The organism is Shewanella sp. c952, from assembly GCF_019654975.1.
Lineage (GTDB): Bacteria > Pseudomonadota > Gammaproteobacteria > Enterobacterales > Shewanellaceae > Shewanella.
In genome coordinates this window covers 1-40864 of record NZ_BPEW01000038.1, presented here as the reverse complement: position 1 = coordinate 40864, position 40864 = coordinate 1, and the positions used below count along the sequence as shown (strand labels likewise).

Sequence of the window (40864 nt, the reverse complement as noted above, 5' to 3'; positions counted from 1 at the left end):
TAGCAAAATGCACTGGCAGAGCGAGTGAATGGTATTTTGAAGCATGAGTTTCTGCTTTGTCGTTGCCGAACGATAAAAGAGCTTGGTGTGTTAGTTAAAGAATCGATAGAGATTTATAACCAATTACAGCCGCATCTTAGTTTAGGAATGAAAACGCCGAACGAAGTGCATGAAAAAGCCAGTAGGGGGTACCAACTGGCTTAATAAAAACCGTCAACCTATTTTAGGACTAGACAATATTTAAAAGCGAGACGGTTAACAGCCAGCAAGTCGCTACAGATATAGTGCTGTTAGTCGGAAGTTAAAGGTAACTGTTGTAATGAATAACAAGCAAAATAGGGTCGTACTGGTTACTGGTTACTGGTTACTGGTTACTGGTTACTGGTTACTGGGGGCACTGGCTTTATAGGTTCTGCGCTAGTACGTTTTCTTATTGAACATACACAAGATAGTGTTCTCAATATCGACAAGCTGACCTATGCAAGCTCTCCTTGTGCGTTAGCAAGCATTGAACATAGCCTGCGCTATCAGTTTGTTGAAGGTGATATTTGTGACCGGCAGTTACTTAAGGGCGTATTGGAAAAATTTCAGCCTGATGTGATTATGCACTTAGCTGCTGAAAGTCATGTTGATCGCTCTATTAACGGAGCGGATGAGTTTATACAGACTAACATTGTTGGCACGTTTACGTTGTTGGAAGCTTGCCGTGATTATTACTCAGCTTTGCAAGGTGAGAAACGGCAAGCATTTCGCTTCCATCAGGTATCTACAGACGAAGTGTATGGTGACTTATCAGATAAAGGTAGATTCACCGAACAATCAAGCTACGCGCCTAGTTCGCCATATTCTGCAAGCAAAGCCGCTGTAGACCATTTAGTACGTGCTTGGTATCGGACTTATGGTTTACCCGTTGTGCTTTCAAACTGCTCAAATAATTATGGCTTGTATCAACACCAGGATAAGCTTATTCCTCACACAATCATGAATGCTTTAGCAGGTAAGCCGATTCCAATTTATGGAAATGGATTACAAGTCAGAGATTGGTTATACGTTGAAGATCATGTGCAGGCACTTTATTCGGTGATGAGTGAAGGGCAATTAGGTGAGACTTATAATATAGGTGGTAATGCTGAAAGAGAGAATATAGATGTAGTTCGAAGCATTTGTAATATTCTTGAAGAGCTCGCGCCAGATAACTCTTATTCTAAAATGAGTAAGTGTAGCACCGGGGTAGGTTTTGGAAGCTTAATTGAGTTTGTCACCGATCGTCCAGGCCACGATAAACGTTACGCTATTGATGCTAGCAAAATTGAAAAGACGTTGGGTTGGAAGCCGCAAGAGTCATTCGAAACAGGGTTACGTAAAACAGTTGAGTGGTATGTGGCAGAGCATAGGCAGTTAAAAGCTAAGACTTTACAAGCAAGAAAAGACAAGACGGTAAACGTATGATGGAACGTTAGAAGGCTAACTGACGGAACACTGCGTTTACGGAAAAAGCTAGGCATTTAACGGAAAGAATTTTTATAGCCGTAAAAGTCAAAAAATTGATATTGCGAATAATAGTAATTAGTTTTGTCTTTGCTTAGCCACCTTTGTTACCCTTTCCCTATCTCAACTATTGCTGCTGGCAGTAGCTTTTTATATTCCTCCGCCAATGCTGCTTTTGCTTGGTTATCCCCATGAACTATACGTATAAGCGTTGGCTTAACTCGCATACCTTTAACGAAGTTAACTAGGTTACGTTGGTCTGCGTGGGCGGAGTAACCGCTTACTGTATGCACGCCTGCTTTAATGTTTACTCTTTTCCCCTCTATGATGCAGTAACCGCCTTGGGGGCCATAGAGCTGGATATCTCGTCCGGTAGAGCCTTGTGCTTGATAACCGACGAATATGATGTCGGTGGTGGGATTATTCAATAACTTAGCTAAGTAGTTTTGAATTCGCCCACCTGTGCACATGCCGCTGGCTGCTATGACGATTGCAGGTTTATTGCTCTTACTTAGGTATTCTATAGTGGCTAAATGCTCTTGATGACTGCCTACAGTGTATAGTTGCTCAAAGTCTAAAGGGTGGCGGTGCAGGTTTAATCTCTGTTTAGCTTCTTTGTCCCACAATGTCTTAAATTCTAAATAGCGCTCGGTAAATTTTGCCGCCATGGGCGAGTCGACGATGACTTCTATTTTTCGCCACATCTCACTCCTGTTCTGATACCGATGGATTAATTGTTCGAGCTCATAAAGTAGCTCTTGAGTGCGGCCAATACTAAAGGCCGGGATCAATACTACGCCATTATCTGCTACAGACTTTTCTATTACCTTTCTTAAGCTCTCGCTGCGATGCTTTCGTCCTTGATGGTTTTTATCGCCGTATGTTGACTCTATCACCAGTGTGTCTGCTCTATACGGGCTCTTAGGACTTGCGAGTAGTGGGGTGTGAGTTGCACCTAAATCCCCAGAAAAAACCACTCTATGGTTAGCTCTGTGCTTTGCTTTTTTTAGCGTCTTAGCGTCATCAAATAGTTCTATCTCGACATAGGCAGAGCCTAGAATATGTCCAGCGGCTCTAAACTTGGCTTTTGCTTGGGTATAGTGCTTGTCTACTAAGGTACTGGCAGTTTGGTGAATTGCACTTGCAGTGCTATTTGCATCAACTGAGCTGTCGTTAGTAGAAACGGAGCCGAGTTCTAAGGCAAACCAGTGGTTGTATTCAATCGGTTTAATGAGCAGGTTAAGCTTTTTAAGATAGAGCTTTATCATGCGGTGGTTTTGAGTGACACCGACTTTTAATGCATCTTCAATCACCATAGGTAGCAGCGCGGCAGTCGCTACGGTGGCATAGATGGGTTTATTGAAACCGGCTGCCAGCAGATAGGGTATTCTACCGACGTGATCGATATGGCAATGAGTGACTATCAATGCTTGAATATTGCTGATATCAAACTCTATCGGCAGCTGCTCAATCGCCGTCTTGCCTGCCGTTTCTGCGCCCTGAAATAACCCACAATCAATGAGAATGCTTGAATGAGCATTAATGTCGAGTTGATGGCATGAGCCTGTGACACCATTAACTGCGCCGTGATGGATTATTTTCAGGGGGAGTTCCTTTTATGTGTTCAACGTGTTCACTATAGCGTAAATAAAATTAGCTTGATGTTGGTGATTGGATGTATATTCTTGCCACTATCTATTCAATGCGTTGCCTAACGTATTACTCACTTTCTGACTCATTATAGGACGTTGATTGATGAAGCTCATCTCCACTGCCATCGCCGATATATTGTTAATTGAACCAAAGGTATTTGGCGATGAACGCGGCTTTTTTATGGAAACCTACCGTGAGTCCGAGTTTAAGACATTGTTTGCTGAAGCAGGGCTTATAGCCCCTCATTTTGTGCAAGAGAACATGAGCCGCTCTGCTAAACATGTGCTGCGCGGGCTACACTTTCAACAAACCAAACCGCAAGGTAAATTGGTACAGGTTGTTAGTGGTGAAATTTTTGATGTGGCAGTTGATATTCGCCAAGGCTCCCCAACTTTTGGTCAGTGGGCAGGGCAGATTTTATCAGCCGAGAATCGTTTGCAGATGTATATTCCCCCTGGGTTTGCGCACGGCTTTTTAACCTTAAGTGAGTATGCTGACATTATCTATAAATGCACCGATTACTATGCACCAGAAGATGAAGGACATTTGGCTTGGGATGACGCTAACATAGGGATTGATTGGCCGTTAGCAAAGAATGTTATGCCAATACTGTCGGATAGAGATAGCCGAGATTCTAAGCTCAGTTACTAGAGTAGGCAGCGAGTGTTGTCAGCTAGAGTTGGCTGTTAGAGTAGCGAGTTAAGTTCGTGATGATTTTTGATCCAATCCTCAAGCACATTAAACGAGCTTTTGGCTGATTCTCCCCAATACATCTTGCTTACTGTTAAATAGTTGCTTTGAAACTGACTTGCTAGCTCATTAATTGATGCTGGCTGGAGTTGCGTTAGTAACGCTGCAAACGTAAGGCTTTCAGGGCCAATATCGGCCATTGAGCTGGCGTAGTCATACATGTTGCGGCAGTTTTGTTGATAATGGGTTTTGTCGAAACGATAAAAGTTAATCGGGATATTGAGTGGTAACACATCGATAAATAGCGATGAATAGTCAGTGATTAGTAGATCGACACAATCAAGTAATCCGTAGACATCTTCCATGGCTGAAATATTGATGATGTTAGCAAAGTCGCTAAACTGCTGCGCAAGGGCGGCTTCATTGGGATGCAGCCGCAGTAGAAACAGTTGATTATGTTGTTGTAAGTGCTCAGATAACGCAGCCCAGTCAAATGCATTGCAGTAAGGGTTATCACCTTGGTAACTGTCTCTCCATGAGGGAGCGTACAAGATGACTTGCTGATACTGTCTTTTTTGTATTTGTTGACGAAGCGCTGCTAACTCCGTTGAGTGAGCTTGTGTTTGCGGCGGTGACAGTTGTTGATTTGTTTCGGTGCGATAATAGTCAGTTCTTGGATTGCCGCAGTGCAGTAGCTGTGACGCTTGAAGCCTGAATGCACTGCTAAAAAGAGTGTCGATAAGCGGACTTGGACTTAGCATTAAGTCGGGCTTTACGTGTTGCTGGTGGGCAAGCATTGATTGCTTAAATTGAGCCAATGCGCTTTGGGGATTGAACACTTCAGCCATGGGGCCATTGTCGATATCAAACTCAATTTTTTTCATTGGCGACCCGTGCCAAAGGTTTATTTTTGTGGCGCCGCCAGCGAGCCATTGATTAATGTCGCCGATATAACTGTTATAGAAATAGTACTTGGCAGTAAGTGCATGGTAGATCCCAAGTAGAGACCAGCGATAATACGCTTCTTGTTTATTTTTATTTAACTGTTTGATGACGTCTTGATTAGCAGAGATCCAGATACAACGGATAAATTGCTGCTGTTGCCAATACTTATAAAGGTACTTACTGTTATCTGAAAATAACTCTTTGTAGCTACCAAATACCGCTTTATTTGGGTTACGCGGCAGCAGCCTCGAAAGCTGATATACCAGCTTTCGAGCACAGGCTTTCAATATATCGCGTAAAGAGAGTTGCATTACTTAGTGGCCTTGTTGTCGATATTATCCAAGCTATCGTCATCTGTACCCTGACTTAGCGGTTTTTTTGGAGCTCCACTATCCGCAAGACTATTTTTAATCTCAGTGGATGATATTTCGCCTGTTCTGCTTAAGTAGACAACATCGCACAGTATTGATAATTCATCAAATTCTCCTTTCCAGTCATCTCCCATACCAAAAACACTCACATCGTACTTGCAGATATCTTTGGCCTTTTGCTGCCAATGGATTTCCGGTACCACTATGTCTACGTATTTGCATGCCTCTACAATTTCGGCGCGTTGTAAGTAGCTAAAAAAGGCGGCTTTGCCCTTGAGTGCATTAAACTCATCGGTTGATACAGCCACAATCAGTTTGTCGCCAAGTGCTTTAAGGCGCTTAAATAAGCGAACGTGGCCATAGTGAAATAGATCGAACGTACCGTAAGTAATGATTGTTTTCATAATGTTCTCTCTTATTTGCAAAAGTTTGAATCGATAACAGTGTTAATCTGCGGCTATGGGTGAGCTTTAGTATTCAAGTTATTGGTTAATTGCATTTTTAGGCGCTTTGCCAGTAATTACATTCTCTTTGTATGAGTCTGGTTGTGGGGCCTTGCTTCGTAATGATTTTGCCGCTAATAACCAGTACTTACTTCGTTGGTTCATACAAATAAACTCCGCTTCGATGAGTTGTCGCTCTTCTGTTGGTGCTTGTACATCAATAACTAATTGCAGTGGGCCATAAAGACCGAGCAGTGATGGTATTTCTACATGTTCAAGTAGATTGGGTGTTGTTATCTTTTGCTCGAATGGGCTGGCGCCAAACAGCGCTAGTTTTCCGCTAATAACCCAGTAAAGCTGAGGCAGACGGGCGATGAACAATGAGCTTATATTCCAGCGGTGGCTGGTTCTCTTTGCGCCTTTGATGAAAATGGTCTCTTTAATTACCGGCTGTTTAGGATGAGACAGCAAAGAGATGAGCAACAGCAGAGGTGCTAGTAGTAAACCAATACTAAACAAGGCTAAAGCTTGTAGCCTGTCGATAGTAGTCACTCTTTTTGCCTTTTGCTTAGCATTAACCACTTGACGATTTTCAGAGATAATACTTGGGTCGATCAGTGCTAAATGGCCACAGTTTTCAGGCTTTATCAGCAGATCTTTACTGATTATGGCGTTAGTTACGTTTAGGCCTTGGCCGACGTAGCTATTATCCAAAATCAGGCAGTTTTTTAGGCTACAGGCTTTTTCAATTAGGCAGTTCTTGCCAACGACAATGCTGTGTTGCATATCAACACTCTCGTCTATCCATGTGTTTTGGCCGATTACGCCCCAGGCGTTATGCATGGTGAGTGACGCTGACTTTGTTTTTGCGCCGATATAGAATCCTTGCTCTTTGGCAGCACTACTGAAATAGCGCCCTTTGGGAGTCACTCCTGTGATGTTTTCTGAGGTTAATGCTTGGTTGGCATCCATGTAGTTCTGTAGAGAATCGAGCATGTAGCAGTCACCGTGCAACACTAGGTTGATACTTTGCTGCTCATCGCTTGATGTAAGGTTGGTCGTTACTGGCCAGTTTAGATCTGCTGTAGATAACTTAGCGCCTGGCAGCATCATTAAGCCCGCGTTCTGGTTAGCTAGTTTGGCGATAACATGGCTATGACTCATCTGTTTGCTGAACTCCACAAATGACTTAATGCAGGGGCTTCTTAGTATGTCAGCGCGGGCGAGCAGTATTGCCTCATCAGCATTTAATGAAAGGCGAGGTAAGATGTTCGATACGTCCTCTTGCTCACGAGATAGAAAATACTCAACCTCTAAACCCCATTTTTCACCGTTACCGATAAGCTTCTCTATCTGCGCAGATTGCGAAGAGATAACAATTCTAACCTTGTCAATCTGCGCGTCGGCGAGATCTTCAAGAGTAAACTCAATCACTGGCTTATTACCCACCTGCAGCAGTGCAGGGCAGTAATGTGAATCTAAAGGAGCCAGTTCATTGCCGTTACGGTTGGCGAATATAATTGCTTGCATAGTGAGCTCCTAATACGCGCCGCGGGCGAATAGTACCGCTGGGATGGTTTTTATCAGTAGCCAAAGATCTGCTGTGACTGATTGTTGATAGATGTAATCGATATCAAGCTCGACTTGCTGCTCAAACGGAATATTTGAGCGACCAGTGACTTGCCAAATACAGGTGATCCCCGGTTTGACCAGGAGTCTATTTCTGTCATGTTGGCTGTATTGTTTTACCTCACTGACTAACGCGGGACGAGGGCCGACAAGCGACATATCGCCCTTGAGTACATTCCAAAGCTGTGGCAGTTCATCTATTGAGGCTTTACGGATGAACTTACCAATGAGAGTGATCCTTGGGTCGCGTTTCATCTTAAATAGCACTCCGCCCTGCATCTCATTATTGGTTTGCATCGCTGCGAGTCTTTGCTCGGCGTCTTGGTACATTGAGCGAAACTTCCACATCGTAAAGGGTTGGTTATTTCGCCCCGCTCGTGTCTGACAGAACAGCACTGCTCCTTTTGATTCAATGCGAATGAAAAGTGAGATGATGATAAAAAGTGGCAGTAAAGCAGTGAGCAATATTGCAGATACCGTCACATCGAGAAGGCGTTTACAAGCGCGATTTAGCTGCCTACGTAGGTTGTGTATTGCGCGGCGAGTGTTGGCCTGCTTGGCGTTAAACCTAGGTGTATAGTCAATATTGGTTTTCGCTTTCGCAGCCTGCGGTAGCGTGGTTTTCACTTTTTTAAGCTGACGGTTTTCACGCCACACTCTATAAATAAATATTGGATTACCGACAATGTAACGCTGCCACATGCGGCTAGGTTCTTGCAGTAGACGATAAGTCCACTCCATGCCTATCTGTCTCAACCACGAAGGAGCGCGTTTAATCCGATTGGAATAAAAATCAAACAAGCCACCCACGCCAATACCAACACTGCAATTCAATTGCGGTTTGTTATCTTCAAGCCAGCTCTCTTGCCGTGGTGCGCCCATCGCAACCAGCAGGATGTCGGCATTTGATTGATTAATCTGGGCTACTACCTGGTTGTTTTCTTCGCTATCACTGCTCATATCAAAGTAGCCATTGTGGACGCCGGCTATCTTTAGATTTGAATACTGTTGCAGCATATTTTCCGCTGTAGCCGCGGCAACACCTTCTTCACCACCCAATAGGAATAGTGATAGCTGCTGCTCTGCCGCTAATTCACACAATCTAGGGAAGATATCAGTGCCGTTTAGGTTGTCTCTAAGTGGATGGCCTTTTGAAAGGCAAGCAAGCCTGACTCCAATCCCATCGGCAAAGATCCGTTTGCTCTGCTTTAAACTGCTGCGGTAAGCCTCATTGTTACAGCTGATATTTAGGCAGTCCGCATTAACAAAGCTGTATTGCTGTAATTTGCTGCTACTTGTTTGGCAGACTTGTTTGATATCGTTCAATAGATCGCTCATGGTCCAGTTATCTAAGGTGATCCCAAATACCGATACTGGCGCATTGCTATGCTTAATTTTTGGCATGAAACTACGGGTAAGTATGGTGACAAATAGGCCTCTAACTAAGGCCGAAAGGTAGTTGAACAGGCTGCTATGCGCCTTTAATAGTGACCGTTGTGATGCTTCAAAACTCAGCCCCGTGGCGCTATTTATCTGCTCAATCGAGCTAAGACCTGGTTTAATCGATACGACTTCTGGATCTTGACCAACTTGTGTTTTTTGGCTTTGGCCAAATAGCTGGCTGTTTGACTCAGTTACATCAAAGGCAAACTCCATCTTTTTACCTAAAAGGCTAATATCACCTTTAAGCAAATTAACCAGTACGGGTAAGGTCTTAAATGTCCCTGAGTAGCTGAACTGATAAAGGCTAATAATTCTGTGGTTGGCGCCATAAACGAACACTGACTCAAAAGCGTTAATGTTTACTATTGCACTTCTAAGCAAACCACAAATGAACAGCGGACTGGTGATTGCAATCATTACGCTAGCAGCCAATAGATCAACAATACGAATTGCCAAAGCCGTTGTGCTGGTGGGGCGCATTTGTGGTTTTGTCATCGTCGGCCTCATTATGTATTGGGTGATGTAATGATTTCTGTCAATTGCTTAAGGAGGTTAGCAACGGCTCCGCTTGTGGATAGTGCTAACGTTAGCCTTGACACTGCAGGTTATAGGCCAAAGGTGATATTTTATTTTAATACAGGCAGTTAAGTGTTATTCCTAATGGTGAGTGAAAGCTGGCACAAATGGTTTTTGCATCTTGCATTGCGCGTTGCAAATGGCTTTGGGGAGTTTGACTCGAGGGGAAGTTGTTTAAGGTAAAGTCTAGCCAAAGCTCTAGGTGCGATGGCTAATTTGGATTTGTTTAAAGGCTTTTCATCAACTCTGGCGTGACACCATCTTTTGATATCTTGGCTCGCTGTATGCGACCGAGTGCAGATTGAGCAATCAATTCAATGCCTTTGTAAGCATTCTTCGGTAATAGCTTTAGTAAGTATGCGGCAGCTAGAGTGGCGATGGTGCGTCCGGTCTCATGTATCATTATCGACGGCGAGGTTTTCAGTGCCTGCTTTATCCGTTTAACTGCTTCTTTGCCATCGTTATTACGTATGGCTTGCCTTGCGAGGTACCTTAACTGATAGGCTCTGGCGCGATTCTCGTATTTAGCTAACAGCTCGGGGGCATAACGGCGGGCTTTGTTGATCATGTTTTCCCATGATGCATATTGCTTATTAAAGTCAGCGGATAAGCCTTGGTTATTAAGACGGTAATAGGTGAGCGGTGCAGGTAAACCCTCCATTTTCCAATGGGTGGTGGCGACAATTCTGAGCCAGCACTCGATATCTTCAGATTGACGGAAGTTCTCATCAAAGTAACAGCTATGGGGATGGCTTTTATTAAGCGCCTGATAGCGTATATCACACAGCGTTTCGCGGCGGATCACCGGCGCTGAACCATTGCCAACCGGGTTGCGGCAAAGCAGAACACTGGCGCTAATATCTGTTAATTGTGGCATTTGAAAGACGTTAATCGCATTGCCTTGATAATCGATAAATAGTGAGCGAGAAAAGCTAATGCCAACCTCTGGTGCATTATCTAAGTGCACTACATGCTGAGCGAGTTTTTCAGGATGCCACATGTCATCGGAATCAATAAAAGCAACGTAACGGCCAATGGCATGACGGATCCCAGTATTACGCGCCGCAGCAAGCCCTTGATTGACGTCATGACTGATGATACGAATACGTGAGTCTTTAAACCTTTGGCATAGCGCTAGACTATTATCAGGCGAGCAATCGTTTACCAGAATCAGTTCAAAATTACCGAAGGTTTGTGCCAGTACTGATTTGATCGCATCCTCTACAAAAGCTTCTACATTGTAGATCGGCATGACAACAGACACTTTTGCTGTTGTTGCTTTGGTGTATTGGTCGTTAACTGTCATAGTGATTCTCCCGTGAACTTTTTGGTCATCGGTTGTAATTGTTGGATATTTTTGTCGCAGTTTTTTGTAATGGGCTTTAGCTGCGTTAGCTTTAGATAAATAGTAAAGCTAGGCATCGCGAATAGATGTACCAGCAGAATGCCCAGTGCCACAGTCGTTAATCCTGAGTAGCTACACAGGGTAATCGTTACTGCCAGCATTATGGTAAATGTGCCGTTACAGATAAGATTAAATTTACTTTGACCTGTACTTATTAAGTATTGGCTCGCAGCCTCGCCAAGCGGTCTCACTAAGCCGCTTAAACAAAGCAGAATAAAGATGGGAAGTGCGCCAGCATCGAGCCATTTTTGACCATAAATTAATGGCAGATAAAAAGGGGCTAATGTTGCTTGCAGCGTAATAATCGGTACGGTAAGTAGCGTGATAAATTTAAGCGACTGCCAGTATTTATCTTGCTGACTTAGTACAGTGCTATTTGATGGCTCTTTTTGGCACAAATGGGAATAGAGCGCAGTGCCATAGCTTTGGATTAAGCCAAGGCTAATACCTAGACTGGCATTAAAGGCGAAAAAATAGATCCCTAAGGCTTCAACTCCGAGAAAGTAACCCACCAGTATATAATCGATGTTTTGTCGCATAGCGATAGCCAAGTCGCCCAAGCCTACCTGCACACCAAACTTGAGCATTTCAATCGTTTGAGACGCTAGACCAATTCTTGGTGTTTTGCTGAGGCTATTAGGTTTTTCGGTATTAACAAGCTGTTTAAGCTCTGCAGAGCTTGAAGAGGTCTCGGGCAGGGGATTGTGATATCGATGAACCCCAATCCAAACAAATATCACAATAATCTTAGGCAAAATAATTGCCCAGATCCCCAGCCCGAGTAAAGCAAGTGTTGCGGTTAACAATCCGTCAAAAACGGTTTGCCACAACACGGCGCGGCCAACCACTCGCATGCGGTTAAGTCGAAGGTTTTGCGCGGCGTAAAGCATGCCTAAAGGGAGTAACAAATAGCTTGTTGCCATGAGTATCATAGGAGGTATGAGCTGCATGTCATCATAGTAGATGGCAAGCGGCCAGCTGAGTAAGCTCATGGCAACGAAGGCGGTAATTGCGGCTAGCCAGTTCACTTGATTGGCGCTGGCTTGCGCTTGATTAAACTTGTCATCATCCATCTGAATCAATGCAGCAGATGAGATTCTGCGAGTCGGGGTACATATAACTTCGAAACTGGTGAGAATGATGGCCACCAGGCCAAATACTTCAGGGGTTAGCAAGCGAGCGATGATGATGCTAGATCCTAGACGTACTATCCGACCTAGCACCTGCGCCGAACCAAGCCAGAACAGACTCTTGCCTAGCGCACTGCTAAACAAGGTTGTTAAGGTGCTTTTAAGTTGCCAAATCGTTTGCATGAGCCACCTGATATTGGAATTGATAATGACAAATACGCTAGGAATGCTCATTATCATCGCTACAAAGTTAAGTCAGAACGTTAGCCATAGCTACATCATGTAATAGGCATACTCTCGACAGTTATAGCTTGGTGTAACAGGTATCGTGCCAACTTTGCATTGTCATGATTTCGTTTTTTAAGTAACTGATAAAAAACATTTATATTGGTGAGAACTGAACGAAAGGTATTTGTTAGGAACTGTGTTAGCACGACTGGGTGTATAGCTGTTGCATTATGCAAATCAAATTGAGCAGAGTCATCGTCGGCTTGAATGCCTATCAAGCATGGCTATTGGGGCTGCTTTGGCTCCTAATTGGCGTCGGTGTTAGATTCTGATTTATTGTGCTTTAGCGCAGCACCAACTATGACAAGGCCAGGCCAGAATAGATAGGCTAAAATTTCTAGGTTTTCACCAAATGTGTACAAAAATATCTGTAAAATAATGGCTATTGCAACTGCAGATGTGGCGTTACTAAAGATATAACGTAGCAGGCTAATGACTGTGACTAGCATTGCAGATGCGAGGGCGATAGCGCCAACAAGCCCTTTAACAAATAGCAAACCATACCAAGTGTGGTGCGAACCTATTGGCATGTACTCCACCAAGTGTGGTCCTCGCTCGACGATTCCATGGCCCCAAACCACGGCTTCGTTTGCCCAGCGTTCAAGGGCTATGTTGGCCAGTTCTTGTCTAACTCTAGTTGAACCCGCGCGGGCATTTTTAAACGCGTAAATAGTCTGCTCTATCTTTTCAAGTACGCCATAACCGGTTAGCCCAAGGAGCAGCAAAGCGGGACTTGCGGCGAAATATAACCAGGGTGAGCGGTGCCATCGAATGAACATGAAAAAGCCGATAAGCAGCAGATAGCAGACTAACGCCAGTCTAGATTGCGACAGTAAAATCATGCATAAACTGCCGCTAAAACCATAAAATCGAAATCGCTTTGACTGCTCTTGAGTGGCAAAGATAAAAAATAGATTACCCATCATACCCAGCGCTGGTGCCCAGGGGGTAAACAAACGCCATCTTGGCACACCGCTGCCGGGATCTAACTCATACAGGCTGACACTAAAAAACTCAGGACCAGGTCCACCAATGATACTTAACGGTGAGATATACAAGGTACTGGGTAGTTTGAATACCCAGGCAAGCACAAAAATGGGTAGTAAGATCAGCGTATGTTTACACACGATGCAGCCTGCGCGATAGATAATTTGTGGGCGGATATTGAGTGAGCCAATTAATGGGAATATGGCTAACAGTGCCCAGCCTTTAGCCCAGCCAATACTCGATTTTATCAGCTTAGCAAGGCCAAGACCTTCACTCAAATGAGCGACCACTAACGCGAGTAACATCAACATCATCATTGCTACCCAAAACAACTGAGTATTTGAAATAACATAAGTTTGTTGATTAAGCAGGGCTCGCTTAATCAATCTTAGTAGTAGGATCCAAGCAATCACCGGTGCGACCACATACATGGCACCGAGTAACCAAAACAGGTAGGTGCCAGTGATGGCGTACCAAATCAGGCGTTCGTCAGAATTTTCTGGAGCATAGGCTTGCGGATCCATAGCATTCCCATCCCTGCGATGATTGATATCGATGCGGCTAAACCGCCTACTAGTGCCAGTAAGCTGGAAAGCTTGTCTGATGATTCTGACAATGTTGGTGCTGACATTAACTGTACCAAAGGAAACGATGAATATATATCAGCTTTACCGACATCCATTTTGGCTAATGCTGAGGTAAATACCGCTGTTGCAACTTGATGCTCTCTTTGAAGATCTTCAAGCTTGGCGGCATCATCATTACTGTCATACAGTCGGTGATCCCAGTCATGGATCTGTTGTGACAGTGAGCCTATCTGGCGTTTTAATCCTTTTGCCTGTGTGTCTAATGTTAGTAGCTGCTGCATTAATTGCGCACGGCCATCTAAATCATCTGCAGATAGCATTAGCATCAAGCGCTTATCGGTGTAACCCAGCAATACCAGGCAACGCTTTGATATCGCCGCAAAGATCGATTTTTGCTCATCTCTATGAGTCACTACCTGTGGATGGCGCTTACCATAACGGCTTGAATACTCAGTCAGTTTTGCTGTCACGTTGGTATAGCCGATAAGTAACTGTTGAAACAACTGATCATTTTTGAGTGTCAATAGCCCAGCTGCTTGTTTAGGTGTTAGCGACAGATGGATTTCGAGCATTTTTTGGCTAGCAATAACGCCTTGGTACTCTGATTCTAAATTAACCTGATTGTGTCTTAAGCGCTCCATGGTTAACGCGAGCTCTTTGAATTGGTCGAGGGTGACTAGTCCATGCTCTGATTGAAACTCTAGCAGCTTGCTTTGTGTCAGGCTGACTTTATTGGCAAAGCTTGCCATGCCCACACGAATAGCATCTTCGCGCTGCTGTACTTCATCATTACGTAACTGTGAAAGCAGTGCTTGTAGACTATGATAATGTGCCCAGCCGCGCTGCTGCGCATCTTCGGCACTGGTTGATTTGATGCTGAACTGCATTAGACCTGTTTGACTTGGTAGCTTCAGCTTTGGTTTTATGAATTCGCTGTTTTTTATATTCATGGTTTTAGCCGCAGCATTTAACAGTGTTTTGCTGGTGGCAATGGATTTATAATTGATTCTGGGATCGATTGCAGTGCTTAAATAAGGGGAACTGGCTGAGCTGTTGGCTTGGCCGATACTGTCTAAGCTCACTACTGCTCCAGCACCTGCACCGGGTAAAATCAATGTCCATTGGCTGACATAGCGACTTGGAGTAACGAATACAAACAGCAGCACCAATAACCAGATTGATGCCAGCAGGGTAAATGTTAGTTTGAGATAAGCACTTTTTCTCTCTTTGACAGGCATTTGGCTACCATCGACCAATAAGCGCTTAATCCAAAGTAGAGGTCTTTGCTGTTGATTTTTCATAGTCGCCTCCTTTCTTTATGAGCCGTTAAAGCAATTCAAGTAGCGTTGCAGGAACTAATATTTCGGTAACAGTTCTGGCTATTTCACGCATATTGGTAACACGAGAGTCATAGCACGCTATGCCATCACCGGGCATCAGAATAGGGTTCATGCCAGTCTCCCAAGAGTTGCGAATGAGCGAATCCATCGAGCGTTCAATCACGTCCACTTCGGCTGTTAATGGGTTTTTAGTGATCAATAGCAGATGGCGACTAGCGTTAGTTGATTGCGCACCGCCGACACAGTTTGCAGCAATTGCGCCATTGAGTAAGCGTGTGCCATAGGGAAAGCGTGTCGCGTCGGTATCAACCGCCGATTGCGAGTTACTGCTAGCCGGCTGAGTCAGATTTGACAAAAACACTCTGATCCCTGGTGCGGTGATTTGTGACGGTCTTGCCAGCGCATCATCAAAATAGTCGTGCTGTGGTACATGAATATGATCGCCGGACATCAATGTCATCGTTGGCACTGGGTAACCGTGGATCACACCTGATAGATCAAGTTTGAAGCTGTGTTGTTCTCGAATAACGATGATTTCGCGAATATTGGCGTCAGGGCGCACACCGCCTGAGGCTCGAAGCGCTGCGGCGATATTTCTATCTGAGGCCTGGTCACCACTGCGGTTGCCATCTTCATCAATGATTTTGGTGTCTGTTTTTTTATTGATTTGATGTTGACCTGGTTCAAACACACCACCAGAAACGGTAACTTCAACAGGTGCCCACTTGAGTGGCGTAATGCTGAGTCGTACGCTGTTTTTAAGCATGAAATCTTCATCGACAAGATATTTACTTATAGCTGCTGAAAGTTGCTGTACATCAAGCCCTTTAGCGTGAATGGGTTGCAGATAAGGCAGGTAGATATAACCGTCATTATTGATCTCTACATTACCACTAAATTCCTCGCCATTGAGAACATTGACTTTTAATCTGTCGCCTACCGATAAACGAATATTTTGCGGTAAATGCAATGCTTGCTGCGCTTGAGCGGTATCCATTAACCACGTAGTACCCATAGGGTTATTTGAAATCTGAGCCACATTTTTAGGTGCCCGCTCAGTGGTTTTGCTGCGCATATAAGGTGTGTCGCTAGGATAGAAATGGCACTGAGTCATGTCATCTTCCACATTGTCACAAATATCTGACTCTTCTGGATGATGGGGCAGGACGCAGCCAGATAATATCGTAGCTAGAGTGATGACTAGCAATGTTGACAACCCTTGGCGTAGTGGTGCATCTGTTGTCGATTTTGTGGCAATGTTTTGCTCTGCGCTGCTATGGGTTGTGCTTGAAAATTTCATGCTGTGATTGGGGTTCATAGCGTTATCCTTAATGCTTTACTTGTTAGCTAACAAGTTCATTGCATATGTAGTCAATTGCCGCGGCTTCATCTTCATAAATTGCAAACACTTGATGCAGACGGGTAAGCTCGATAAGTGCACGGACGCCAGAAGTGGGAGAAAGCAAGACGATTTCGCCATCATGCTCTTCGACTTTCTTGAGTGCAGAGATCAATACGGAGAGGCCACTAGAATCGATATAATGAACCTGGTGTAGATCGATAACCAACTGGGTCATTCCCATATCAATTTGCTGTAAAATCGCCGCTCGTAGTGTTGGTGTTTGGGTCATTACCATTTCAACGGGCAGGGTTATTTTGCAAGCATTTTTCTGTGCGAGTTGGGAGAATTTCATGGCGAGCTCCTTAAAATGTTGTTAGATAGTTTGCTAATGAAGACTGAGCTACTCTGATTTTGCACTCGGTCTGATTAACATTGCTTTAAACATTGCAACTCCAGTGCCAGTTTTTAAGTTGTTGTATTTTATTGTTTTAATGTTTTTTTTAACGTGGGTGATACAGTTTCAATCGCTGAGTTCTTAAAATGCAAAGCATAATGAGCAGATTGCAAATCTCGGTAAAGATGGAGTTCGATGGGGCTAGCGGCGGATGTGTTTTTTTAGTGTGCTGTAATGAACAGATTAATACGCTGTGCTTTAGCTTTGGTGTGTTTAATTATGAGTATAAACACAGCGTACTATTTTCAAGTGATGGCTTTGAAAATGGTGAATTGACCATTAAAAATTCTTGAGTTGGTTTGAATGTTGAGTGCTTCATTGAGTTGATAAGCTTAACTGTAAATGAGTCCCAGCGACAGATTCTTGCACTCTGACATTGTCCATCCAACTGTGCATTATCCATAATCCTCGACCTGACTCTGTCACTATATTCGGGCACTGCTGTGGGGCTTGGCTATCGTGCAGTTTTGAGTTGTCGAGCAGATCGATAACAACTTTATTGTCGCCACTGTGGAGAATTAAAACCATCTCCTTTGCGCTATTATTGCCATGGTTAATGACGTTGGCCACGGCTTCTAATACACAGGTGATAATTTTGAATCTTTGCGACGAGCTGATTTGGTTTTGCAGCATAAACTGATCGATTTCCAAGCACAGCGAGTGTTTGGCTAATATGGCTGAATTGAGGTTTATCTGTAGGCTATTCATAGTTTATTCCTTGTTGAAATCCTATTTGCGTTAGGTGAGTACTTAGTTAAAAGTGAGCGGCGCCTGACGTTACTAATGACTGGCTTGAAATCAGCATCAATGAAATATCATCTTGCGCTTGTTGTTGCTGCCATAAATCACTGCTATGGCTTAAGTGATGTAACAAGCTGTTGGGCGTAAGTTCTCTGGCATTGTTGATAATTTTTAGCAGCCTCTCTTGGCCAAAGAAACCGTGCTTAGGGTGACGACATTCATAGATCCCATCGGAGTAAAGCAATAGATGTTCGTGTTGGCTTAATGATAATTGACTACTGCTGTACTGATAATTGTTGCGGATCCCTAATGGCAGTTGCGGTGCAATATTGAGTTCATTTTCATCGGCAAAGTAAGCGTGTTGTGGACTAATCACAATGGGAGCCGGATGACCTGCATTGACCAGCTCAACTCGACCCGTCAGCGTATTTGCAATACCAATTACCATAGTGGCAAAGCGACCACTGTTTTGTGGGTCATCAAACTCGCTGTTGAGAGTGTTGGCAAGACGACATACATCTAAGGCTTGCCATGCTTCTTGGTTATTGGCTAAGTTTTGCGCTAGGGTGAAACTCTGCATCGAGGCTGCGGTGCCATGGCCACTGACATCAAGCAGATAAAAACCGATATGCTGGTCGTCAATATTGAAGCACTGGAAAATGTCGCCTGCGAGATCATGTGCAGGTTTAAACTCACATGTCACTTGCCATTGTTGATTGAGCTGACTGTTATTGGGTAAAAGTGCTTGTTGTAATTGCGCTGCTAACGCCAAATCTTGTTTAACGACACTTAAATATTGCTGCTCTTTTACGAGTAGCTGATTGAGTGCTTTATTTTTCAGTGCCAATTGTTGCTGCATCTCAATAATTCGCTGACCTGCATGAACGCGAGCTTTTAGCACTGCACTATTAAAAGGCTTGGCTAGGTAGTCATCAGCGCCGGAGTTAATCCCTTCTACTATGTGAGTATTTTCGCTATTGCCAGTGAGTAGGATGATGTAAGGACTATTGAGGGAGTGTTTAACGATTTTGCAGAACTCAATACCACTCATATTCGGCATCATCCAATCGGTGATCACCAGATCAACTTGATGTGTTTTGAGGTATTCAATTGCATCTGCTGCATTAGAAAAATCGACGCTATGGTGACCCATTGCCGCCATCAAAGATGCTAATAAACAGCGTTCGCTGTCGCAATCTTCGACAAGCATAATGCTTAGTTGGTGCTCTGTTTGTTTGCTGCCAAATACCGTCATTAATATATTCGCATTTTGGAGGGTCATAAAGCTAAATAGCAAACGTTATGCCACATTATTATACCGCTAGCTAAACTCCTGTATGAATTGAGCCTTTTTATTTTTACACCATTTTGGATATGTTTTTAGAGTTGCAATGTTCATCTGTTGTTTGCATTTTGCAAAAAGGATTTGCAGATTGACAAAACAAGCTAAAGTGCTGCATCTTTTTGTTTTATATGTATTATTTTTAGGTGTTGATTTCAACTCCGGAATGGTTTTTCTGTTGGCGTATTTATTGCTTTGTTCAGTAAGGTATTAAGTTAAATTCAAGTGCGAGGGACAGGCATGTGTTTATTGATAGGCAAAGCCAAAAATGTGCTGGTTTATGGTAAAAGCGCTATAGCTGCAAGCCTGCTGTTTGGCTCTGTATTGGTTGTTTCGCCACTTGCCGTGGGAGCTAGTGCAGCAGAAAGTCAGACTGCACTCCCCACTGAAACTCTTGTGTTTGGTGTGGTGCCGCAACAAGCGGCAAGTACATTGGCTAAAGCTTGGGGACCATTACTTAAAGAAGTATCGCAAAATGCAAAGATTGATTTGCGTTTTGCAACTGCGCCGGATATTCCTACTTTCGAAGCTCGATTAGCAAAAGGGGAATATGATGTTGCTTATATGAACCCGTATCATTATGCCCAGTTTCATCAATCACAGGGTTATCAGGTCTTAGTTAAGGAAAAAGATAAAAAGCTTAAAGGGATTATTGTAGTCGCCAAAGATACCAGCTTTCAGAATTTAAAGGCATTAGCTGGAGAGACCATTGCCTTTCCTGCTCCAGGTGCTTTCGCCGCCAGTATGATCCCTCGGGCTAACTTAAAACAACGTAATATCGATTTTAAGCCACAGTATGTTGGCTCGCACGACTCTGTTTATCTCGCTGTTTCGCAAGGACTATTTAAGGCTGGTGGCGGCGTGGGTCGAACTTTTAATAATTTGCCGATAGAGACTCAATCCAAACTAAGGATCCTTTGGACTACGCCTAAATATACCCCCCATGCAATAGCGGTACACCCTCGAGTATCAGATTCCACCCGTACAATACTGACTGCTGAATTGATGGCGCTTTCTCAATCGCAACTTGGACAGTCATTACTTAATAATCTTGGATTCAGGCAATTAGACGTTGCAGCTGATAGCGAGTGGGATGATGTTAGAGCACTAAAGTTAGATCAACTACCAATCCCAGTGGTTGTGAAAACTCCTTTGCGGGAGCAGCGCTAATGTCATTTCGATTAAAAACGATTCTAGGTATCGCCATTATTGAAGGCTTGCTGTTAATGCTGTTGGTGTATACCAGTATTGGTTATTTAAAATCTTCGAACCAATCTGAAATTGAAAAGCGCGCCCAGTCAACTGCCTCATTGTTCGCTGCAGCGGCCAAAGATGCGGTTTTGAGCACTGATTTGTCTACGTTAAATAACCTTGCCAATGAGCTTATTTCGACCAAACAAGTCTTATACGTCAATGTTTTCAATCAGGACAACTTGTTGGTCACTGCTGGAGTGGATAACGGCGCACATTTAGCGATGCGAGATATCAATGTCAGCAGCGTTAATGATGGAATATTGGATATAGAATCGATGGTGGCTGAGTCTGGGATTGTTTATGGCCGAGTAGAGTTGGGCGTGGAGATATCAAAGCTGGATATCTTTATTGCCGATGCCACGAAGCAGTTTATGTTAATTGCTGCTTTAGAGATGCTGCTAGTTGCGCTTTTTTCTTGGTTGCTAGGGCACTATTTAACCCGCAATCTACAGCAGCTAAAGTCAGCCTCTACCCGGGTTTTTGCTGGGGAGAAGCAAGTCAAAATACCAGTAAGTTCCCAAGATGAGATTGGTCAAGCAGCCCTGGCCTTCAATCAGATGGTTGAGCAAATCGATATAAAAACTCACGCACTTGAAAATGCAAATACTCGTTTGAGCACCATTTTAGGTACGGCGTTAGATGGCTATATCATTATCAATACGCAGGGAGAAATAAGCGAAGTTAACCCCGCTGTCAGTCGTCTTTTTGGTTATAAGGATAGTGAGTTATTAGGACAAAATGTGTCGCTGTTACTGCCGGTGTCAGAAAGAGAAATGCATGATGTTTATATCCGAAACTATCTTGAAAGTGGTGAGTCCAGAATCATTGGTAAAGGACGAGAGTTATTAGCGCAGCATAAAGGGGGCGAATTGTTTCCCATTGAGCTATCTATTTCGAAAATGGAACTTGATGGTGAGTTACTGTTTTTAGGCTTAGTTAAAGACTTAACTGATGTTAAGCGGGCTCAAGTCGCCGCGCAGCGTACTGAGTCAATCTTACTAGCGACATTAGAGGGCAGTAAAGATGGACTGATCACCATAGACATCACTGGAGAGATCCAAGAGGTCAATGATTCTGCGTGCTTGATGTTTCATGCGCACGCTAGTGCATTGGTAGGTAAAAGAATGGAGTCTTGTTTGTTTCAAGGGGGAGCGCAGGTAACTTTTCGAGAGATTTTAGAGGAGTATCGTCGCACTGGCGCAGGTAAAGCATTTAAAAATGCCACCGAAATGTACGCCACTCGTTTTGATGGGAAATTGCTTCCCATTGAACTCACTCTGATCCCGGTACAGTTAGGCGATGAGATGCTGCTAACAGCATTTATCCGCGATATTTCAAGGCGGATGGAGTATGAAACTCAACTTAAACTGGCTAAAGAGCAAGCGGAGCAGGGCAGTAAAGCGAAGTCACGATTTTTGGCCACTATGAGCCACGAAATCCGCTCTCCGCTCAATGCGGTATTGGGAAGTGTTGAGTTACTGCTGGATTCTCGACTTAATAAAGATCAGAGGATCTATACCAATACAGCTAAAGAAGCGGGAACGGCTTTGTTGAGCACGATTAATGATATTTTGGACTTTTCTAAAATTGAAGCGGGGCAAATGTTGCTGGAAAGAAGTAGCTTCTCAGCAGCTAAACTGGTTAACCAGGTGCTACAGATATTGTCGCCTAAGGCGCAAGACAAAGGCATCACTTTAGCCTGCTTTGTTAATTGCAATGTGCCAGAGAGTCTTATTGGTGATGGTCAGCGTTTACGTCAAGTGCTGCAGAACTTGGTCGATAACGCGATTAAGTTTTCTGCTGGCGGCTGTATATCGGTAGAGATGTGGTTACTTGAGAGTCAGCAAAATAAGGCTCAGTTATGCTGCACTGTCACGGATCAAGGAATTGGGATCTCTGAGGAGGCACAACTCACATTGTTTAAAGAGTTTAGTCAGGTGCATGATGATCACAATACTAACTATAGTGGCACCGGACTCGGGCTGGCTATTTGCGCTGAACTGCTCACTCGAATGGGCGGAAGTATTGCAGTAAGGAGTGAGCAAGGGCAGGGAAGCTGCTTTAGTTTTAACGTCAACTTGGGGCTTGATGAAACTGTGCGACCGGCCCCACGTCAAATGATAGAAGATACGCGTGTATTACTAGTACACCCAAATCCAACCTATTGTGAACTGTTTGAAAAGCAATATCGTCAATATGGAGTCGCAGCAAGTAGTGTTCATTGCGTTGAAGATATTTTTAATAGATTGGAAGTGCAAGGGCGTTTTAGCTTAGTGTTGATTGATGAGGGCAGTCTGGTTGAATTGACTGAACAGCAAGCAAAACAGGTTGAAGGCTCTTACCTTAATGAAGAAGGCTTGATGGCGGCATTAATGACCGTAGTCGTGCCTGAAGCGTCAAAATTGCTGGCTAAGGTTGGCCTTGAACAAGTCGTCCACAAGCCGCTCAGCAGGGACATGATGCTAGCGATGTTGAGTGGTGAACATAGTTTTAGTACTGACATTGCGGCAAGAGATGAAAATTATAACCTCCAAAATGAGCAATACCTGCCAATATTGTTAGCTGAAGATAGCCCTGCTAATCAGATAGTAGCGAGTGCACTGTTAAATAAGGCTGGCTTTACTGTTGAGATTGCAAATAATGGTAAACAAGCGGTTACGATGGCGGCGGCCAAAAAGTATGGCTTGATCCTGATGGACATGAGAATGCCAGAGATGGACGGCGTAGAAGCCACAGAGCATATCTTGCTGAACAACCCGCAACAGATCATTATTGCAATGACTGCCAATGTGCAGAAAGAGGATGTTGATTTATGTATGAATGCGGGGATGAAGGACTTTGTCCCTAAACCTGTAAATCGAGCTCAATTGATAAAGTCGGTTAATCATTGGATGGCAGCTACAAAGACCTTAGTTGATGAGATTTCTGCAACTCCGTCTACAATAAATACTGAGCAAAATACCATAGAGAGCCTTCAAATTGGAGAGACAAATTTGACTGAAACGGATGCATCATTGCAACAATCTTTGAATGAGACCGCTGGCATTGAGCGCAGCGAGATACTTGATGAAGCGACGCTAACAGAACTTTCAAACATGCTAGGTGAAGAAGCGATGGCTAGAATGTTTACCGTGTTCCTCAATGAGGCTGAAGAGAGGATAACGGTATTAAAGTCATTATTGCATGCCTTTGAATCGCTAGGAGATTGTGATTTAGATGAAGTCGACATACAGGCGCATACGCTTAAAAGTAGCGCAGGAAGCTTTGGTGCTAAAGCATTAAGTGTCGCGGCAAAATCATTAGAGCTTAGTGCTAAAGCAGGTAACCTTGATGACACGCCCAAGCTACTTAGCAATGTGATTGAAGTTGGTGAGCAAACACTACAGGTATTTAAGGAGCACTTAGCCCTTAGTGCTTAAGTGATGAAGGTTTGAAATGCTTCCACCGATTAAGGTGAATACTTATGAAAGGTAGGAAAACGACAGGAAGATAAAACTGCTAGACTTGATTAACAGGCCTTGGTATCTGCCGTATCAATGGTTATGATGGTTTATCTATTTTTGGCTTCTAATACTTATTGAATAGGTTGATTTTTATATGGATATATCTAGCTCGTTTACCGCATTATTGGTAGAAGACAGCATGTCGCTTGGAGCGCTATACACTGAGTACTTACGTGCTGACGGAGCTAAAGTCACTCATGTAAATCATGGTGGTGATGCGCTTAACGAGTTAAAGCAGTGGCAACCCGATTTACTTGTACTAGATATTAAATTACCTGATATGTCGGGGATGGATATTCTTGATACCGTCCAAAAACAGTATCCGGATATTACCGTTATTATGATCACTGCCCATGGCACTATAGATCTCGCCGTCGATGCTATGCGAGCAGGTGCGTTTGACTTTCTAGTCAAACCTTTCGATGCAAAACGTCTTTCTATTACGGTTCGAAATGCCCTTAAACAGCGCCACTTGGTTAATTTGGTCGCAAAATACGAGAGCAGCCTTCCTAAACCACACTACATGGGGTTCGTTGGTGAGTCACTGGCGATGCAAACGGTTTATAAAACCATTGATTGCGTTGCAAACAGCAAAGCGTCGGCATTTATTGTCGGCGAAAGTGGTACAGGTAAAGAGGTGTGCGCCAATGCGATTCACAATGCTGGTAGCCGCAGAGATGAAGCGTTTGTTGCATTGAACTGTGCCTCAATCCCTAAAGATTTAATCGAGAGTGAAATTTTTGGCCATACCAAAGGTGCATTTACTGGTGCGGTCGCTAACCGTGATGGCGCTGCAACAAGAGCACATAATGGTACGCTGTTTCTTGATGAGATTTGCGAGATGGATCTGGAGCTGCAAAGTAAGTTGCTGCGTTTTATTCAAACCGGTGTGTTTCAGCGAGTGGGTGGTGCAAAAGAGGAGAAAGTCGACGTACGCTTTGTCAGTGCCACTAACCGAGCACCGTGGGATGAAGTTAAAGCGGGTCGATTCAGGGAAGATCTTTTTTACCGTTTGCATGTTATCCCTATTGAGCTGCCACCGTTAAGAATGCGTGGCAAAGATATTCTGTTGCTGGCAACTAAGTTACTCAAAGAGTACAACAAAGAGGAAGGTAAGCAGTTCAAGCACTTTAGCGCTGATACAAAGCAATGCCTCAAGAACTACCAATGGCCAGGCAATGTTAGGCAACTGCAAAATGTGATAAGGCAAGTTGTGGTGCTCAATGATGCTGAAATCGTCGAGCTTGATATGCTCCCGGTACAGGTAACAGCCAATATCGACCTTAAGCAGCTCGCGCCGCAAGCGCAAAGCGCTACGCCGCTGTTTGCAGAACCAGCAGCGCCTTCACTAGTCAAAGGCTCTATTGAAGTTCAAGGTAGTTTAACTGAAGCTCAAGATATTGCTGCTGTTGCGCCAGCTGCTGATATTGTCCCTTTATGGATCACTGAGAAACAAACCATTGAAGATGCAATAGCCTTTTGCGATGGTAACGTTCCTAAGGCTGCGGCCTTGTTAGACATCAGTGCCTCAACGATTTACCGCAAACGTCAAAGCTGGGAAGAGTTAGAAAGTAGCTTAAGTCACGAGGGCTAGCGCTCACTTTTATCTTGTTAGGATATAGAGTTAGATCCACTAAAAGAGTAGACTTCTGGTCTACTCTTTTTTGTTTGAGCCCGAGGCCGCTGATGAAGTTTCTAGTCGATACCCACGCCCATACCATAGCTTCAACTCATGCTTACAGTACGTTACATGACTATTTAAATGTTGCCAAAGAGAAAGGTATTAAACTGTTCGCCATCACTGACCATGGTCCGGATATGGCTGATGCGCCGCATTTTTGGCATTTTGTAAATATGCGAGTGTTACCACGGGTTGTTGATGGTGTTGGCGTGCTTCGAGGGATTGAAGCTAACATTAAAAATCAGCAGGGGGAAATTGATTTTTTCGGTGATTATTTACAACAGCTCGATATCGTATTGGCGGGCTTTCATGAACCCGTTTTTCCGCCATCAACAGCAGCTAATCATACGCAAGCCCTTATCAACTGTATTGAAAGTGGTAAGGTCGACATTATTAGCCACCCAGGCAATCCAGCATATCCGATTGATATTAAAAAAGTGGCTCAAGCTGCAGCAAAAAATAATGTAGCGCTAGAGATCAATAACTCCTCATTTTTAACGTCTCGAAAAGGCAGTGAAAAAAGCTGTACCGCGATAGCTCAGGCGGTGAAAGAAGCGGGCGGATTGTTAGTGATGGGCTCAGATTCTCATGTTGCATTCAGCCTAGGTGATTTTGATAAAGCCGTTGAGGTGATTGAAGCTGTGCAATTTCCTATTGAGCGACTGCTTAATCGCAGCCCAGAAGCTCTGTTGTGTTTCCTATCTGCAAGAGGCCACGACTCACTTGATGAGTATGCCGAGCTTTTATGAGAGCTTCTATGATTGCTCCTAGGAAAGTTCCCATTAAAATATTAGTAACGGGTGGCAATGGTCAATTAGCTCAGTCGTTAGCATTAATCGCTCACCTAAGTGATGCAAAAGTGAAAGGTGGGTCTTTTACTCGTATGACAGCTCAAACTATGCAGGCCTTAGTCAATATCTTACCTGAAGCTACAAACTGCTTGAGGGAACAAGATGAATTGCACCTGTTTTCACACCGAGAGTTAGATATTTGCAACTCTGTTGCCATAGATGCCTCTTTTAAACAGCTAAAACCAGATGTGGTGATTAACTGCGCGGCATATAATGCCGTTGATAATGCTGAAACTGACCCTGAAAGTGCTGTTAAGGTTAATGTTGAGGGGCCTAAATTACTGGCGGAGCGCTGTAAACGTGACGGAGTAATGCTGGTTCATATCTCTTCAGACTTTGTCTTTTCTGGTGAGAAACATTCACCTTATAACGAACAAGATACTCCATCACCACTTTCTGTGTACGGTAATAGTAAGCTCGCAGGTGAATTGGCTGTACGACAGGTTTTAGGCGAGCAGGCTTATATTATCCGAACCAGCTGGCTCTATAGCTGCCAAGGGGATAATTTTGTTCATACCATGCAGAAGTTGTTTGCAGCAAAGGAGCAATTATCAGTTATTGCCGATCAATATGGTACGCCGAGCTGGGCTGAAGCGCTGGCGGTCATTATTTTTAAGCTGATAAAGCAAAAAGAAGCGGTTAATTGTGCTGCTAACTTAAGTGCAAGCTTATGTGCGGGCTTAGATACTCATTTTACGGGTCGAACTGTCAGCGATAGTGTTGCTTCCAACCGTTTGTTTCACTATGCAGCAGCGAGCAGCTGCTCTTGGTTTGAGTTTGCGCAAGAGATTCAGCGTTTGCGACTAGTGAGTAATAAATCTAAAAAAGCTCATTGCAACATTAAACCAATTAGCACTTTATCTTGGCAAGCTGGTCATGAACAGGTATTGGCTAGAAGGCCTAAACAGAGCGCGCTTAATAATGAAAGTGTGTGCCAGCAGTTAGATGTTCGACAAGGAAGTGTGTTGAAGGCTAAATGGCAACAGCAACTCAAAGGCATGTTAGATTTTCAACAGATTATCATCGCTAATTGAAACGAGTATGAGCTCTTTTTAAGATGAAAATAAAAAAGGCAAAAGTAGAGCGCTACTTTTGCCTTTCTATCTTGCTAGAGCCTAGACGTTCTAATACCCAAGCTTAGAGCCTAGACGCTCTAATACCCAAGCTTAGAGCCTCTAACACCCAAGGCTAGAACTATTGCTCAAGCTTAAAAGCTTCTTTCCCAACCCGCGTACAAGGTTGCATCCCAGTCGTCGCCACCAGAGGTAACATACTCACTGTAACTGACTGTGCCACCCACTTTCAGAGTACCTTGATAAAACGGTCTATGGTAGCTGGTATCATATTGGTATACCCGTTCATACTCGCCAGGTGAAACCGGGTTTCCACCATCAGGTAGTCCGTTATCAATGCCGTCAGTATTGAGGCGCAACCAACGTAGTTTATTGGTAATGCTTTGACCACCACCTAGCTGAGTGATACCACCGACAACTAACGTCTCTGAATCATTATCATAGGTGCTGCCTAAGCTGCGGCCGTAATAGCGGTATCCGCTTTGATAAAAGCCGTGTTCATACATGCAGTTGTATGCTTGTGGATCGATACCACATGCAACCTTTGTATCTGAATATTCTAAGAAGATCCGAGTATTGATATCGGTTAATACAAAGTCGATACCGCCCATGTTGGCGGCATTGATCAGTTTGTTTTTACCATTGTGGTAATCTTCATGGGTGCGCTCATAGTAGATACCGTATGGAATGCCAAAGGCGGTATCTGACCAGCGAAAATCATAGCCTGCCAGCATGTTTTCTTGGCCATTTTCTAAATCACCTTCATGGCCGCCACCATTAGATAACCCATCCCACCAATCACTTAGGCTATTACCGTAACCTTCGCCGCCCCATTGCATGGTCCATGAGAAACCAACTTCTAATTTTGAAATTGGTCTTATTGTACCGCGAGCGCCCCAGTGTTGAGTATCAGGCACATAACGGTCGCTTTCCATTTGACTGAATGCGGTAGTGAAAGTCCAAGGGCCAATCCAGTTCAACCAGGGTGTTTCAAAGGCTTGGCTGTTATTGCGGCTTAAGGTAATACCGGGCATTGGGCGAGCATTAGTGGTTTGGATTAAACCGCTATCCCAGCCAGGTCCCCAGTACTTTTGTTGTGCGCCAGCGCTAACGATCCAGTTTCCTAGCTTTACTGCAGCAAAACTGTCATCTAGGCGAGTACTGTTACCGTCAATGGGATCTGCATGATAGCTTGCCGAAAGACGGCCGCTGAACCAATCTTTAGTGACTTCAGCGCTAACAGTGCCTTCACCTTTATCACGGTAATCTTGGCCAAAGCCAATAAATCGGGTGGTATCGGTGCTACCTGCAAGTTCTACTTTAGTGCTAAAACCGCGATGATCTTTAGCATAAGCTTGATTGACTCGCTCAAACGCGCTGCGTTGAATATTGGAAAGCTTAGTGGGGTCAGCCTTGTCCAAATCCTGTTTTAACCCGTCCCACATTAATGGATAAGTGGTGATAGGTTGGACAATAATGCCAGTATCAGAAAGTAGTTGGATATCGGCTCTAAGTGGCAAGTCTGTTGGCTCCACCCACCATGCAGCTTGTACTGAACTGCAGCCGAAAATGAATAGTCCTGCTAATAATTTAAGTTTCATTGGGATCCCTTCTGTCAATGAAGCGCATTCTAGAGTATTTCACTAAAATCTGACAGTGGAGAATGACTAGTTATTCACTATTAGCAGCAAGTAGTAGTAACTATGTTGCTGATACTTTGAGCTGCTGGTGGTTTTTGTGGTTGAAGTGTTAAAGATGAGGGGAGGGGGAATATCGCTTTAATATCAATAGACAATATTAAAGCGATACTAGGGGCTATTTGCAGGTTATTTAAGGGTAAAAGAGTCACGCAGATGGATGAAATCTAAACTCGTGCCAATTAACACTTCAAACTCTCCAGCTTCTGCTAACCAATCGTTTGATTTTTCATCCCAAAAAGACAGATCGCGTTGATTAAGCTGCATATTAACTTGCTGGCTTTCACCTGGTTGTAGGCTGACTTTTACAAAGCCCTTAAGCTCTTTTGCCGGTCGCTCAACGCTGGCCTTTTTATCATGTAAATACAGTTGCACTACTTCAGCACCAGCTACTTTACCAATGTTGGTTACAGTGACTGAAACATTAAGCGTATCATTGAGGTTGATGGCCTTGTTAGAAAGCTTGATATTACTGAGGGTAAAGTTGCTGTAAGACAGGCCATGGCCAAAACTAAACAGTGGTTTAATGTTTTGTTTTTCGAACCAACGGTGACCTATAAAGACTCCCTCAGAGTAGAGTGACTCGACCGCGTTATAATCATTTAAGGCAATTGGCGCGGTATCTTGCAGTTTTTTAGGTAATGTGAAAGGCATCTTGCCACTTGGGTTTACATCGCCAAACAGCATGTCAGCAACGGCATGACCGCCTTCCATACCGCTATAGGAGTTCCAAACGATGGCTGAAGCTTTGTCCACCCAAGGCATTTCGATTGCGCTACCTGCGGTGATAAACACTACGGTATTAGGGTTGGCGGCAATCAGCTTGTTGATCATCTCATCTTGTTGATTAGGGAGCACCAGATCCGCTCTATCAATAGACTCTCTATCATCGCTGTGGCTAAGGCCACCGAAATAGATCACCGCATCGGCATTTTTTGCTGCCGTTAAATACTCATCTTCAGCATTAAAAAGTTTATTAGGCGTATCCCAGCCTAGGGTATAGCCTTCACTGCCGCTGTAGTCGATTTCGAACTGGTAATCTTTATTTTGCACCAGTGAGATATTCTTGCTTAACACTTCGCTTGAACTTCCATCAAACTGCATCACTGATTTGCCATCGATCTTAATATTCAATTTACCTTTAGCGGTTACTTTTAAAGTATGAACACCGGATTTCAGTGGCTTTATTGCTGCTTTCATGGTGATGAATTGAGCTGTACCAGCGGCAATTAGACTTGAGGGTTTAAACTCTGAGTCGGCTATCCAAGACTCTTCGATAAGTTGTTGACGGTTTTCATCGGTAAAGTAACTAATATTCCACGATGGCGTACCAGTCCAGTGCCGAGTGGCTAGGTAATCGTTGCTAATTGGCGCAAGTTTACTGCTTTGAGCGCGCATGACTGTAATATTCGCTTTGCCCGCAAGTTTACCTTTAAGGCCTTGCAGCGGCGTGACCTCATAAAGTGATTTTACCTCTGATGAACCGCCACCTAAGCCATGTTTCTTATCAAGGTTAGGACCAAGGACGAGAATGTTTTTTACTTTATCTTGTACAAACGGCAATACTTGGCGGCTATTTTTAAGCAACACAATGCCTTCTTCGGCAATTTTTCTGGCTGCGGCACGGTGGGCGATAATATTACGTTGGCCAGCAAGGCGGTAGTTATCCATCATACCGATACTGAGCTGCACCCTGAGTATTCGCCTGACTTTATCATCGAGTGCGGCCACTGGCACTTTACCAGCATTGATCATTTTGATTAGAGGATCGGCAAGAAAGTAGTCTTTGTAATGAGCGACATCAGTACCCATCTCAAGATCTAAACCGTTGACGGCAGCTTCATAAGTATTGATATCTACATTCCAATCAGTCACCAGCAAGCCTTTATAACCCCATTCTCCTTTAAGGATATCCATGACTAGGTGCTTACTTTGGTTCGCGTTAGTGCCTCTAAATTCATTGTATGAACCCATCATGGCGTAAACGTTAGCTTGTTTTACGGCAGCTTCAAAGGCGGGCAGGTACACTTCGCGTAAAGTACGTTCGTCTGGTTTAGCATTAACCCCTGTGCGGTTTAGCTCTTGAGTATTGAGGGCGTAATGTTTGATAGTGGCGGCAACATCGTTTTTTTGAATGGCTCTAATTTGCGGAACCACAAGTTTCGATGCCAAATAGGGATCTTCTCCCAGATACTCAAAGTTACGGCCATAAAGCGGTAATCTCGCCAAATTAACGCCAGGTCCGAGGATCAGATCTTTACCGCGGTGACGTGCTTCGCTGCCGAGCACTGCGCCATGCAAGGTCGCCATATCGGTATTCCAACTCGCTGCGACCGCAGTTAATACCGGCAGATAAGTTGAGTAATCACTGGTCCAATTTGCCGAGTTCCAGCTATTACGCTCGATTTCATGGCGAACACCGTGTGGCCCATCAGATAGCCACATTTCGTGGACACCAAGGCGCTCAATAGCGGCAGTAGTAAATTTGCCATTGGCGTGTACCAAGGATACCTTTTCGGCCAGTGTCATTTGCAGTAAAAGAGTTTGAACTGTTTGCTCTACTTTATTTAAACGCTGTTGCAGTAATGGGCGGCTTGGCTCTACTAACCCAACATCATCATAAATAGATTGTTTTACTTTAGTTTCTGCCACCACCATTGGGGCTGTAACGAGCAGGCTCGAAATAATAAAGCTGCTAAGGGTTAGATTCTCAATGGTCGGACGCTTCATTCTAAATTCCATATTAGTTTGGTGGAGTGGTGATGGGATTAAAGCCGTTATTTTTCGACAAATAGTTATTGAAAGTCGATAAATATATTGGCTGTAAGCCTGCCTGTGTCAGGGCTGTTGTCGATATCCTTAGCTGGGTTTACTATGCTGGAGTGTAGTAAATTGCCTGGATATATCACTAGTCTGTTTGGGCGGTATTGAATCTGCTCATATAGGTCAAAATGATGATTACTCTGGTTACAGTAACCTTGCTTGGGCTCACCATTTAACTCATTGTGTTTTTGCGCAGCATCAAAGTAGGGCTGGCAGCGTTGCTCGCTGATCCGCTCCCATTGGGTAGGTTTATGTCGAAAGAAACCAGTAGGCCCATGCTCATTAGGGTTTAAGTAATGCATGATGGCAAAGTAATAGGGTTTGGGCGTATCGAAATGCGGCATTCTTTGTAAGGTCGATAGCGCTGATTCTTCACGAGTGATCAGTGATAAAAATAGGCTCTGAGGCTTGAGTCGTAACTGTCGCGGAATGTTATAACACTGATAGATCCCTTGAAAAACAGCATCGATCACTGCTTTGACGTATTCACGGGGTAGTTTTGCCCTGATCCCTGGATAATAGGAGTTCAGGTCGTCTTTAAAATCTGCCTCTGTGGTGGCATAAGTAATAATATCATCAGTGCTTAAACTAAAGTTATCTATGATGACGACAGGCGTTTGTTCCTCACCGATTAAGATCACTTTTGGCATGGCTGCAGGGTTAACGCTAATCATATTTTGCTGCATTTTAATGTAACCCGCCTAACTGTTATTACGTCTATTGTGTATATGGTTCAATGTAGCCCTATGGTTTAAGGCTACATTGACCGACTTTGATGGCTACATCATTGGCGATTTGCAGTAATGCTGAATAAAATCATAATGGTGTGGCAGGTTGTCATTCTTGCGCTTCACCACACTCTTAATGTTATTCAAAAAGGCCTTAAGCTCTTCATCTTCCATCATGTCAACAATCGGGTGATATTGCTTAGGCTCGATACCTTGGCCTAACATCACTTGGATCCAAGAACTTTCACCGAACAGTTCATTGGGATACTTGTACACTTTGGCTGCAGCAGCAAACATCTCTAACCGATGAGCAAGCGATTCAGGTATTGGCATACTTGAGCAGTAACGCCAGAACTTGCTGTCTCGTCTTTGGGTGACGTGATAGTGCAAGATAATGAAGTCGCGTACGTTATCGGTTTCAAACTTCGTCTGCGCGTTAAATTCGTCAATATCAGCTTGCACTAAACCTTGCGCTGGAAACATCTGCATTAAGCGCACAATACCGCGTTGAATAAGGTGAATGCTGGTGGACTCAAGAGGTTCAATAAAGCCACTTGATAGCCCGATAGCGACACAGTTTTTATTCCAGTGCTTGCGTCTAGTGCCGGTCTTGTATTTGATGACCCGAGGCTCAGTAAGTAGGTCGCCCTCAATATTATCGAGTAATAACTGCTTTGCTTGCTCATCAGTCATATATTTACTGCAAAATACCAGTCCGTTACCGGTGCGGTTTTGCAGCGGAATACGCCACTGCCAACCCGATTCACGCGCTATAGAGCGGGTATAGGGAACAGGTGTACTGGTGGTGGTTGTTTGCACTGCAATTGCACTGTCACAAGGCAACCAATGGGACCAATCTTCAAAGCCAGTATGCAATGCATCTTCAATCAACAAGCCTCTAAAACCGGTACAATCGATAAAGAGATCGCCTTCAACTAACTGACCAGAGGCCAACAATAGGCTCTCGATTTGGCCATCTTGTTGATTGAGGTTTACCTCAGTGATCTTACCTTCAATGCGGTTGATACCATGTTGCTCAGCAATTTTTCTAAGGAATTTAGCGTATAGCCCCGCATCAAGGTGATAAGCATGGTTTAAGTCTTGATTCGGCAGTACTGCAAATTTGCCAGTGCGAGATCCAAGATGTTCGGCGCAGTAGTCACCAATTTCACTGGCAAAGCCTTTTTCACGGCCTTTTAGCCAAAAATGTTGAAATCCAGCTGCCCAACAATCCTTACCTAAGAAACCAAAAGAGTGCAGGTAGTCTTGTGTTTCATCGCGCCAATTTTCAAAGGATATCGCCAATTTAAAGGTGGCGTTGGTCGCCGCCATAAACTCTTGCTCGTTAATCCCCAGTAACCGATGAAATACATGCAAGGTTGGGATAGTGGCCTCACCAACACCAACGGTTGGAATATCGTCGGATTCAATTAGGCTGATATTAAGGTTTTTACCTAGTAGTTTTGACAGCGCCGCAGCAGCCATCCAACCTGCAGTGCCGCCACCGGCAATGACGACATTTTTAATCGGTTTATTTGTATTCATCATATGTCCTTAATCAGCGTAAACGAATGGCTCAGCGCTTTAATTTATTCTGTAATTCAGCACGTAATTTGCGTGCTGATAATTCATCAATAGGCAGCGACAGCATTCCTTGGGCATGTTCAGCAATATGGTCAGTATCGTGCAGTTCATGTTCAAAAACATAGTGGTTAAACATCGCTTGCCAGGCTTTACGCTGGGCTATCGGTAAGCTTCGTAGGCTTAAAATGGCATGTTGCAGTGCATTCGTTGGTCTGCCCATATACGCTGCCGAGTCTCGCCACCAGTGAGTGACTAGCACATTAATGGCATCAAGTGCTTCGACATGGTGCCACCACATACTGGGTATAAAGAGCGCATCACCTGGTTCAAGTTCAGCAACTTGCGCCGCTTCAATTGCCTGTTGAAACTTTGGATGCTTGTCAAAGTTAGGCGCGTGAAAGTCAACCATGCTGATGTCCTGTCCACCGGGAGATAACTCCATCGGCCCCACGTACAAGTTGTCTATCTGCTCTGGTGGAAACAGGGTAAAGCGACGACGACCAACAGCAGAACAAGCAAGGTTATTGGGAAAATCAAAATGCGCGGCAATTCGACTTTTATTACCTATCCAAACACTGGTTAATGGTTTTATATCGTCTATTGCGAGTGGGTTGTCGGCTGCAAACCCTGGTAGCCATCGGTTAACTTCGGTAGAGCCGACATACAGTGTTGGTGGCGTTTCGTCGTCTATATGTGATAATAGCTTGTCAAACACCTGCCTTAAATCAACCTGACTGGCTCTAAAGTTAAAGCCAGTGAGTTGCTCGTTATAAAAGACTCTTCCTTGGTGCTCGCTGTCGCCAAAACAAGCTGTTACCGGCACGCCACTGTAGAACTTAAGTAAATAATCAATCGCGGCTTGGGTAGATTGCTTACCTGCTTGAACCAATGGCCACTCGGCAGCAAAGTCTTTTAAGATCAGCGGTTGCGTCGACGATAAGACAAAATCAGGAATATCGCCTGGTTTGCAATTACTTATCTGTTTGACGTTCTTTTCGACTGCTAACATAAGTACACCTTATTCTGTAACCGCTTACATCAATGGGTAAAAAACTACTGTTCTATCTGCTTGTTTTTCTTATCCAATAGTGTGCGAATATTGGCTTGTGAGGCTATGGTCATATAGATGGCTTGTAGATAACCTTTGTCATGCAGCTCAGCTAAATTATCACTTGAAAGTGTTTTTAGTTTGTCTTCGTTGACGGTATAGAAACCAATCATTTGGTGCTTGCTGCCGTTATTGAGCTCAACATCTAAAGTAAAAGATTCAAGCAATTCAAATTTAAGTAGCGCTTCAACAAAGCTGTCACTGTCTTCCAATCCGTTATGGATGACATCTAGCATATCCGCGGCAGTATCGAGAAAGGGCGTATTTCCACCAAACTCAAGGAACAGTGGTTCGCCTTGCTCGGTGCTCACTCTTGGATTATTGAGATCAATGTGCAGTACTCGCTGTGTTTTCTGTACGCCATCTTCCATTATGTTTTGACTACCGATCAAAAATGGCTGACGTCTTATGGCCAAAGGGACGTAAGATGCCTGCCAATGACCGTTTTCTAAAAATAAGTTCTCTTGATCTTTAAAGCCAAACAGCGCCACAGAGAAGAAACGACCCGTTTGTGGATCTTTTTGGAAGAAAATAGGGTAGTGGGCTTGTACACTTCTGAATTCAACAGGGAAGGTCAATGAATACCAAACATTATCGCCATAATGCGCAGAGTGTTCGGTGATAACCTTGAGATCTTTATGTTCAATGCTGTTGAGCAGGACGTTGTTGTTCGGCGTTTGGGTCGTGGCTTGTGCGGTCATTTTGACTCCTTTTTATTTTTTATAGTTGCTTTAGTCGTTATATTTTAGGAAAACCAAATTGATGAACTTTATCGAGTAGTGCTCTATTGCTTGGCAGTGCTGAAAGCAATTGATGACTACGTTGATTATTTTGTTGAAACAGTGCCATGGCCTTTTCTTGCTCTGCTAGCTTTATGTAGCGTGGTGGCGCACTGTTAAAGCCCATACCAAACAGCACATATTGAAAGCTAGCCGCTGGAAATAACGCTTCGGTTTCAGTGATATCGTAAGAGTAGGGCTGTTGATCCTGCCACAGCGCTATTTGTTGCTGTAAAGACTGCGGTATTGAGGCTATGTCTCGATTGTCATGCCAATAATCGGAGTCGTCACGTTGACTGATGACATAATGCAGTTTGAGAAAGTCGACCACCTGACGCCAGCGCTGTATAAACTTTTCATTGAAACGTTTGGCCACTAACTCCATTGCTTGACGGTTTTGTGGCAACTGTTCGCTGATCATCTTTGCTGATTGTTCAATGAGTGCGAGTGCTGATGCTTCTAGCGGCTCTATAAAGCCTGCGGCAATGCCCACTGCAACACAGTTTTTATGCCAAAAGTGGGCTCTGTGACCGGGGGTAAATGTTATTTTCCTAAGCGATGCCGACTCTGCCTGTGATTTGCTCATACTTGATAACAGGTAACTACGTAACTCGCTTTCAGCGTGGTCATCATCAGTATGCTTGCTAGAGTATACGTAACCGACGCCACGGCGTGAGGGCAGGCCTATATCCCAAATCCAACCAGACGATTGCGCAGTTGAATGTGTGCAAGAGCTAATGGCGCTTTGTTGGTTTTCATAGGGCACTTGTACCGCTAAGGCTGAGTCATTAAACAGCACCGATTTTTTCTCAATGAAAGGCACTTGATAGTGCTCGCCAATAAGTAATGATTTAAAACCGCTACAATCAATAAAAAGATCGCCACTAATGGTGCCATTGGATTTTGTATTTAGCGCTGCAATATCGCCGTTGTCCTGACTACTTACAGATTCAACATGATCGACAATATGCTGCACGCCAAGCTTTTGGCTGCAATGACGCTGCAGAAACTGAGCAAATTTTCCGGCATCTAAATGGTAACCATAATTGGCATTGCACTCATACTCAGGCGTAGAAATGAGTTTAGGTGCGCAGCCTTGATCGCAAAGCCTGCCTTGATAAGTTACCGCATTAGTAAATGAAACTTGCTGTTTATGGGCTTGCCAATGCTTAGCGAGATTAATCTCGTGAAACTGACTTGGTAGAGAAAACGGATGATAATAGTTTTGGCTGTCGATCGGGGCTTTATCCGAGCTTGCTGTAGCGGGTGCGTGTAACCAATCGATAAATTTTGAGCCTTGCTTGAAACTGGCGTCACACTCAATCATAAATTCGGTTTCAGAAATGCCCATTTTTTTGAGCGTACCGCGCATTGAAGGCCAAGTACCTTCGCCGACACCGATGGTGGGCACCTGTGGTGATTCAATAAGAATAACTTCAAGGGTACGTTGTGATGGGGTTGCAGCAACATCAATATGCTCAGCAGCAATAACTCCTGCGGTGAGCCAACCTGCAGCTCCGCCACCTACAATGATCACTCTTTTAATGTCGTTGTTCATACTGCTCGACCTATTATTTATTTTTATTAAGTCACTCTTTTACAGTGTTTATCTATATTGGGTTAATTGGTTTTTCGGTTTGTTACAACTAATTAACCTTTGCCAATATAACCTTGCTGTAGGAGTAGATCCAGTCACTTTATGTATCAAGATTTACTTTGAAGATGTAAAGCTTGAGACCATCGAATGGTGGGTCAAAATGGCTTAATAAAAATATTATTAATACTTAAATAAAAAAGAGAAGATGAAGCCACAGCATTGGTTTCATCTTCTCTATACGCTCTAGAAGGTGTAGCGCGCGCCTAAGCTATAGCGTGCACCTGTTTGAGTCAGATTTAGCACCTGTTGATTAGCACGGCCATGGACTCGGGTATATTCGTTGGTAATGTTCAAACCTTCGAAAAACACCGTTAGGCCTTCAAGTGATTCAATATCGTAGCTAACATTAAAATCGACTTGAGAATAAGCTTCTGTGTATTGCGGGTTTGCGCCAGTACCTTGGCCGCGAGAACTTAAAAACTCATCACGCCAGTTGTAGGCAACACGTGCTTGGAAGCCGTAATTGTCATAGATTGCGATAAGGTTCGCGGTATCACTGATATTTGTTTCAACAGCTTGATCTTCTAGTAAATAGTTATTATAGCTATCACCAGCGTCAACCAAGGTGTAGTTACCTATCACACCCAAACCGGACTCGCCAAAGAAATGCTGAATAGCAAATTCCCAACCATCAATAGTTGTTTTATCTTTACTGTTTGCAGGCGTATCTAAGTCAAATAGCAAGGTATTATCTTCGGCAGAGTTGCCCGAGATAATGCCGTTTGCAACATCAACAAATGGATCATTTGGATAGTTGTCAAAAATCCACTGACGAATATTACCAGCATCGGTGCCAACGGCTGCTACAGCGGCATCATATTTTGCTCCGTCCGTTGGGTTGGCAATGTTGTAAATATCAGATTCGACTTTGACATTATCGATACCGTTAACAGTGTCTTTTCTAAAGTAACCCACAGACATGTAACTGGTTTGCGAGTAGTACCACTCTGCTGACAAGTCGTAGTTTGTAGATTCAAGTGGTAATAAGCTTGGGTTACCCGTTGTACCACTGCCACCTGCACGGTTAGCGAGTGTTCCAACAACGGTTCCACCTTGAATAGAGGTGTAGTCTGGGCGACCAATCGTCTCACTGTAGGCTGCACGTAACATCACATCTTCAACAACTTCGATGTTGAAGTTAACATTTGGTAAGTAGTAATCGTAATCGCCAGTTTGAGTTTGGAATACTTGGTCACCAGTAGCAACTAGCGCAATTTCGGTATCCGCTATCCAATCTGCGCCATCATAGCTGGCTACAGCAGAGGTTGAAGTGACATCAGTTTTCTCGTAGCGAAGTCCGACATGGATGTCGTATGGCATGTCGCCAAACTCAGATTCAAAGTTATACTGAATATAAGCTGATGTTGATTCTTCTTCGGTATAACGGTCTACGTCCATCGCATATTGAGTCGATGGGCAAAAATCAGTACCACAATCACCTGCGCCAACATAACCCGCTGCCGTATAAAGCTCTTCTGCACGGCCACGCACCGCATCAAAGTCCCAGAAGAATATGGTATCTAGTAGATCGAAGTCACCGTCAGCATCAGCAAAGTTACCTTTGCTGGCATCAAACTTGTCATGGATGGTATCTGCAGGGAACCACTCATCTTCAAAATCTCCCTCTTGACCCACACCACCCCAATCATTGCGCTGTACATTGACTGCTTGAGAGTGATTGTTGACATCGGTTAGCGCGATACCAAAATCAATGCTGCCTGAATGTTCAAACAGATATTCACCATCTAACTGGTACTGATCAATTTCTGATTTATTACGAGAGTTGCCAAATACACTACCGGTAACGCGCATGTCCGATGGCTTAATATTATTGCCATTGCCGACAGCTAGTGCTGGTAGGTCTTTTGAGAAATCAGTGGCTGCGCTAGTACGTATAAAGCCGGCGGTGCTCAGTGTATTGCTGCTACCGTAGATATGATTGGGTTTGTTTTCTGCATCAGACTTATGCATGTCTAATGTTAGATTTAAATTGTCGCTGACCTGCCAATCAAGGTTAAGGCCTAAAGAACCACTTTCGTTACGCACGCCGTAATCACCAGCTGCCATAGAGAGATCTTGAGGGCTATCATAGTTTTCAGAATAAACCAGAGGCGATGAAACTGGGCCGTCAGTCCAAGTATTTTCTGAAGGTGCAAAGGTAAACCAGGCAGATACATCGTTATACTGGGTGTCGATATCATTACGCATATAAGTGTAATCAAGCGTCGCAACCAAAGAATCAACAGGACTGTATTGCAGTACTAACTGGCCGTTAGTACGGGTACGTTGCTGCTCTTCAAAACGATATATTGTAGTTTGTGGAACTGAATAGATATCATCATCACCAGGTCGATTGACTTGATTATCTTTTTGTACGCCGCCCCAGTCAGTAGTATTGTCTGCGCTACCAGGAAAGCTTCTCCAACCCGTGCCGACTTGCGCCTGTTGGTTACCACTTTCACGCTCTTGGTAGCTGGCAGAGATTGAGATACCAAACTTGTCATCTGCGAAAGTATTTGAATATAAACCCGAAAGCTCAGGGGTAATGCTACCTTTATCAGTTGATGTATCATCAACCGCTTTCGCGCCAAATGTTGCTTTCAGACCTGGAGTATTGAATGGGCGATGAGTTAATACATCAATCGTCGCACCAATACCGCCAGTAGGGCTTGAAGCTACACTGGTTTTTCTTATCTCTACACCACTAATAGACTCTGAAGCTATGTTGGCAAAGTCAAATGAACGAGAGCCTGTTGTCACCGGCATTTGACGGCCATTGAGTAAAACTAGGTTACGATCTGCACCGAAACCGCGAACAGAGACGCGACTACCTTCACCATTTTGACGATCGATAGAGACGCCCGGAATTCGTTGCATCGATTCTGCTAAGTTTGAATCTGGCATTTTACCGATGTCTTCAGCTGAAATAGCATCGACGATACCGTCAGATGATTTCTTGACGTCCATTGATTTGACTAAACTGCCACGAATACCTGTTACAGCAATGACTTCCATATTCTCATTGGCTGCGTTTTCTGTATCTTCTGCTTCAGCCGCATAAACCGGTGCCAACGTTGATGCACTTAGCACCAACGACAAGCTAGTTGCTAGCCTCGTCTTTTTAAATAGTTGTTGTTTCATCTCTATCCCCCAGAGTCATTCAATCATAGTTTTAATTTTTCTCTAAATGTAAGCGCTTACAAAAAAGTTTAAAAAAAATAACTAGACCACTTTGTAAGCGCTTCCACAAACCTAGGGTAATTTGTGATCAA

28 protein-coding genes and 1 pseudogene are annotated in these 40864 nt (G+C 43.9%); 8 read left to right on the top strand and 21 right to left on the bottom strand.

What is annotated here, in order from left to right; genetic code table 11:
• Together K5R16_RS18825 and rfbB are read left to right on the top strand one after the other, a co-directional pair.
• A pseudogene (locus tag K5R16_RS18825) lies at nt 1–204 on the top strand (integrase core domain-containing protein); the annotation flags it as partial.
• 177 nt (nt 205–381) lie between these two features.
• Nucleotides 382–1449: a dTDP-glucose 4,6-dehydratase gene (gene rfbB / locus K5R16_RS18820; RefSeq protein WP_259649934.1), complete on the top strand. Its 1068-nt coding sequence runs from the start codon at nt 382–384 to the stop codon at nt 1447–1449.
• Between the two features lie 146 nt (nt 1450–1595).
• Here the strand turns inward: rfbB and K5R16_RS18815 are convergent, their stop codons facing one another.
• The gene (locus tag K5R16_RS18815; protein ID WP_220739497.1) at nt 1596–3092 is read right to left on the bottom strand and encodes an MBL fold metallo-hydrolase RNA specificity domain-containing protein; all 1497 of its coding nucleotides are present in this window, start codon (nt 3090–3092) and stop codon (nt 1596–1598) included.
• Nucleotides 3093–3243: 151 nt separating this feature from the next.
• Between K5R16_RS18815 and rfbC the strand changes: the two genes are divergently transcribed.
• Nucleotides 3244–3792, top strand: a complete 549-nt coding sequence (gene rfbC, locus K5R16_RS18810) for a dTDP-4-dehydrorhamnose 3,5-epimerase (RefSeq protein WP_220739488.1) — start codon at nt 3244–3246, stop codon at nt 3790–3792.
• A gap of 35 nt (nt 3793–3827) precedes the next feature.
• Here rfbC and K5R16_RS18805 read toward each other — a convergent pair whose 3' ends face one another.
• The 12 genes from K5R16_RS18805 to K5R16_RS18750 form a co-directional block, all read right to left on the bottom strand.
• Nucleotides 3828–5087, bottom strand: coding sequence for a CDP-glycerol glycerophosphotransferase family protein (locus K5R16_RS18805; protein WP_220739486.1), 1260 nt, complete (start codon nt 5085–5087; stop codon nt 3828–3830).
• Nucleotides 5087–5551 (bottom strand): adenylyltransferase/cytidyltransferase family protein, encoded by a 465-nt coding sequence (locus K5R16_RS18800; RefSeq protein WP_220739484.1) that lies wholly within the window; start codon nt 5549–5551, stop codon nt 5087–5089. Before K5R16_RS18800 ends, K5R16_RS18805 begins: the two co-directional genes overlap by 1 nt.
• 78 nt (nt 5552–5629) lie before the next feature.
• Nucleotides 5630–7120, bottom strand: a complete 1491-nt coding sequence (locus K5R16_RS18795) for a sugar phosphate nucleotidyltransferase (protein ID WP_220739482.1) — start codon at nt 7118–7120, stop codon at nt 5630–5632.
• A gap of 9 nt (nt 7121–7129) precedes the next feature.
• Nucleotides 7130–9157 carry a WecB/TagA/CpsF family glycosyltransferase gene (locus K5R16_RS18790; RefSeq protein ID WP_220739480.1) on the bottom strand — a complete coding sequence of 676 codons (2028 nt, stop codon included), beginning with the start codon at nt 9155–9157 and terminating at the stop codon, nt 7130–7132.
• A gap of 307 nt (nt 9158–9464) precedes the next feature.
• The gene (locus K5R16_RS18785; RefSeq protein WP_220739478.1) at nt 9465–10544 is read right to left on the bottom strand and encodes a glycosyltransferase family 2 protein; all 1080 of its coding nucleotides are present in this window, start codon (nt 10542–10544) and stop codon (nt 9465–9467) included.
• Nucleotides 10541–11956, bottom strand: a complete 1416-nt coding sequence (locus tag K5R16_RS18780; RefSeq protein ID WP_220739476.1) for an oligosaccharide flippase family protein — start codon at nt 11954–11956, stop codon at nt 10541–10543. The genes K5R16_RS18785 and K5R16_RS18780 overlap by 4 nt, the downstream gene beginning before the upstream one ends.
• A gap of 350 nt (nt 11957–12306) precedes the next feature.
• The gene (locus K5R16_RS18775; RefSeq protein ID WP_220739474.1) at nt 12307–13572 is read right to left on the bottom strand and encodes an O-antigen ligase family protein; all 1266 of its coding nucleotides are present in this window, start codon (nt 13570–13572) and stop codon (nt 12307–12309) included.
• The gene (locus K5R16_RS18770) at nt 13527–14936 is read right to left on the bottom strand and encodes an exopolysaccharide biosynthesis protein (protein ID WP_220739472.1); all 1410 of its coding nucleotides are present in this window, start codon (nt 14934–14936) and stop codon (nt 13527–13529) included. Before K5R16_RS18770 ends, K5R16_RS18775 begins: the two co-directional genes overlap by 46 nt.
• A gap of 25 nt (nt 14937–14961) precedes the next feature.
• Nucleotides 14962–16293 (bottom strand): polysaccharide biosynthesis/export family protein, encoded by a 1332-nt coding sequence (locus tag K5R16_RS18765; RefSeq protein WP_259649933.1) that lies wholly within the window; start codon nt 16291–16293, stop codon nt 14962–14964.
• A gap of 25 nt (nt 16294–16318) precedes the next feature.
• A complete protein-coding gene (locus K5R16_RS18760) occupies nt 16319–16669 on the bottom strand; it encodes an STAS domain-containing protein (RefSeq protein WP_220739469.1) in 351 nt (116 codons plus the stop codon).
• A 417-nt stretch (nt 16670–17086) separates the two neighbouring features.
• Nucleotides 17087–17479: an ATP-binding protein gene (locus tag K5R16_RS18755; RefSeq protein WP_220739467.1), complete on the bottom strand. Its 393-nt coding sequence runs from the start codon at nt 17477–17479 to the stop codon at nt 17087–17089.
• 46 nt (nt 17480–17525) lie between these two features.
• Nucleotides 17526–18794, bottom strand: a complete 1269-nt coding sequence (locus tag K5R16_RS18750; protein ID WP_259649932.1) for a SpoIIE family protein phosphatase — start codon at nt 18792–18794, stop codon at nt 17526–17528.
• Between the two features lie 300 nt (nt 18795–19094).
• Between K5R16_RS18750 and K5R16_RS18745 the strand changes: the two genes are divergently transcribed.
• The 5 genes from K5R16_RS18745 (at nt 19095) to rfbD (ending at nt 27177) form a co-directional block, all read left to right on the top strand.
• The gene (locus K5R16_RS18745; protein WP_220739465.1) at nt 19095–20024 is read left to right on the top strand and encodes a phosphate/phosphite/phosphonate ABC transporter substrate-binding protein; all 930 of its coding nucleotides are present in this window, start codon (nt 19095–19097) and stop codon (nt 20022–20024) included.
• Nucleotides 20024–23527: a PAS domain S-box protein gene (locus K5R16_RS18740; protein WP_220739464.1), complete on the top strand. Its 3504-nt coding sequence runs from the start codon at nt 20024–20026 to the stop codon at nt 23525–23527. The genes K5R16_RS18745 and K5R16_RS18740 overlap by 1 nt, the downstream gene beginning before the upstream one ends.
• 178 nt (nt 23528–23705) lie before the next feature.
• On the top strand, nt 23706–25205 hold the full coding sequence (locus K5R16_RS18735; RefSeq protein WP_220739462.1) for a sigma-54 dependent transcriptional regulator: 1500 nt from the start codon (nt 23706–23708) through the stop codon (nt 25203–25205).
• 92 nt (nt 25206–25297) lie between these two features.
• Nucleotides 25298–26041 (top strand): phosphatase, encoded by a 744-nt coding sequence (locus tag K5R16_RS18730; RefSeq protein WP_220739460.1) that lies wholly within the window; start codon nt 25298–25300, stop codon nt 26039–26041.
• Nucleotides 26042–26049: 8 nt separating this feature from the next.
• Entirely contained in the window at nt 26050–27177 is a 1128-nt protein-coding gene (gene rfbD, locus K5R16_RS18725; protein WP_259649931.1) for a dTDP-4-dehydrorhamnose reductase, read from the top strand.
• A gap of 173 nt (nt 27178–27350) precedes the next feature.
• Here rfbD and K5R16_RS18720 read toward each other — a convergent pair whose 3' ends face one another.
• From K5R16_RS18720 to K5R16_RS18685, 8 genes are all read right to left on the bottom strand, one after another.
• Nucleotides 27351–28817 (bottom strand): capsule assembly Wzi family protein, encoded by a 1467-nt coding sequence (locus tag K5R16_RS18720; protein WP_220739458.1) that lies wholly within the window; start codon nt 28815–28817, stop codon nt 27351–27353.
• Nucleotides 28818–29042: 225 nt separating this feature from the next.
• Nucleotides 29043–31643 (bottom strand): glycoside hydrolase family 3 C-terminal domain-containing protein, encoded by a 2601-nt coding sequence (locus K5R16_RS18715; RefSeq protein ID WP_259649930.1) that lies wholly within the window; start codon nt 31641–31643, stop codon nt 29043–29045.
• Between the two features lie 65 nt (nt 31644–31708).
• On the bottom strand, nt 31709–32422 hold the full coding sequence (locus K5R16_RS18710) for a DUF6445 family protein (protein ID WP_220739456.1): 714 nt from the start codon (nt 32420–32422) through the stop codon (nt 31709–31711).
• A 93-nt stretch (nt 32423–32515) separates the two neighbouring features.
• Complete coding sequence (locus K5R16_RS18705) at nt 32516–34009, bottom strand: tryptophan halogenase family protein (protein ID WP_220739454.1); 1494 nt, start codon at nt 34007–34009, stop codon at nt 32516–32518.
• A 31-nt stretch (nt 34010–34040) separates the two neighbouring features.
• Nucleotides 34041–35057 carry a cupin-like domain-containing protein gene (locus K5R16_RS18700; protein ID WP_220739452.1) on the bottom strand — a complete coding sequence of 339 codons (1017 nt, stop codon included), beginning with the start codon at nt 35055–35057 and terminating at the stop codon, nt 34041–34043.
• 44 nt (nt 35058–35101) lie between these two features.
• Complete coding sequence (locus K5R16_RS18695; protein WP_220739450.1) at nt 35102–35857, bottom strand: SapC family protein; 756 nt, start codon at nt 35855–35857, stop codon at nt 35102–35104.
• A gap of 37 nt (nt 35858–35894) precedes the next feature.
• Nucleotides 35895–37493: a tryptophan halogenase family protein gene (locus K5R16_RS18690; protein ID WP_220739448.1), complete on the bottom strand. Its 1599-nt coding sequence runs from the start codon at nt 37491–37493 to the stop codon at nt 35895–35897.
• A 282-nt stretch (nt 37494–37775) separates the two neighbouring features.
• On the bottom strand, nt 37776–40733 hold the full coding sequence (locus K5R16_RS18685) for a TonB-dependent receptor (RefSeq protein WP_220739446.1): 2958 nt from the start codon (nt 40731–40733) through the stop codon (nt 37776–37778).
• Nucleotides 40734–40864: the final 131 nt, after the last annotated feature.

Excerpts from the sequence above, each read along its gene's own strand:
- K5R16_RS18720 (WP_220739458.1), bottom strand. The coding sequence starts at position 28,817 with ATGAAACTTAAATTATTAGCAGGACTATTCATTTTCGGCTGCAGTTCA.
- K5R16_RS18795 (WP_220739482.1), bottom strand. The coding sequence starts at position 7,120 with ATGCAAGCAATTATATTCGCCAACCGTAACGGCAATGAACTGGCTCCT.
- K5R16_RS18745 (WP_220739465.1), top strand. The coding sequence starts at position 19,095 with ATGTGTTTATTGATAGGCAAAGCCAAAAATGTGCTGGTTTATGGTAAA.
- K5R16_RS18695 (WP_220739450.1), bottom strand. The coding sequence starts at position 35,857 with ATGACCGCACAAGCCACGACCCAAACGCCGAACAACAACGTCCTGCTC.
- K5R16_RS18755 (WP_220739467.1), bottom strand. The coding sequence starts at position 17,479 with ATGAATAGCCTACAGATAAACCTCAATTCAGCCATATTAGCCAAACAC.
- K5R16_RS18685 (WP_220739446.1), bottom strand. The coding sequence starts at position 40,733 with ATGAAACAACAACTATTTAAAAAGACGAGGCTAGCAACTAGCTTGTCG.
- K5R16_RS18710 (WP_220739456.1), bottom strand. The coding sequence starts at position 32,422 with ATGCAGCAAAATATGATTAGCGTTAACCCTGCAGCCATGCCAAAAGTG.
- K5R16_RS18790 (WP_220739480.1), bottom strand. The coding sequence starts at position 9,157 with ATGACAAAACCACAAATGCGCCCCACCAGCACAACGGCTTTGGCAATT.
- K5R16_RS18775 (WP_220739474.1), bottom strand. The coding sequence starts at position 13,572 with ATGGATCCGCAAGCCTATGCTCCAGAAAATTCTGACGAACGCCTGATT.
- rfbD (WP_259649931.1), top strand. The coding sequence starts at position 26,050 with ATGATTGCTCCTAGGAAAGTTCCCATTAAAATATTAGTAACGGGTGGC.
- K5R16_RS18780 (WP_220739476.1), bottom strand. The coding sequence starts at position 11,956 with ATGCAAACGATTTGGCAACTTAAAAGCACCTTAACAACCTTGTTTAGC.
- K5R16_RS18785 (WP_220739478.1), bottom strand. The coding sequence starts at position 10,544 with ATGACAGTTAACGACCAATACACCAAAGCAACAACAGCAAAAGTGTCT.
- K5R16_RS18765 (WP_259649933.1), bottom strand. The coding sequence starts at position 16,293 with ATGAACCCCAATCACAGCATGAAATTTTCAAGCACAACCCATAGCAGC.
- K5R16_RS18705 (WP_220739454.1), bottom strand. The coding sequence starts at position 34,009 with ATGAATACAAATAAACCGATTAAAAATGTCGTCATTGCCGGTGGCGGC.
- K5R16_RS18735 (WP_220739462.1), top strand. The coding sequence starts at position 23,706 with ATGGATATATCTAGCTCGTTTACCGCATTATTGGTAGAAGACAGCATG.
- K5R16_RS18690 (WP_220739448.1), bottom strand. The coding sequence starts at position 37,493 with ATGAACAACGACATTAAAAGAGTGATCATTGTAGGTGGCGGAGCTGCA.
- K5R16_RS18760 (WP_220739469.1), bottom strand. The coding sequence starts at position 16,669 with ATGAAATTCTCCCAACTCGCACAGAAAAATGCTTGCAAAATAACCCTG.
- K5R16_RS18770 (WP_220739472.1), bottom strand. The coding sequence starts at position 14,936 with ATGAAAAATCAACAGCAAAGACCTCTACTTTGGATTAAGCGCTTATTG.
- K5R16_RS18750 (WP_259649932.1), bottom strand. The coding sequence starts at position 18,794 with ATGACCCTCCAAAATGCGAATATATTAATGACGGTATTTGGCAGCAAA.
- K5R16_RS18730 (WP_220739460.1), top strand. The coding sequence starts at position 25,298 with ATGAAGTTTCTAGTCGATACCCACGCCCATACCATAGCTTCAACTCAT.
- K5R16_RS18700 (WP_220739452.1), bottom strand. The coding sequence starts at position 35,057 with ATGTTAGCAGTCGAAAAGAACGTCAAACAGATAAGTAATTGCAAACCA.
- K5R16_RS18800 (WP_220739484.1), bottom strand. The coding sequence starts at position 5,551 with ATGAAAACAATCATTACTTACGGTACGTTCGATCTATTTCACTATGGC.
- rfbC (WP_220739488.1), top strand. The coding sequence starts at position 3,244 with ATGAAGCTCATCTCCACTGCCATCGCCGATATATTGTTAATTGAACCA.
- K5R16_RS18715 (WP_259649930.1), bottom strand. The coding sequence starts at position 31,643 with ATGAAGCGTCCGACCATTGAGAATCTAACCCTTAGCAGCTTTATTATT.
- K5R16_RS18740 (WP_220739464.1), top strand. The coding sequence starts at position 20,024 with ATGTCATTTCGATTAAAAACGATTCTAGGTATCGCCATTATTGAAGGC.
- K5R16_RS18805 (WP_220739486.1), bottom strand. The coding sequence starts at position 5,087 with ATGCAACTCTCTTTACGCGATATATTGAAAGCCTGTGCTCGAAAGCTG.